This is a genomic window from Slackia faecicanis, from assembly GCF_003725295.1.
Lineage (GTDB): Bacteria > Actinomycetota > Coriobacteriia > Coriobacteriales > Eggerthellaceae > Slackia > Slackia faecicanis.
This window is the reverse complement of sequence record NZ_QICB01000007.1, coordinates 1-57,671: the sequence shown is the minus strand read 5'-3', so window position 1 is coordinate 57,671 and position 57,671 is coordinate 1. Positions and strand designations below refer to the sequence as shown.

Annotated in this window: 51 protein-coding genes, 1 tRNA gene and 1 rRNA gene (1 of these 53 running past the window's edge); 17 read left to right on the top strand and 36 right to left on the bottom strand. The window is 62.4% G+C overall.

Annotation, left to right across the window (positions count from 1 at the left end; all coding sequences use genetic code 11):
- On the bottom strand, positions 1-905 hold the 5' portion of the coding sequence (locus tag DMP07_RS07870; RefSeq protein ID WP_123198599.1) for a PFL family protein. It extends 460 nt beyond the left edge of the window; only the first 905 of its 1,365 coding nucleotides appear in the window; its start codon is at positions 903-905; its stop codon lies off the left edge, out of view.
- A 250-nt stretch (positions 906-1,155) separates the two neighbouring features.
- Complete coding sequence (locus DMP07_RS07865) at positions 1,156-1,428, bottom strand: ACT domain-containing protein (protein ID WP_123198598.1); 273 nt, start codon at positions 1,426-1,428, stop codon at positions 1,156-1,158.
- A 271-nt stretch (positions 1,429-1,699) separates the two neighbouring features.
- On the opposite strand from DMP07_RS07865, the gene DMP07_RS07860 reads away from it, so the two are divergent.
- The gene (locus tag DMP07_RS07860; RefSeq protein WP_123198597.1) at positions 1,700-3,115 is read left to right on the top strand and encodes a sodium-dependent transporter; all 1,416 of its coding nucleotides are present in this window, start codon (positions 1,700-1,702) and stop codon (positions 3,113-3,115) included.
- Positions 3,116-3,373: 258 nt separating this feature from the next.
- Here DMP07_RS07860 and DMP07_RS07855 read toward each other — a convergent pair whose 3' ends face one another.
- The 5 genes from DMP07_RS07855 to rlmD form a co-directional block, all read right to left on the bottom strand.
- Positions 3,374-4,411, bottom strand: a complete 1,038-nt coding sequence (locus tag DMP07_RS07855) for an MBL fold metallo-hydrolase (RefSeq protein WP_123198596.1) — start codon at positions 4,409-4,411, stop codon at positions 3,374-3,376.
- A 138-nt stretch (positions 4,412-4,549) separates the two neighbouring features.
- Positions 4,550-5,662 carry a tRNA lysidine(34) synthetase TilS gene (tilS, locus tag DMP07_RS07850; RefSeq protein ID WP_123198595.1) on the bottom strand — a complete coding sequence of 371 codons (1,113 nt, stop codon included), beginning with the start codon at positions 5,660-5,662 and terminating at the stop codon, positions 4,550-4,552.
- A 1-nt stretch (position 5,663) separates the two neighbouring features.
- Positions 5,664-6,314, bottom strand: a complete 651-nt coding sequence (locus DMP07_RS07845) for a Maf family protein (protein WP_244594947.1) — start codon at positions 6,312-6,314, stop codon at positions 5,664-5,666.
- A gap of 238 nt (positions 6,315-6,552) precedes the next feature.
- Positions 6,553-7,530, bottom strand: a complete 978-nt coding sequence (gene cysK, locus DMP07_RS07840; protein WP_123198594.1) for a cysteine synthase A — start codon at positions 7,528-7,530, stop codon at positions 6,553-6,555.
- 41 nt (positions 7,531-7,571) lie between these two features.
- Entirely contained in the window at positions 7,572-8,924 is a 1,353-nt protein-coding gene (gene rlmD, locus DMP07_RS07835; protein ID WP_123198635.1) for a 23S rRNA (uracil(1939)-C(5))-methyltransferase RlmD, read from the bottom strand.
- 177 nt (positions 8,925-9,101) lie between these two features.
- Here rlmD and DMP07_RS07830 point away from each other — a divergent pair, with 177 nt between their 5' ends.
- On the top strand, positions 9,102-10,802 hold the full coding sequence (locus DMP07_RS07830; RefSeq protein WP_161957058.1) for an HNH endonuclease family protein: 1,701 nt from the start codon (positions 9,102-9,104) through the stop codon (positions 10,800-10,802).
- 155 nt (positions 10,803-10,957) lie between these two features.
- The gene (locus tag DMP07_RS07825) at positions 10,958-11,329 is read left to right on the top strand and encodes a phage holin family protein (protein WP_123198592.1); all 372 of its coding nucleotides are present in this window, start codon (positions 10,958-10,960) and stop codon (positions 11,327-11,329) included.
- A 499-nt stretch (positions 11,330-11,828) separates the two neighbouring features.
- Here DMP07_RS07825 and groL read toward each other — a convergent pair whose 3' ends face one another.
- Positions 11,829-13,472 (bottom strand): chaperonin GroEL, encoded by a 1,644-nt coding sequence (gene groL / locus DMP07_RS07820; protein ID WP_123198591.1) that lies wholly within the window; start codon positions 13,470-13,472, stop codon positions 11,829-11,831.
- Positions 13,473-13,547: 75 nt separating this feature from the next.
- Positions 13,548-13,838 (bottom strand): co-chaperone GroES, encoded by a 291-nt coding sequence (locus DMP07_RS07815; protein WP_123198590.1) that lies wholly within the window; start codon positions 13,836-13,838, stop codon positions 13,548-13,550.
- Between the two features lie 1,013 nt (positions 13,839-14,851).
- On the opposite strand from DMP07_RS07815, the gene DMP07_RS07810 reads away from it, so the two are divergent.
- The 3 genes from DMP07_RS07810 to DMP07_RS07800 all read left to right on the top strand — a co-directional run bounded on the left by DMP07_RS07810 (position 14,852) and on the right by DMP07_RS07800 (position 17,947).
- A complete protein-coding gene (locus DMP07_RS07810; protein ID WP_123198589.1) occupies positions 14,852-15,661 on the top strand; it encodes an ABC transporter substrate-binding protein in 810 nt (269 codons plus the stop codon).
- A 134-nt stretch (positions 15,662-15,795) separates the two neighbouring features.
- Positions 15,796-17,190, top strand: coding sequence for an amino acid ABC transporter permease (locus DMP07_RS07805; RefSeq protein WP_123198588.1), 1,395 nt, complete (start codon positions 15,796-15,798; stop codon positions 17,188-17,190).
- A 10-nt stretch (positions 17,191-17,200) separates the two neighbouring features.
- Complete coding sequence (locus tag DMP07_RS07800) at positions 17,201-17,947, top strand: amino acid ABC transporter ATP-binding protein (protein WP_123198587.1); 747 nt, start codon at positions 17,201-17,203, stop codon at positions 17,945-17,947.
- A 419-nt stretch (positions 17,948-18,366) separates the two neighbouring features.
- Here DMP07_RS07800 and DMP07_RS07795 read toward each other — a convergent pair whose 3' ends face one another.
- From DMP07_RS07795 to DMP07_RS07775, 5 genes are all read right to left on the bottom strand, one after another.
- Positions 18,367-19,002, bottom strand: coding sequence for a TetR/AcrR family transcriptional regulator (locus DMP07_RS07795; RefSeq protein WP_123198586.1), 636 nt, complete (start codon positions 19,000-19,002; stop codon positions 18,367-18,369).
- A 316-nt stretch (positions 19,003-19,318) separates the two neighbouring features.
- Entirely contained in the window at positions 19,319-20,674 is a 1,356-nt protein-coding gene (locus DMP07_RS07790) for an MFS transporter (RefSeq protein WP_425303989.1), read from the bottom strand.
- A 290-nt stretch (positions 20,675-20,964) separates the two neighbouring features.
- On the bottom strand, positions 20,965-21,525 hold the full coding sequence (locus tag DMP07_RS07785) for a hypothetical protein (RefSeq protein ID WP_123198585.1): 561 nt from the start codon (positions 21,523-21,525) through the stop codon (positions 20,965-20,967).
- Between the two features lie 212 nt (positions 21,526-21,737).
- Entirely contained in the window at positions 21,738-22,877 is a 1,140-nt protein-coding gene (locus tag DMP07_RS07780; protein ID WP_123198584.1) for a DMT family transporter, read from the bottom strand.
- A 263-nt stretch (positions 22,878-23,140) separates the two neighbouring features.
- The gene (locus DMP07_RS07775; protein WP_123198583.1) at positions 23,141-24,289 is read right to left on the bottom strand and encodes a serine/threonine protein kinase; all 1,149 of its coding nucleotides are present in this window, start codon (positions 24,287-24,289) and stop codon (positions 23,141-23,143) included.
- A 556-nt stretch (positions 24,290-24,845) separates the two neighbouring features.
- On the opposite strand from DMP07_RS07775, the gene DMP07_RS07770 reads away from it, so the two are divergent.
- Positions 24,846-25,622: a dimethylarginine dimethylaminohydrolase family protein gene (locus tag DMP07_RS07770; RefSeq protein ID WP_123198582.1), complete on the top strand. Its 777-nt coding sequence runs from the start codon at positions 24,846-24,848 to the stop codon at positions 25,620-25,622.
- Between the two features lie 391 nt (positions 25,623-26,013).
- Entirely contained in the window at positions 26,014-27,960 is a 1,947-nt protein-coding gene (locus tag DMP07_RS07765; RefSeq protein WP_244594946.1) for a DEAD/DEAH box helicase, read from the top strand.
- 225 nt (positions 27,961-28,185) lie between these two features.
- Here DMP07_RS07765 and fusA read toward each other — a convergent pair whose 3' ends face one another.
- Positions 28,186-30,255: an elongation factor G gene (fusA, locus tag DMP07_RS07760; protein WP_123198581.1), complete on the bottom strand. Its 2,070-nt coding sequence runs from the start codon at positions 30,253-30,255 to the stop codon at positions 28,186-28,188.
- Between the two features lie 329 nt (positions 30,256-30,584).
- Here fusA and thiC point away from each other — a divergent pair, with 329 nt between their 5' ends.
- Positions 30,585-31,886 carry a phosphomethylpyrimidine synthase ThiC gene (thiC, locus tag DMP07_RS07755; protein WP_123198580.1) on the top strand — a complete coding sequence of 434 codons (1,302 nt, stop codon included), beginning with the start codon at positions 30,585-30,587 and terminating at the stop codon, positions 31,884-31,886.
- A gap of 85 nt (positions 31,887-31,971) precedes the next feature.
- Here thiC and DMP07_RS07750 read toward each other — a convergent pair whose 3' ends face one another.
- Together DMP07_RS07750 and DMP07_RS07745 are read right to left on the bottom strand one after the other, a co-directional pair.
- A complete protein-coding gene (locus DMP07_RS07750; protein WP_211324547.1) occupies positions 31,972-32,796 on the bottom strand; it encodes a TM2 domain-containing protein in 825 nt (274 codons plus the stop codon).
- A gap of 158 nt (positions 32,797-32,954) precedes the next feature.
- Positions 32,955-34,175, bottom strand: a complete 1,221-nt coding sequence (locus DMP07_RS07745; protein ID WP_123198579.1) for an MFS transporter — start codon at positions 34,173-34,175, stop codon at positions 32,955-32,957.
- Between the two features lie 352 nt (positions 34,176-34,527).
- On the opposite strand from DMP07_RS07745, the gene DMP07_RS07740 reads away from it, so the two are divergent.
- Positions 34,528-35,583, top strand: a complete 1,056-nt coding sequence (locus DMP07_RS07740) for a peptidase (protein WP_123198578.1) — start codon at positions 34,528-34,530, stop codon at positions 35,581-35,583.
- Between the two features lie 108 nt (positions 35,584-35,691).
- Positions 35,692-36,618 carry a trimeric intracellular cation channel family protein gene (locus tag DMP07_RS07735; protein WP_123198577.1) on the top strand — a complete coding sequence of 309 codons (927 nt, stop codon included), beginning with the start codon at positions 35,692-35,694 and terminating at the stop codon, positions 36,616-36,618.
- 147 nt (positions 36,619-36,765) lie between these two features.
- Here the strand turns inward: DMP07_RS07735 and DMP07_RS07730 are convergent, their stop codons facing one another.
- The 14 genes from DMP07_RS07730 to serS all read right to left on the bottom strand — a co-directional run bounded on the left by DMP07_RS07730 (position 36,766) and on the right by serS (position 49,898).
- Positions 36,766-37,371, bottom strand: coding sequence for an HD family phosphohydrolase (locus DMP07_RS07730; protein ID WP_123198576.1), 606 nt, complete (start codon positions 37,369-37,371; stop codon positions 36,766-36,768).
- Positions 37,372-37,589: 218 nt separating this feature from the next.
- Complete coding sequence (locus tag DMP07_RS07725) at positions 37,590-38,534, bottom strand: putative manganese transporter (RefSeq protein WP_244594945.1); 945 nt, start codon at positions 38,532-38,534, stop codon at positions 37,590-37,592.
- Positions 38,535-38,660: 126 nt separating this feature from the next.
- Complete coding sequence (gene rsgA / locus DMP07_RS07720) at positions 38,661-39,629, bottom strand: ribosome small subunit-dependent GTPase A (RefSeq protein ID WP_123198575.1); 969 nt, start codon at positions 39,627-39,629, stop codon at positions 38,661-38,663.
- The gene (locus DMP07_RS07715) at positions 39,629-40,363 is read right to left on the bottom strand and encodes a hypothetical protein (protein WP_123198574.1); all 735 of its coding nucleotides are present in this window, start codon (positions 40,361-40,363) and stop codon (positions 39,629-39,631) included. The genes rsgA and DMP07_RS07715 overlap by 1 nt, the downstream gene beginning before the upstream one ends.
- Complete coding sequence (locus DMP07_RS07710) at positions 40,353-41,876, bottom strand: TrkH family potassium uptake protein (protein WP_123198573.1); 1,524 nt, start codon at positions 41,874-41,876, stop codon at positions 40,353-40,355. The genes DMP07_RS07715 and DMP07_RS07710 overlap by 11 nt, the downstream gene beginning before the upstream one ends.
- 6 nt (positions 41,877-41,882) lie before the next feature.
- Positions 41,883-42,026: a hypothetical protein gene (locus tag DMP07_RS08770; protein ID WP_161957057.1), complete on the bottom strand. Its 144-nt coding sequence runs from the start codon at positions 42,024-42,026 to the stop codon at positions 41,883-41,885.
- A 39-nt stretch (positions 42,027-42,065) separates the two neighbouring features.
- A complete protein-coding gene (locus DMP07_RS07705; protein WP_123198572.1) occupies positions 42,066-42,923 on the bottom strand; it encodes an exodeoxyribonuclease III in 858 nt (285 codons plus the stop codon).
- A 187-nt stretch (positions 42,924-43,110) separates the two neighbouring features.
- Positions 43,111-43,977, bottom strand: coding sequence for a TVP38/TMEM64 family protein (locus tag DMP07_RS07700; RefSeq protein WP_244594944.1), 867 nt, complete (start codon positions 43,975-43,977; stop codon positions 43,111-43,113).
- A gap of 38 nt (positions 43,978-44,015) precedes the next feature.
- The gene (locus tag DMP07_RS07695) at positions 44,016-45,167 is read right to left on the bottom strand and encodes a PRC-barrel domain-containing protein (RefSeq protein WP_123198571.1); all 1,152 of its coding nucleotides are present in this window, start codon (positions 45,165-45,167) and stop codon (positions 44,016-44,018) included.
- 70 nt (positions 45,168-45,237) lie between these two features.
- Complete coding sequence (locus DMP07_RS07690; protein WP_123198570.1) at positions 45,238-45,927, bottom strand: YtxH domain-containing protein; 690 nt, start codon at positions 45,925-45,927, stop codon at positions 45,238-45,240.
- Positions 45,928-46,032: 105 nt separating this feature from the next.
- Complete coding sequence (locus DMP07_RS07685) at positions 46,033-46,524, bottom strand: cyanophycin synthetase family protein (RefSeq protein ID WP_211324546.1); 492 nt, start codon at positions 46,522-46,524, stop codon at positions 46,033-46,035.
- The gene (locus DMP07_RS07680) at positions 46,511-47,572 is read right to left on the bottom strand and encodes a hypothetical protein (RefSeq protein WP_123198569.1); all 1,062 of its coding nucleotides are present in this window, start codon (positions 47,570-47,572) and stop codon (positions 46,511-46,513) included. Before DMP07_RS07680 ends, DMP07_RS07685 begins: the two co-directional genes overlap by 14 nt.
- A 36-nt stretch (positions 47,573-47,608) precedes the next feature.
- Positions 47,609-48,433, bottom strand: coding sequence for a hypothetical protein (locus tag DMP07_RS07675; RefSeq protein WP_211324545.1), 825 nt, complete (start codon positions 48,431-48,433; stop codon positions 47,609-47,611).
- A 172-nt stretch (positions 48,434-48,605) separates the two neighbouring features.
- Positions 48,606-49,898: a serine--tRNA ligase gene (gene serS / locus DMP07_RS07670; RefSeq protein ID WP_123198567.1), complete on the bottom strand. Its 1,293-nt coding sequence runs from the start codon at positions 49,896-49,898 to the stop codon at positions 48,606-48,608.
- 346 nt (positions 49,899-50,244) lie between these two features.
- On the opposite strand from serS, the gene DMP07_RS07665 reads away from it, so the two are divergent.
- Positions 50,245-50,436, top strand: a complete 192-nt coding sequence (locus tag DMP07_RS07665) for a DUF6724 family protein (RefSeq protein WP_123198566.1) — start codon at positions 50,245-50,247, stop codon at positions 50,434-50,436.
- Between the two features lie 86 nt (positions 50,437-50,522).
- Here DMP07_RS07665 and DMP07_RS07660 read toward each other — a convergent pair whose 3' ends face one another.
- Complete coding sequence (locus DMP07_RS07660) at positions 50,523-51,407, bottom strand: PfkB family carbohydrate kinase (RefSeq protein WP_123198565.1); 885 nt, start codon at positions 51,405-51,407, stop codon at positions 50,523-50,525.
- A 318-nt stretch (positions 51,408-51,725) separates the two neighbouring features.
- On the opposite strand from DMP07_RS07660, the gene DMP07_RS07655 reads away from it, so the two are divergent.
- Positions 51,726-51,812 (top strand) — tRNA-Leu (locus tag DMP07_RS07655).
- Between the two features lie 6 nt (positions 51,813-51,818).
- Here DMP07_RS07655 and DMP07_RS07650 read toward each other — a convergent pair.
- Both DMP07_RS07650 and DMP07_RS07645 read right to left on the bottom strand, forming a co-directional pair.
- Positions 51,819-53,123, bottom strand: a complete 1,305-nt coding sequence (locus DMP07_RS07650) for a site-specific integrase (protein ID WP_123198564.1) — start codon at positions 53,121-53,123, stop codon at positions 51,819-51,821.
- An 18-nt stretch (positions 53,124-53,141) separates the two neighbouring features.
- On the bottom strand, positions 53,142-53,567 hold the full coding sequence (locus DMP07_RS07645; protein WP_123198563.1) for a helix-turn-helix domain-containing protein: 426 nt from the start codon (positions 53,565-53,567) through the stop codon (positions 53,142-53,144).
- A 168-nt stretch (positions 53,568-53,735) separates the two neighbouring features.
- Here DMP07_RS07645 and DMP07_RS07640 point away from each other — a divergent pair, with 168 nt between their 5' ends.
- From DMP07_RS07640 to DMP07_RS07630, 4 genes are all read left to right on the top strand, one after another.
- Positions 53,736-53,972, top strand: coding sequence for a hypothetical protein (locus tag DMP07_RS07640; protein WP_123198562.1), 237 nt, complete (start codon positions 53,736-53,738; stop codon positions 53,970-53,972).
- Positions 53,972-54,205 (top strand): helix-turn-helix domain-containing protein, encoded by a 234-nt coding sequence (locus tag DMP07_RS07635; protein ID WP_123198561.1) that lies wholly within the window; start codon positions 53,972-53,974, stop codon positions 54,203-54,205. The genes DMP07_RS07640 and DMP07_RS07635 overlap by 1 nt, the downstream gene beginning before the upstream one ends.
- Positions 54,206-54,315: 110 nt before the next feature.
- Positions 54,316-54,933 carry a hypothetical protein gene (locus DMP07_RS08715; protein ID WP_148039657.1) on the top strand — a complete coding sequence of 206 codons (618 nt, stop codon included), beginning with the start codon at positions 54,316-54,318 and terminating at the stop codon, positions 54,931-54,933.
- Between the two features lie 459 nt (positions 54,934-55,392).
- Positions 55,393-56,715: a homoserine dehydrogenase gene (locus DMP07_RS07630; protein ID WP_123198560.1), complete on the top strand. Its 1,323-nt coding sequence runs from the start codon at positions 55,393-55,395 to the stop codon at positions 56,713-56,715.
- A 72-nt stretch (positions 56,716-56,787) separates the two neighbouring features.
- Here DMP07_RS07630 and DMP07_RS09015 read toward each other — a convergent pair whose 3' ends face one another.
- Together DMP07_RS09015 and rrf are read right to left on the bottom strand one after the other, a co-directional pair.
- Positions 56,788-57,342, bottom strand: a complete 555-nt coding sequence (locus DMP07_RS09015) for a DUF1653 domain-containing protein (protein ID WP_244594941.1) — start codon at positions 57,340-57,342, stop codon at positions 56,788-56,790.
- Between the two features lie 214 nt (positions 57,343-57,556).
- A 5S ribosomal RNA gene (gene rrf / locus DMP07_RS07620) occupies positions 57,557-57,670 on the bottom strand.
- Position 57,671 lies beyond the last annotated feature (1 nt).

Sequence of the window (57,671 nt, the reverse complement as noted above, 5' to 3'; positions counted from 1 at the left end):
GCGCCCACCTGTTCCAGGCCGATTTCCTCGAGAATCTCGCCCACCGAATCGCCCACCGCGGGCGTCGGGGCAAGCGACAGGTCGATGATGCCGAACGGCACGCCCAGCCTGCGGCTTGCTTCCTGAGCCACCAGCTGGCCGACGCGCGTGATCTTGAACGCGGTTTTCTTGATGGTCTCGCACAGCACCTCGAAGTCTTTGCCGCGCGCGGCCTCGAGCGCGCTTTTCACCACGCCGGGGCCGGAAACGCCCACGTTGACCACGGCATCGCCCTCGGTGACGCCGTGGAAGGCGCCGGCCATGAACGGGTTGTCGTCGGGGGCGTTGCAGAACACCACGAGCTTCGCGCAGCCGAGGCTGTCGTTATCGGCCGTGGCCTCGGCAGTCTGGCGCACCACTTCGCCCATCAGCTTCACGGCATCCATGTTGATGCCCGTTTTCGTGGAGCCGACGTTCACGCTGGCGCAGACGCGCTCGGTTTCGGCGAGCGCCTGAGGAATCGAGCGGATAAGCAGCTCTTCGGCCGGCGTCATCGATTTGCTCACGAGGGCCGAATATCCGCCCAGGAAGTTCACGCCCACCTCGGCCGCCGCCCTATCGAGCGCGTGTATCACTTTGACGAAATCGTCCGTGGTCTTGCATGCGCGGGCGCCTACCAGCGCGATAGGCGTCACGGAAATGCGCTTGTTCACGATGGGAATGCCGTATTCGCGCTCGATCGCCTGCCCCGTGGGAACGAGGTCTTTGGCGTACGAGACGATCTTCTTATATATATTGTCGCATAGCTCGTCCACATCGTCGCACGCGCAGTCGAGCAGGCTGATGCCCATGGTGATGGTGCGCACGTCGAGCTTTTCCTGCTCGATCATCTGATTGGTCTCATGGACCTCCATGATATTCAGCATGAACCATGCCTTTCATTCGATGGGAACATTCCAAACACCCGCAATCGCTCGAGTCGCCGAAGCATGACGAGACAGGCGAGCCCATAAGCCGCCGCAACGCGGGCGAGGGCGGGCGCGGCGAGGGCAGTCGGCGAGAAAGGCCGAGGAAGCGCACTTCGACACGCGACAAGGACTCGGAGCGTCGAATGCCCCGCCCCGCTCCTCCGCAGCCGGACGAGCGGCTCCGTCGGCCGTCAAACCGACGGAACTCCTAGACCCTGTGCATCTTCGTGAAAATCTCTTCCTTCTGGCAGCGGATGCGTACGCCGATTTCTTCGCCGAGCGCCTCGAGGTCGCCGACCATGGCGCCGAAGTCTTTGCCGGCATCGGTGACGTCCACGATCATCATCATGTTGAAGAACCCGTCGATGATGGTCTGGGAAATATCCAAAACGTTGACATTGCTATCGGACAAGTACGTGCAAACGCGAGCGATGATGCCCACGGTGTCCTGGCCGACCACGGTGATGATGGCTTTATCCATGCCGAAAGCCTCCTTGCTGAAAACGGATTTCGATGCGGATGCATAAGCATACGCTTTCAGCGACACTTTATCACGATGTAGCGTAACCGCACCCGAAGCTGCACGGACGGCCGCCATTCGCCAAAGAACGCCCACGAGCGGCTATCGCATGCCGTACCGTCTACCGCTTCGTCATTCCCCATGCCGACCTGCGGCGCTTTTCCACTATAATGTGCCGACCACGTGAAAGAGACGCGCCCGTCTGCGGCGCGTGCGAAGAAAGCGAGCTACCATGAGCGAACCGCAACCGTCGCGCGAGAAATTCGCATCGCGCATCGGATTCATCCTCATCTCGGCCGGCTGCGCCATCGGCCTCGGAAACGTCTGGCGCTTCCCCTACGTCACCGGCGAATACGGCGGCGCCGCGTTCGTGCTGCTGTACCTGCTCTTCCTGGCCATCCTGGGCCTGCCCATCCTGGTCATGGAATTCTCGGTCGGCCGCGCGTCGCAGAAAAGCTGCGCGCGAAGCTTCAACATCCTCGAGCCTAAAGACACGAAATGGCACCTGTACAAATGGTTCGCCATCGCCGGCAACTACATCCTCATGATGTTCTACACCACGGTGGCCGGCTGGATGGTGGCCTACGCGTTCAAGATGGGCACCGGCCAGCTTAACGGCGTGGCGCCTGACAACACGGGCAGCGTGTTCGCCGCCCTGCAGGCCGATCCGCTGCAGATGTTCGGTTGGCTGCTGCTCATCTGCCTGATCGGCTTCGGCATCTGCGGCATGGGCCTGCAGAAAGGCGTCGAGCGAATCACCAAGGTCATGATGGCCTGCCTGTTCGTGGCCATCCTCATCCTTGCCGTCAACAGCCTGCTGCTGCCCAACTCCGGCGAAGGCATCGCCTTCTACCTGCTGCCCGACTTCTCGCGCCTGTTCGCGGGCGACACCGTGGCCGAACAGATGGGCACCTTCGGCGACGCCGTGTACGCGGCCATGGGACAGGCGTTCTTCACGCTGTCCATCGGCGCATCGGGCATGGCCATCTTCGGCAGCTACATCGGCCGTGACCGCCGCCTGACGGGCGAGGCCATCTCGGTCGCGGGCCTGTCCACCCTGATCTCGCTGCTCGCGGGCCTGATCATCTTCCCCGCCTGCTTCTCGTTCGGCGTCAGCCCCGACTCCGGCCCCAACCTGGTGTTCGTCACGCTGCCCAGCGTGTTCAACCAGATGTGGCTCGGCCAGCTGTGGGGAACGCTGTTCTTCATCTTCATGAGCTTCGCGGCGCTGTCCACCGTCATCGGCGTGTTCGAGAACATCATCGCCTTCGCCATGGACCAGTGGGGTATCTCGCGCAAGAAGGCCGTGGCCATCAACGCCGTGGCGATCGTCATCTTGTCGCTGCCCTGCATCCTGGGCATGAACGTGTGGAGCGGCTTCCAGATTCCCGGCATCGGCGACATCCAGGGCCTCGAAGACTTCATCGTGTCGAACAACATCCTGCCGCTGGGCGGCCTGCTGTACGTGCTGTTCTGCACGAGCCGCTACGGCTGGGGCTGGAAGAACTTCAAGGCCGAGGCCGACGCAGGCTCCGGCATGAAGTTCCCCGCATGGAGCTTCTTCTGGATCAAGTACTGCATCCCCGTGCTGATGGTCATCATCTTCATCATGGGCTACGTGCCGAAGTTCCAGATCTGGTTCGGTTAACGAAGCGTCCCGCGGCCGCGCGCCTCGCACATGCGTTGCTGCGCGCGACCGCATCGGCGACGCGACACGCAGCGCATAGCATGTCGAAGACCCCGGAAGGCAACGCTTTCCGGGGTCTTTTTCTATCCTGAAGCCGGCCTCTATACGGCCGCGACACGACCGACGCCTCTGCAGCCGCGCCAAGACCGACGTCCGCCCTGGCCCGCGCATGAAAAAACGGCAGAGGCGCCGAAGCCCTCTGCCGTTTCGAAACGGACGCTATGCCGCGTAGTAGCGATAGATGCCCTGCTCGTCGCACTCGCGCATGATCAGGCCCTCGCGCACCTGATGCTCCAAGATCAGCATGCCGCTTTCCAGGATGCACCATTTCTGCGCGGTGGAAATGTCCTCCCATTCGTAAGGGACGTTCCATTTGAGGCCGCGAATGACCTCGGCCCCTATGGCGCCCGGGTGCTCGCGCACGAAATCCACCGCGCGCTGCAGGCGCCTGGCATGGTGGTCGAGCAGCCATTGCGCGCGTTCGCGCCACCCGTCGCGCAAATCGCCGTGGGAAACCAGCAGGCGGCTGATGGGCATATCGAACATCTTGGCCACGTTGCCCAGATACACCGCCACCGAATCGGCCGAATCGGGCCTGAAGCCGAGGCCGGGCGATATCACGAACAGAATATGGTCGCCCACGAAGAACAGGCCCGATTCTTCGTGGAAAAGCGACTGGTGGCCGGGCGTGTGCCCCGCCGTGGAAACCACGCGCAGGACATGGCGCCCCACGGCGATCGCGTCGCCGTCTTCGACGAAGCGCAGGTTGCGGCCTTCGGCCTTGAAGCTGTCGATGCCCGTGCCGTAGCGGCCTTCGCGGCAATACAGGCGCGCCCGCTCGGGCGGCACGCCTTCGGCCATCACGCGGCGCTCGACGCGGCTCCAGAAAACCGGGTCGTTCGCGTCGAGCATCAGGTCGAAGTCGACGCGGTTCACATACAGCGGCGCATCCTGCGGAACCAGCCGGTCGACAAGGCCCGCATGGTCCATATGCAGATGCGTCAGGAAAAACGACGCGCAGGCGGGGTCGACGCCTATCTCGTCGAACGCGCGTGCCAGGACCGCGGATCCTTCGTCGGTCGGAGCGCCCGTGTCCACCACGAGCACCTCGCCTTCGTCTTCCACCACGTAGACGTTCGTTTCGGACGTCGAGATATTCGTGAAAGGAACCTGCACCGCGTAGACGTTCGGAGCGCGATGGATCTGCTGCCATCGCTCGCCCGCGCGCAGGCTCGCCTCCTGTTCGCAATCAGCCATACCGACCTCGCTTGCCCGCGACCCGAGCAAGCCCGGGTCGCGCCTCGTTCTCTTTTCCGTTTCGGATATTACGGAAACCGCGCGCGGCGGTGCAAGGACCGCCGCTTTCAACGTAAAGAAACTAGATTGCCCCGCGCGCTACGCCTTTTTGCGGCGGGCACGAAACGCGCTCATGGGCTCGATGCGCAAGCCCTGTTTGTTGTACGAAACGGCCAGGTCGCCCTGGATATTCGTCACATATCCGCTTGCGCCCAGGCCCGCGATGCATGCCTCGATCGACGCGCTTTCGATGCGCGCATCCGCCCCGAGCGCCAGCGTGAGCACGCGATCGATTGCGCGGCGGACAAGAGGCGCAGGCGCTTCGGCCAGCTCGGGCGCCGCGAGAAAGCCTTCGGCGGGCGACGGGCCGAGCGGCGTGACGCAACGCAGCACCAGCTCGCGCGCCTGCGCCGTCAGCATGTCGTCTTCGTCGGCGATGAGATTCATCGTGCGCGTCAGGGTTTCAAGCAGGCGCGGATTGCGCTCCTTCGCCCGCGGGACTATTTCGTGGCGCACGAACGCGCGGAAACGGTCGGTGTCGGCGTTCGTGGCATCCTCGCGCCACAGCGCGCCCGCTTCGTCACGCACCGCCTCGGGGCGCGTCTCGATGAATGCGCGCAAATCGTCGCGGCCCGTTTCGAGCAAGGGGCGGCATACGCGGCACCCTTCGATGAGCGCGCTGTGCTCCATCGAGCGGAATCCGCCAGGGCCCGTGCCCACGATCGAGCGCATGTAGAAGTTCTCGACGCGGTCGTCGGCCGTATGCGCCGTGAAAATTCGCCCGGCCTCGAAGGGAAAACCCATGTAACGGCAGGTGCTTTCAAGCGCCTCGCGCGCGGCGCGGTACCGCTCGGCGCGCGCGATGGCCTCCATGTTGCCGCCCGTCGAGCGCACAAGCTGCGCCACGTCCACATCGCACACGAACAGCGGAATGCCCAGGCTTTCGGCCAGCATGGAAACAAAAGCGGCATCGCCGTCGGATGCGGCCCCGCGCAGGCGGTGGTTGACGTGCAGCATGGCAAGCCCGCCCAGACGCCCCGCCGCCACCAGGTCGGCGGCCAGATACGCAAGCGCGGTGCTGTCGGATCCGCCGCTCACCATGAGCAGCACGACATTGTCGCGCGTGGCCATGGCGCGCTCGGCCATGGTGCGCTCGACGCAGGAGAAAACGTCCTGCGCGCGGCGCGTCGGAGCTTCGGTTGCGTGCGCCATACTATTTCGCCGCCTCGAAGAATTCGGCGAATTCCGCGATCAGGCGCTTCACCGGCAGGCCGACCACGTTGTCGAAATCGCCCGAAACGCGCTCGACGAGCATTTCGCCGCCGAGGCCCTGCACGCCGTAGGCGCCCGCCTTGTCCATCGGCTCGCCCGTAGCGATATAGCGCTCGATCAGCTCGTCGTCGAGCGCCTTGAACAGCACGTGGCTCGTTTCCGCGAACGAACGAAACGCCAGCGAGATGTCCTGCTCGCCCGCGGGCGCGCCCACCAGCCATACCGACACGCCGGTGATGACCTGGTGCGCCCTGCCCGACAGCTCATCCAGAATGCGATGGGCGTCGGCCTCGTCGACCGGCTTGCCGTAGATCGTGCTGTCGGCCACCACCATGGTGTCGGCGCCGACCACCATGGCCATGCCTTCGTAGCCTTCGTTGAGCACGTCTTCCACCACGGCGCGGGCCTTGCGCTCGGCAAGTTTTTTCGCGGCCTCTTCGGGCTGGCTGAGCAGGTCGGCGTCGAGCGTTTCGTCCGCCTGGGACACGCGCACCGTGAACGGCACGCCTTCGCGCGCCAAAAGCTCGCTGCGGCGGGGGCTTCCACTTGCAAGAATCACGTCGATTTTCATATCTTCTGCCATGTCAGCCATATTAATTACCTTTCGATACTTTCTTTATTATTTGAATCAGCAATCTTTTTTATATGTAGCTAGCTAATAACAACTTTGTAATCTATTTACTCTAATCCACCAAGGGATTTTGAGTTTCTTATAGCGTGTTATTTCCGAATTGCGGCATCGACAGCCTCGTGGGTGCCGCATAACAACGCAGGCCGCCCGAATCGAGCGGCCTGCGGCATGATCGTGCGATGCGTCGGGCGCGATCGGGCTACGCGAACAACGGCGTGGAAAGATACCTCTCGCCGGTATCCACCGCGAACGTCACGATGGTCGAACCCTTCGCCTCGGGGTGTTGCTGCACCAGCTTGCGCACGGCGGCGATGTTGGCGCCGCTGGAAATGCCCACCAGCAACGCCTCCTGCGTCGCCATGAAGCGGGCCTGGTCGTAGGCCTCGTCGGTGCTCACGCGGATCGCGCCGTCGAGGGCATCCAGGTCGAGCGTTTCGGGAATGAAATTCGCCCCGATGCCCTGAATGCCATGCGCGGCGGGCGTGGGATCTTCGCCCGCAAGGGCCTGCGTGATCAAGGGGCTTTCGTCGGGTTCCACCGCATAGACGAACACGCGCTCGCCCGTCAGAGCGGCCAGGCCGTTTTTGCTCTGCGTGCCGTGGCCGTTGAAGAAATGCGCAACACCCGAAACCGTGCCGCCCGTTCCTGCAGCCGCCACGATGTAATCGGGGTTCGCTCCGCCCAAAGCCGCCTTGATTTCGGGGCCGGTCGTCTTTTCGTGGGCCGCCGGATTGTCGGGGTTCGTGAACTGGCCCACGATCCATGCGCCGGGGGTTTCGCGCTCGATGCGCTCGGCCTCGGCCACGGCGCCCACCATGCCTTCGGCCGCAGGCGTCAGCACGAGCTTCGCGCCGTAGGCGGCAAGAAGCGCTCGGCGTTCCTTGCTCATGGATTCGGGCATGGTGAGCACAACGTCGTAGCCGCGGGCGGCGCCGATCATGGCAATGCCGATGCCCGTGTTTCCGCTGGTCGGCTCCACGAGAACGCTCTTGCCGGGGGCGATGGTGCCGCGCGCCTCGGCCGCGTCGATCATGTTTTTCGCCGCGCGGTCCTTGATCGAACCGCCGGGATTAGCCGCCTCGTATTTCACGAAGACATTCGCGCCCACTTCGGCGCTGAGCTTTTCGAGCTTGATCAAAGGCGTCGCGCCGATCGCGGCGCTGAGATGTTCGGCCATGGCTGAAACCCCTTCCTTCACCTATCCGAAAACCGGCATGCCTACGCGCGCTCGAACGCCAGGATGTTTTCGACGTGCGGCGTATGCGGGAACATGTCCACGGGCTGCATTTCCACGATGCGGTAGCCGTGCTCCACCAGATACGAGGCGTCACGCGCCTGCGTTTCGGGATTGCAGGAAATATAGACGATGCGGCGCGGCGCGAGCGTGCAGGCCGCCTTGAGGAAATCGGGCGTCGAACCGCTGCGCGGCGGATCCATGAGCAGCACGTCGAGGCTTTCGCCGCGCGCGGCCAGATCGCGCATGAACGCGCCGGCGTCGGCCGCCACGAATTCGGCGTCGATGCCGTTGTGGCGCGCGTTGTTGCGCGCGTCGGCCACGGCGTCGGGGCGCTCCTCCACGCCGATCACGCGCGCGGCGCCGGGGCCGCCGTTCACGCCGCGTGCCGCCACCAGGCCGATCGTGCCCGTGCCGCAGTACGCGTCCATCACCGTTTCGTCGCCCGCCAGGCCAGCCATTTCGATCGCGCGCGTGTACAGCACCTCGGTCTGGTCGGAATTCACCTGATAGAACGATTTCGACGAAATGCGGAACGTCAGGCCGCACAGCGAATCAAGGATGAACCCGGGGCCGTACAGCGTGCGTTCCTTATCGCCCATGATCACGTTGGTCTTGCGCGTGTTGACGTTTTGCACCACCGTGGTGATCGACGGATGCGCCTTCTTCAGCGCGCGCACGAACGAGCGCGACGCGGGGAAATCTTCCTCGCGCGTGACCAGCGTCACCATGACCTCGCCCGACGTATGACCCACGCGCACCTGCACATGGCGCAAAAAGCCCGTGTCGGCGTCTTCGTCGTACGGCGTCATGCCGAAATTGCCCATGAGCTCGCGCACCGTCAGAATGATGCGCTTGGCCTCGGGGTTTTCGATCAAGCATTCGCGCGAATCGATCACGCGGTGCGTTCCGCGCTCGTACATGCCGCACAGAATGCGGCGCTTGCGCGCGCGGCGGTCGTACACCGCCACGTACGGCGAAACCACCTTGTTGCGGTAATAGCGCGGATCCTGCATGCCCGCGATAGGGCTTACCGCGGCTTCGTCGCCCAAAAGGTCGGCGAACAGCGCCTCCATGCGCTCCTGCTTTTCCTTGAGCTGCTTGCGATACGGCGTGCGCAGCAGCTCGCAGCCGCCGCAGCGGCCGTCGATCGGGCAGAACAACCCGTCGCGGCGGGCGCTATGGGCGCTCGCGTTCTTCGAGGCCTCGGCGCGGCGGGCGACGTCTTCGGTCATGCGCACGCGCTGGCCGCGAGCCGCTGCGGGCATGCCCGTCCGCGCGCGGCCTTTCTGCTGCTTGACGCCGTTTCCTGGGTAATGTCGTTTCTTTTTTTCCATGCCGTCCATTGTAGCGTCCGAAAGCCCGAAACGCGCCGGCCCCGTCCGTCGTTCGCAACCTGCACAGACGGCAGCGCGGCAAGCGGCAGGCGAAACAGGCCCGGAAAACCCACGACCCCGCCACACTGGGGCGGTACAATAGATGTTTTTCCGCACAACCTCGCGAAAGGAGAATCGGTGTCTTCCCCGATTCGCACGTTTTTCGAAATCATCTGGCTGTACTGCAAGGGCTTTCGCCCCGTCGAGTTCGTCCGCGACGACGACCGCATCTCGCTGCACCCCAGCGGCTGGCGCGTCAACGGCTCGGGCAGGCTCAAGCGCGCCAAAGACGCCGTGGATTACCTGGAGTCGGCCACGCCCGAGCAGTGGCGCCAGATCTATTGCGGCATGACGCCGTTTCTGGTGTCCGACAAAGGCAACGTCAAGCACGTCGACGGCAACCCCGTGAAGATGACCCTGGCGAACGGCCGCTACCAGATCATGTACAAGCCCGAAGACTCCCGCGGGCGCGGCAAGGACGGGCGCATCCACAAGAAGCGCGTCTACCGCTCCATGCTGGTGGCCATGGCCTGGCTCGATTTCCGCAAAGGCGATACCGAGCACGAGATCCACCACATCAACGGCTACCGCACCGACGACCGCGTGGCGAATCTCATGATCGTCGACCACGAAGAGCATCTGCGCATCCACGGCCTGGGCCCCTGCGCGCTGAGCGGGCTGCCCGACGAACGCATCGTCGACGCGCCGGCAGGCTGCGAAAGCGACGGGGAAGAGCCCGAGACGTTCGCAGGCGCACACGTGGCCTTGAAACCCGAAAAAGAGAACGATGGCGCCGAGCCGCGCAAGAAGAAGCGCCGGCGCGGCAAACGCGGCGGCAAGGGCCGCTCGAACGCGCAAGCGAACCAGGACGCGCGCGAGGGCGATATCGCGCATGACGAGCACGCCGGCACGCAGGACGAGCTCCGCCTTGATGACGAGCGCGGCGCGACGGCGCCGCGCAAGAACGCGGAAGAGACGCAAGAAGACGCCGAACGCCGCGAGACGACGCATGGCGAGCAGTCCGCGACCGCGAGCTCCGAAAACGTCGACGCGCACGACGCGGGCGCAAGCCGCGCAAGCGATGGCGCATCGGGCGAAGGCGCGAAACGCAACAGGCGCGGAAAGCGTTCGAAGAACCGCGGGGCGGCTCAGCCGGCCGAGAACGCCAAGGCGACCGAGGGCGCAATGCAGACGGCCGAAAGCGCCCACGAGGCCGACGGCGCGCGCGAGAACGCACGCGCGTCCCAGGGCGAGCCCGCAGCCGAAAACCCTGCGCAGCATGGCAAGGCGCCCTCGAACAACGCCGGCGAGCCGAAGCGCGCCGCGAGCGAGCGCGGCGGCAAGAACGACGGATCGGCGAACGCGGACCGCATCGTGGACTGGACCGTTTCCAGAAAGCGCCTCGGCGAGAACCTGAACGCATTCCTCGAAACGGTACAGGCCGACAACGCCGAGCATACGGTCGACGAGAAGGAGGCCAGCAAGGCGGCAAAACCCGTCTACAAAGCCCTCAAGCCGTTTTTGACCTGCCCCGATGCGGTGACCGCATTCGACGCGTCGCTTGCGAGCATCAGGACGATCGTGCAGGCGTACCGCGATTCCGGCGCCTCGATCCCCGCGCCCGTGCATTCGATGCTCGGAACGCTGCACCAGGTGGTCAAAGACTCCGTCAAGCGCATCGCCGCCGAGGGAGACGCGGTGGAAACCGCCTGCCTCAGGGAACTGCTCGTCGACGAGGCCGCAAAGCCCCTGTTCAAAAAGACCGTGCACGCGCGCAAGTTCCGCCAGTGCATCTCGGTCGTCGATTCGCGCAACGAAACGGAATCGAAGCAGACATAGCGCCGAGCGATGCGCTACCCTGAGCGTAACGAGGGGCTGCGGAACCCATGCCGCGACACGACGCGCCGCAAACAGGCGGGCACGTGCCGAAAAGCCCTGGCCGGCGCCCGTGCGCGGCGCCGGCACGAAACCGCGTACCTGAAAGGAGCGCACTCATGAACTTCATCCTCCGTTGCCTCGTGACCGCCGTCGCCGTGGCCGCGGCCGTCTGGCTCGTGCCCGGCATCGAGGTGGCTCCCACCACCGAAACCTGGGCATGCGTGGCCGTGCTCGCGCTGTTCCTTTCCCTGCTCGACATTTCGCTCAAGCCCATCCTGCAGGTGTTGAGCCTTCCGGTCTCGGTGCTCACCCTGGGCATCTTCTACCTGGTAGTGAACACCTTCGTGCTCTATGTGGCCTCCTGGATGGCCAACGGCCTGTTCGACATCGGGTTCGAAATCTCGAGCTTCGGCAGCGCCTTCGTGGCGAGCATCGTCATCAGCATCGTGAGCTCGATCGTCGGCGGCATCACAGGCGCCAAAGACTAAGCGCCCGCTTCCACGTTTCGCGCGCAAGGGAGCAGGCCCCGCGTGCCGCGCGACAGACAACACCCCGACATCACGATGGCCCCCCCTGCGTCGATTCGCAGGGGGGCCATCGTCGTAAAAGCCCGATACCGCCCCATTTCGCAGCGCGGCACGCCGATCGAAAAGCGTCCCGCCCGCCCCTCGGACAAGCAAGCGTTCGATGGGTGGGTGGGACGTTTCTTGCGGCGCTTCTTACCCCCCCCCGCAGAACGCAAACGCACAAAATCCCAACCGCAGCAAACGCGGCCGGGTCGATCTGCATACCCTGCCGCGATGGGCGGAATGCGGCGCACGATGAAGACGTCGGCGCGGCGGTTCCCCGAACCGCAAAGCATGCCCATGCATACGGAAGCACCCGAAGCCGAAGCGGGCTCACGCAAAAAAAGGAGCCGCGCCGAAGCGCGACTCCTTTCGTAAGCATATGCGAGGCGTTAGGCCGAATCTGCAAACCCGCAGGGGCTTACATCATCATGCCGCCGCCCTGGCCGCCGGCAGCGAGGGCGGACAGGTCCGGACCCTCCTTCGGGATCTCGGAGATGGTGGCTTCGGTGATCAGAATCAGGCCGGCCACGGAGACTGCGGACTGCAGAGCGGTGCGGGTGACCTTCACAGGGTCGGAAACCTGCATCTCGATCATGTTGCCGTACTCGCCGGAGGCGAAGTTCAGACCCTCGCCCTTGGGCAGAGCCTTGACCTTCTCGATCACGATGCCGGCCTCCATGCCCGCGTTCTGGGCGATGGTGCGCATCGGAGCCTCAAGGGCCTTGCGGACGATGTCCACGCCGACCTGCTCGTCGTGGTTGGCGCACTCGACGCCGTCGAGAGCCGGGATGGCATCGACCAGCGCGACGCCGCCGCCTGCGATGATGCCTTCCTGAACAGCGGCACGGGTTGCCTGCAGGGCGTCCTCGATGCGGCTCTTCTTCTCCTTGAGCTCGGACTCGGTGGCAGCGCCGACCTTCATGACGGCAACGCCGCCGGAGAGCTTGCCGAGGCGCTCGTTGAGCTTCTCGCGGTCGAAGTCGGAATCGACGTGCTCGAGCTCGGCACGAATCTGGTCGCAGCGATCGGCGATGGCCTGCTTGTCGCCCGCGCCGTCGATGATGACGGTGGAGTCCTTGGTGACCTTGACGGTCTTGGCCTGGCCGAGCATGTTCAGCTGAGCCTCGCCGAGAACCAGGCCGAAGTCCTTCGCGATGACCTGGCCGTTGGTGACGATGGCCATGTCCTCGAGGATGCGCTTGCGGCGGTCGCCGAAGCCGGGGGCCTTGATGGCGGCGCAGGTGAAGGTGCCGCGCAGACGGTTCAGCAGGATGGTGGACAGAGCCTCGCCGTCGACGTCTTCAGCGACGATGAGCAGCGGGCGGCCGGTCTTGCTGACCTGCTCGAGGATCGGCATGACGTCCTGGATGGAAGAGACCTTCTGGTCGGTGAGCAGGATGAAGGGATCCTTGAGGACGGCCTCCATGCGCTCCATGTCGGTGGCCATGTACGGGGAGATGTAGCCGCGCTCGTACTGCATGCCCTCGACGACCTCGATCTCGATGCCGAAGGTCTGGGACTCCTCGACGGAGATGACGCCGTCCTTGCCGACGACCTCCATGGCCTCGGCGATCTTCTCGCCCACGCCGTCGGAAGTCTGGTCGTCACGTGCGGAGATGGCGCCGACGGAAGCGATCTGCTCCTTGGTGGAAACGGGAATCGCGTCGGTAGCGATGGCGTCGACCACGGCAGCGGCGGCCTTCTCGATGCCCGCGCGGATGGAGATGGGGTTGGCGCCTGCGGCGATGTTGCGCAGACCCTCGCTCACCAGCACGTCGGTCAGCAGCGTGGCGGTGGTGGTGCCGTCGCCCGCGACGTCGTTGGTCTTGGTGGCGGCTTCCTTCACGAGCTGGGCGCCCATGTTCTCGACCGGATCGGGAAGTTCGACTTCCTTGGCCACGGTGACGCCGTCGTTGGTGACCAGCGGAGCGCCGTAGGTGCGCTCGAGGGCGACGTAGCGGCCCTTGGGGCCGAGGGTCACCTTGACCGCGTCGGCCAGCTTGGTGACGCCTGCGGCAAGCGCGCCGCGCGCGTCGGTATCGAACTGAATATCTTTTGCCATGACGATTCACTCCTTCGTGTGATGCGGCGGACTATGCATGGGCCGTCCGCCGCGGAAATGGCGAGAATGCGGGACTTAGTCGGTGTAGACGCCGTACAGGTCGTCGGAACGCAGGATGATGACCTCTTCGTCATCGACCGTGACCTCGGTGCCGCCGAACTTGCCGTACAGCACGCGATCGCCCACCTTGACGGGAACGGGAACCAGGTTGCCGTCCTTGTCATGCTTGCCCTCGCCCACGGCCAGAACGACGCCGCTCTGCGGCTTTTCTTTGGCAGCGGAGGCGATGTACAGACCGGAAGCGGTGGTCTCTTCAGCTTCGTCGCGCTTGATGATGACGCGATCGCCCAAAGGCTTGAGATTCATGATCGTTATCCTCTCTCTAGCTTCCCTTTGATAGCGGGGCTTCGTGAGTGCTAGCACTGTATGCCTTCGAGTGCTAACTGATGGCTATACTACCATCGCTCGGCGCGGATGCAAGAGAAATAACGGTGTTTCGAGCGGTTTCTTTTCAATCGTTACGCTTGCGTCACATTCCGCGCGTTTCGCCCGCACGACGGGCGCGGCAGGCGGCATGCTTCACGGCGCGCGCGAATGCGACGCGCACGCTCGCGGGACGCGCCGAGCAAAGCGATCGGGCGGCGATCCGTTCGCGCGACAGCACAGGCCCGCGACTCGCAGCGCTCGCATGCGGCCGAACCCGCAGCGGCCCGACGGCGTGCGAGTGCGAACGGGCCCGCCGACCGCGCTGCAGCGACCGGCGCAAAGCGGCGCGGGCGCGCCCTTCGACGCTCTCGCGCGCAAGATGCAATACGAAGCTTCGGCGCGCAGTTCCGCCCTCGCGCGCGACATATATGCGCGAAACCCCGTTTCGTCTGCACATGCATGCTTTTACACGATGGGCGCGCGTCAGCGTTTTACTGGACATTTTTTTGCATATTATTGACCGCTTACCCGATAAAATATGCTTTCGTCACCCAAAAGCGCTCATTTCAATGCATGATTGCCGCATAAAAAGCTTTATTTACTCTTTTTTCTCGAAAATACTCTTTCAAAATAAAGCGCCCTATGCAATAATGCCCCCAACATATTTTTGATTGACTGCACAAAACATGTATCTTGATAAGAGCATATCACCTGTTCATCAATCGTTTATTACTTGTGCATTATCCCAAAACTTACGAAAATATACCGCTTGCGTGGAAAGAGCCGCCGCTCCCCCGCGAACGTATCCCACCCCTACAGCCGAAAGCCGCCGCCCCACCTCCAAGAAGACGGGGCTTTCGCATACCGGACGCCCGGAAAAAGCTCGGGCGTCCTCCTTCGACCGACCGCGGCACGAAGCCGCTTCGGCATAGCCCCCGCAGAAAGGACCACGCATGATGAAGAAAAGAGCCCTCTTCCTCGCCCTGGCGGTCGCCGCCCTCTGTGCGCTTCCGCTGCTCGCCTCCTGCTCCGGAGGCGGTTCGTCCGATACCGTCGAGCCTGCGGCCGACGGCAGCTACGCCCTCGTCGAAGACGGCAAGCTCACCGTTGCCGCCTCCCTCGACTTCCCGCCGTTCGAAAACCTCAATAACGGCAATGTCGAAGGCTTCGAAGTCGACCTCATGAAGGCTATCGCCGAACAGCTCGGCCTCGAATGCAACTACCTGCCCACCATGAAGTTCGACACCATCATTCCCGCCCTGGTAGCGGGCGGAACCGCCGACGTCGGCGTCTCCGGCTTCACCATCACTCCCGAGCGCGAGGAAGAAGTGGACTTCTCCACCCCGTTCTGCGACACCAACCAGTGCATCGTGGTGCTGAACGGCTCTGACATCACCGACGAATCGCAGCTCGCGGGCAAACGCATCGGCGCCGAAACCGGCACCACCGGCCTCACTTGGTCCAAGGAAAACCTCTCCGACGCCCAGGAAATCGTCGCCTTCGACGAGTACCCCGCCGTCTTCGCCGCCCTGCAATCCGGCCAGGTCGCAGCTGCCGTCTTGGACAAGCCCGTCGCCGATTACTACATCAAGATCGCCTACTCCGACTGCCAGGTTGTCAAAGAAATCCCCACCGGCGAGCAATACGGCATCGCCGTGAGCAAAGAGAACCCGAACCTCACCGCCGCCATCAACGATGCCATCGCCGCCCTCGAGGCCGACGGCACCATCGCCGAACTCAATCAGAAGTGGTTCGGCAACTAGGACCCGATCGGACGAGCCGCTGCCGCCTCGCCTGCCTGGCAGCGGCGTCCTTGTCGGACACATGCCTCCGTGCCCGACAAGGACGCCTTGCGCCCGTACGCGATACTGTGGACTCCCGTTAGAAAGGCATCGTCATGGACACCTTCGCTTCGCCGTCGCGTCGAAAGCACGTGCTCGCGAAAGCCGCATGCATCGCCGCATGCGCGATCGCAACCCTCCTCCTCGGCCTCGCGCTGACCTCCACCGCGCCCGCCCAGGCGCATGCGCTCGAAGTAGAGGCCTGCACCGCCTCGCCGAACGAGGACGGAGGAAACCGCATCCTCGGAGCCACCCCCACCCGCGTCACCTGGCGCGCCCATTCCGCCGAAGACGAAAGCCTGTCCCGCATCACGCTCGCCTTCGCCGACGGCGTCGAGCTGAGCGCCGACAAAGTGAAGGTCACCGGCCTTTCCGGCCTCGACCGTGTCGAACTGAACGCCCAGGCCAGCGCGCCGGGCGACGGAACCATCGTCATCGACATGCCCGAAGCGGCCCCCGCAGGCGTTTCGTTCCTCGTGGAAATCTACAATGTGGTCTTTCCCGCCGACGGCGGGGAATTCCAAGTGGCGGCCACCACCGAAGCCGCCGATGGAACCGTGAACGAGCTCGGCCCCCTCGGCGGCACCATCACGGTTTCCGGCGTCAGCGTCGCCGAAGGAATCGCCGCGTGGCTCAATGGCCAAGGCTGGGTCCAGGCCTGGAATTCCAACAAGTTCCTGCACCTGTTCTTCGACCCCGCGATCATCGTGACCAGCATCCCGAGCGTGTTCAACGGCTGGCTGGCAGCGCTCGGCATCGTGGTCATCGCCTTCCCCGCCGCCATCCCCGTGGGCTTCGTGCTCGCCCTGATGCGCATGGCCCGCTTCCGCATCCTGCGCGCCGTGGCGGGCACCTACGTCAACATCGTGCGCGGCACGCCTATGTTCCTCCAGATCTACATCGCATTCTTCGGCCTGCCGCTGCTGGGCCTCAACATCAACAACTTCGCCCTGGGCTGCTGCGTCATGGCTCTGAACTCGAGCGCGTATCTGTGCGAGATCTTCCGCGCAGGCATCCAGTCCATCAGCAAGGGCCAGTTCGAGGCGGCCCGATCGCTGGGCATGAACGGCGTGCAGACCATGATTCACGTCATCGCGCCGCAGGCCTTCCGCCGCGTCATCCCCACCATGACCAACGAGCTCATCCTGCTGTATAAGGACACCTCGCTGCTGGCCGCCGTTGGCATCATGGAAACGGTCATGTACGCCAAGACGATCACCGCCGCGACGGGCAACATCACCCCGTACATTGTGGCCGCAGGCTTCTACCTGATCGTCACGCTGCCCATGAGCCGCATCACCCGCGCCATGGAAGACCGCACCGGCACCCATAAGGTCGCCCTCAAGAAAAAGCCCGCCGACAAAGAGCCGAAATCGGTCACGAAGCAGGGCTGGAGCCCCGACCTGAACGCTGCGAAAGACGAACTCGCCATCAAGACGGCAGATCTGTAGGAGGCTCCCGATGACCATCGATACGACGAAATCCATCATCCGCATTCGCGACCTGCATAAAAGCTACGGCGACGTGGAAATTCTCAAAGGCATCGACCTGGATGTCTACAAAGGCGAAGTGGTCGTCATCCTGGGTCCGTCGGGCTCTGGCAAGTCCACCATGCTGCGCTGCGTGAACCGCCTCGAAGAGCCCACCAGCGGCCACATCTACTTCGAGGACACAGAGATCACCGACAAGAAGACCAACATCAACGAAGTGCGCAAAAACGTCGGCATGGTGTTTCAGAACTTCAACCTGTTCCCCCACCTCACCGCCAAAAAGAACGTCATGATCGCCCAGCAGAAGGTGCTCAAGCGGTCGAAGGAAGAGGCAGAGCGGATCGCCATCGAGCAGCTCGAACGCGTCGGCTTGGGCGAACGCCTGGACCACTACCCCGACGGCCTGTCGGGCGGCCAGCAGCAACGCGTCGCCATCGCCCGCGCCTTGGCCATGAATCCGCATGTGATGCTGTTCGACGAAGCCACGAGCGCCCTCGACCCCGAACTGGTGCGCGGCGTCCTGGACGTCATGCGCCAGCTGGCCAAAGAAGGCATGACAATGATGGTTGTCACCCACGAGATGGGCTTCGCTCGCGACGTGGCCGACCACGTGATCTTCATGGAAGACGGCAAGGTGATCGAGCGCGGCGCACCCGACGAGGTGTTCAACAACCCGAAATCCGAACGCACGCGCGCCTTCATCGGCAACATCGCCTAGCATCAACGCATACCCCGCAATCGACGGACCTCCCTTCCGGACGATGAAAGGCCCCTTGGACGAACCGAATGCCCAAGGGGCCTTTCGCATGCGGGACGGCATTCGCGAGCCGCCGTCGGAAGGATTCGTTGCCGAAGCGGCCAGCCATCTCAGCGGGGCTTCATTCGCGCCCTTTCGCCTCAATCGACAGACGCGGGCGCCGCCCCTTCGATTCGAACCCTTTCGGGCCAAGTCCGCATGCCGGCCAAAGCCGAGGGATGCCCGCATACACGACAAGTCCTGCAGACGCCCGTCGAATCGCAGGTAGCCGCGATAGCCTCTTGAAGCCCCTCGAACAAAAAACGGCCCCTTTCGGATTTCGAGAACCGAAAGGGGCCGTAGATGAAAATAGCAACTTCGACAAACAAAGCGAAAGGGCCTTACGCCTGAGGAACATCCTCCTGCGCGATCAGACCGTCGCGACGCATGACAGGATACACCCATTCGGCAAGTAGAGCGCGAGCGCGTTCGTGCGCCGACTCGCCTTCGGAAACGGCCGATACGGCCGCTCCGTCGACCAACGCTATAACAAAGCGCGGGGTGACGTCCTTCAGCCCCACACGCTCGATGATGCGCTCTACAGCAGAGTCCAAGCGAGCGCGACCCGCTCGATACGCCTTAGTGACAGCCGCCGATTCCGATGCCGCCAGGAGCTGCATGTAGTGAGGAGCGGCCGTTCCCGCCTCAGCGGGCATACAGGCCGAAAGGAACAGCTCGACCACGCGATCGCGGCAAGCCTCGACCTCCATCTCCTCGGCCGCATCGGCCACGGACTCGGCTCGACGAGCCCACGAGCGCATGTTGTAATCGCCCGCCTCGTAAAGCAGGTCCGAAATAGAATCGAAATAGTATCCGGTAGAAGACGCAGCGGTATTCGCACGCTTGGCGACATTGCGATACGTCACCGCGCTCGGACCGTCTTCCTGCATGATCGCGGCCGCGGCCACAATCAAAGAAGCACGCGTGATCTGCGCTTTGACGGACTTCGGCTCCTGCGCCGTTTTCTTAACAACCATAGCGACACCTTCTAGTACTCAAGAAGCGCCAAAAGCACCTCGAATATTCCATCGACGCTGGGAATGGGCACACCTCTACCGAAGCATCAGAAATGCGACGTGCGTCTCTAAGGCGGGAAAGACCGGTGCGCAGAAAAAATGCAGCGTCCACGCCGACCGCAGACGCTGCATTTCAAAATTCTTGAACATTTTAGAACATCGACGATGTTCCCCATGCCGTCAACCCGATGGATCGACAAGCTTTCCAAACCGTCTTCATGGCGACCCGTGCGACACCCTTGCGCGAGGCCATGCGGAGAAAAGCCGATACATGAGCTTAGATCTCGGAAAGATCTTTGCCCGAATGCTCGTGCGAAAGAATCATTGCAACAAGCGCGACGGCCGATATGCCGACCATGTACCACGCAGGAGCGATCGCATTGCCCGTGGCCTCAATCAAAGCAATCGAAATGAACGAAGCGGAGCCTCCGAACAAAGCATTGGCCATGTTGAAGCTCAAGGCGAAGCCCGAATAGCGAACATCGGTCGGGAACGTTTCCGTCAAGTAGCTCGACAGCGTGCCGTCGTTGATCGTCAGCAGGAAACACATGGCCAATTCGACGAGCAAGATGACCATGAAATCCTTCGAGCTGAGCAAATAGAATGCAGGAATCGTCAGCACAACGAAGCCCACGCAAGCGGTGATCAGCATCTTCTTGCGTCCGAACTTGTCGGAGATATGGCCCGAGAAGAAGATGAACGCGATATAGACCACCAGACAAATCGTCGTGATCATAGAGGCCTTCGCAGAGTCGTACTGCACCGTATCGATCAGGTAATTCGGCAAATAGGTAAGGACCGCATAGAAACCGACGGCGTTGAGCATGCAGGCGCCGAAGCTGATGATCAAGACGCGGGGGTACTTCTTCATGAGCGTACGGAACGGAGCCTTGACCGCGGGGCCCTTCTTGTTCTCCAAGTCGGACTGCATCTTGGCGTACACGGGAGAATCGCTCAGATGCTCGCGCATATAGTGCGTGACCAGGCCCAAAGGACCGGCAAGCAGGAACGGGATACGCCAGCCCCAATCGGTCACGAAAGCGGAGTCATGACCGCATACCGCATACATGACGGTTGCGAACATAGAACCGCACAGGAGACCCGTGGCCGTGGAGGCGGGAACGACAGAGCAGTACAGGCCGCGTTTATTAGCGGGAGCGTACTCGGCCAAAAACGTCGCCGCGCCGGCATACTCGCCCGAAGCGGAGAAGCTCTGAACCATACGGAGGAGGAGCAAGAGCACGGGGGCCAGAAGACCGACCATCGCGTAAGTGGGCAGGCAGCCGATCAGGAACGTAGCACCGCTCATCAGAAGGATGGAGGCCGTAAGGGCCCATTTGCGACCCTTCTTGTCGCCCATATTGCCCCAGAACACTGCGCCGATGGGGCGCATAAGAAATGAAAGTGCAAAGACGGCGAATGTTTCGAGAAGCGCTACCGTAGGATTGTCGCCAGGCATGAACACCAAAGCGATGACCGTTGCGAAGTAGGAGTAGCTCGCATAATCGAACCATTCGATGAAATTGCCCAAGAAGGACGAGACGACGACGCGCTTGAGCGTCTTGCTCTGGGCTTCCTGGGGCGGGTTCTGTACCGCCTCGGACTGAGGCGGCATGGCGGTTTTGTCCGTCATAAAGAATCACTTCCTTTGGGGCCCGTTTCCGGCGAATTCAGAAGCGCAGCCCCCTAAGCGGACCGTTTGAACTGGTCGGCCGCGAAACCATGGACGGCATATCGAAATATATACCGTGGTCGCCACTGCGGTAAGGCAGGCATGCTGCCGTTACGAAACAGTGACTAAGCGAGCGACGAGCCGCGACACAACCCCCGACCACGGCGATTCGCGCACCGTGCCAGGAATGGCTCGCGTCGCTCGCGAACAAGAGGGGCCGGCGCATCCGACATACGCCGGCCCCGATGCTCCTAGAAATCTTCAAGCAGGTCGATCTGAGCCTTGCTGGCGCGCAAGACAAAGGCGCGCTTCGCCTTTGCGCCGCCCTGAGCGAGCTCGCGCAGAATGACGCGACGCAAACGCGGATACTCGTTCATGCCATACCACGCGAACGCCGTACCGCCCACATACGCCTCGACGATGCTATGCACGGGCACGGCGGCATCGCGCTTCGCATCAAGCTCAAGATACTCGGCAATCTGCTGCTCGCAGACCTCGCGAATGACCTCGGGAGAAATCTCAAGGTCGCGGGCGAGCTGGGCAACCTGACGATCGACCTCGGCTTCGTCGGCCTGCGGGAAATACGTCACATCATAAGTCACCGCAGCGATGCCCGACGCAGAGGCGAAACCGAGCAGGTCATCGAGTTTTGCCATCTGAACGTGCTCTTCGGTACGCTCCGCGATATCGAGCTCTGCAGGGAAGCCCTTCAGGCCCGCCTTGTCGAATTCGGCCTTCAGCGCCTGTTCGGCAAGCGCAGCCTCGAGCTCGACCTCGGATGCAATGTGGACCAGATTCTTCGTGATCTTCATTGCGATACCTTCCTCTCCTTGAAGTACGCCCCGATGCCGCCATTCCTATATATGCAATCCGTGCACTCGAAGGCAAGGGCGCACAATTACCTATAAGCCATAAAGAACCGATAGGACGCCTTGGACGAGAAGCGTCCGTCCAAGGCGGATTTTGCTGAAAAGGCGGTCGAACCGCAGGTCCGGCCGCCTTTTCGGGGCACAGGCTGAAGAGCTTACTTCAGGCCCTCTTTTTCCGCTTCCTCTTCGAGGTGAGCGGAGAGGTTTTCACGAACTTCCTCTTCCTGCTTCTGCTTACGGCCGGCGATCATGCCCTTGATGGACGGAATCGCACCGCCGCCGACGATCAGGACCGCGCCGATGATGGTGTTGGCCGTCAGGGCCTCGCCGAAGACGAGCAGGCCGATCAAAATCGCAACGGGAACTTCCCAGTAAGCGATGGTGCCGTAGTCGGCAGCCGGAAGGTTGCGGCCCGCGACGAGCAGGAAGCCCAAAGCGATAGGACCGCAGACGATCCACAGCAGCACAGCGCCGACCCAGTTGAACGGGGTGAACTCGACGGAGGTGACCCAGTTCTCCTGGCCTGCGGAGATGCCGTAGACATTCATCAGAATGACGATGGCAACAGCACCGAGCGTAGCAAAGATGAAGTTCCACACGCCACGCGCGGTGGTGTCGGCATCTTTACGATAGCCGTTGAAGAACATCGAGGCGCCGTAGAACACGCCGGACATCAGACCGAAGATGTCGCCGATGCCCTTCATCGGGAACTCAGGCGTAGAGGTCTGCAGGTTCAGATCGACGCCGAAGGTCTGGCCGCCGACGCCGAAGCCGATCAGATTGTTGCCGAACATCATGCCGACGAACACCGCGACCAGGCAAACCCACTGAAGCGCAGAGATAGGCTCCTTGCGGAAGATGCGCGCAAGCAAGATGCAGATAACGGGACCGGTGTAGATGAACAGAACCGCGTTCGCAACCGTGGTCATCAGCGTAGCCGTAACGTAGCAGGCAAGAGACATGCCGATCATCAAGCCGCCGAGGGCGATTGCGGGGCTGAGCTTCATCTTCTTGAACGTCGCAACCTTATGCGTGGCGAACAGCAGAATGATGAAGAACAGCACGCCCATGCCCATGCGGCCGACGGCCATCAGGGCGCCGATGGAGTCGCTGCCTGCAAGACCCTGGGTGCCGTCGAACATGTCGATACGGGTCGCCCAGCGGCTGAACAGGGGCACAAGACCCATGCCGGTTGCGGAGATGAGCATGGCGATAGTGCCGAGGCCCACCTTCATTTCATAGCCGTTCCCTTCCCCTTGAGAGGGAGCGACGTTGGTGTTCTTTCCTTCAGCCATTGGTCCTCCTTAAAACCAACAAGCCGGTAAAACAACCCCTCAACCCATCGAAGGTGCCTGGATGTTTCGCCTTGCCGGACAGGGCAGCATACCTTTCCCATGTTTATGCGCGCCATCTGCACCGTCGGACAAAACGACACCTCGTTCCGAAACATACGAGGGGCTAGAAACAAATGGGGTTCGGCCCGCCTTTGGGCAAACCGAACCCCTGCTGTTAAGCTGCGCTAGCTACGCAGCTAGCATATTTTTTTGAAGACTCGAACTTAGTCGTTCCACATCTCCGGGTGGATGAGGGTGTCGTCCTTGACGCGGTTCGGGAAGTAGTCCTCGCAGCCGCCCTCGCGGTAGACGTCCGCGGTGGAGCAGTGCAGGCCGCCACCGAAGGGATAGGCGTCACGCAGGTCGACGGGGATGACGTTCATGCCGAGCTTGTCCATCTGCTCCTGCTGGTTGACCTCGGAGGCCTCGACGATGACCGTGGAGGGATCGAGAACCAGGCAGTTCATGGACAGCCAGACGGAGCTGTAGCAGAGCGCGGGAGGCTCGGTGTGCGCCGGCTGAGCGGCGTCGACGACCTGCCAGTCGTTGGCCTCGAAGATGGCCAGCTGGCCCTCGGCGGGATGGCGGTTCGGGTTGTTGATGATCAGGCCCGGACGCAGCGGCACGAAGGTGGCGTCGATGTGGATCGGGTAGGGGTCGCCAGGGAAGTTCATGGCATGGACGCGCAGTTCGGGATAGTAGCGCTGGAACCATTCCATAGCGGTGCGGTTGGTGGTCAGACCATGCTGGATGAACAGGTCCTTGCCCATACGCATGACGTCGGCGGCGTCCCACATGGGCTCGACTTCGGTGGTGACGAAGTCCTTGTTGGCGGTACGGACGAGGCGCTCCTCGAGGGTGATCTTCTCGTCGTAGTAGTTGTGCTTGTAGGAAGCGTCGGTCAGACGGGGACGGGGCGCCTGGGTCCAGAGGAACTCGGGATCCTCGTCGAAGTACTGCTTCATGAGCGGCCAGTAGGCGAGATACTCGAAGTAGCGGCAGCGGAAGGAGTTCGCGGAAGCCATGATCTCGTTGCCGATGGTGAGCAGGATGTCACGCGGAGGCATGCAGGTCATCATGGAGTCGTTGCGGAAGTCCGGGGTGCCGATGGCCTGGTTCCACTGCAGCGGGGTGGGACGGTCGACGACGACGCCGCGGTCCTCGACGGCCTTCACGAGGTTCTCGAGGCACTCGTTGCCGCGCTCGACGGTGGCGAGGGGACGGAGGCCCCACATGCCGCGCATCTCGGAATCAACGGGAACCTTCTCGGAGGTCGCGGGCTCCTCGGGAGGAATGACGGAGTTGTCGCAGCGGCCGACGATGACGCGCTTCAGCGGATCCCAGTCGTTCCAGGAGTTAACGATTTTAGCCATTGCTCTTCATCCTTTCTGGGAGATGCCCCATCTCCCACTATCCGTTGCATATTCTTACCAATATGTAACGGGGGATTAAGTGCGACAGTCGGGTCGGATTCGTCGGCGCCAACTCCTCCGACCACTGCCGTGTTCACGAGTGGAATCATAGCATCAAATTTGGCAGCTTGTAATAGAACATTGCTGGATATTTTATTCAATAATTTGTATTTTAAAGCTTTGAACAGGTGTTATTAGGAACTTAGATTTTTGTTCAAGCTCTCAAAATTTTTTTTGAAAATGACAATTACGAATGCTGAGCGGAAGGCTATGCGATTGGTTATCAATACCACGCCGCCGGGCGTGGACATCCCCTTTCCACCACAATCCGCGTTTTGCATCTTTTCGCCATTTCATGCAATTTAGACATATGTCGCATATCTCATCGCCAACGCTTTCATGACAGATGGAAAACCGCGCCGTCCACCGTCCCCACGGCTCGCTCGTCGTATTACAATGGCTCGTTAAGGGGAACCCCGCTCCAAGGGGCTCTAAGCAAGAAGAGAGGAATCTCATCATGACCAAATTCAGCCACGTCATCATCCGCCGCCCCGGCAAGTCGCTGAGCAACGGCATCACCAGCGCGCCCGAGCTCGGCCAGCCCATCTATGAGCGCGCGATCGAAGAGCACTACGACTACGAGCATGCGCTCGAGCTGTGCGGCGTCGATGTGACCGTGCTCCCCGCGCTTGAAGAGTACCCCGACAGCTGCTTCGTCGAAGACCCCGCGGTCATCACCCGCTGCGGCGCCATCATCACCAACCCCGGCGCCGATTCCCGCAACGGCGAGAAGAACGAGATCGAGCCCGTCGTCCGCCGCTTCTTCGACGACGAGCATGTGAAGCACATCGTCTCCCCCGGCACCCTCGACGGCGGCGACGTCATGATGGTCGGCGACCACTTCTACGTCGGCCGCTCCGCCCGCACCAACGAAGAGGGCATCCGCCAGTTCTTCGAGATCCTCGAAGGCTGGGGCCTCGAGGGCTCCGAGGTTCCGCTGGAAGAGGTCCTGCACCTCAAGACCGGCGTGAACTACATCGAAGACAACAACATGCTGGTCTCCGGCGAGTTCATCGAGAAGGAAGACTTCGCCCAGTACAACAAGATCGTCGTCCCCGAGGAAGAGGCCTACGGCGCCAACTGCATCTGGGTCAACGGCACCGTCATCGTGGCCGAAGGCTATCCCACCGTCCTCAAGGCCGTCCAGGACCTGGGCTACAAGACCCTGGTCGTCGACACCTCCGAGTACCGCAAGGTCGACGGCGGCCTGTCCTGCCTGAGCCTGCGCTTCTAAAGCATCCGGCATACGCCGACCAAAGGGCCTTCCGCACGGAAGGCCCTTTTTATGCCGTTTCGATCATGTGCAAAGCGTGTGCTTTCGAATCCTGGGCAAGTTCCCGATGTAAAACGCGCGTAAAGCGTCATAATTACCACTTTGTATTATTCGCAGCTTTTTCGATTGCCATCAGCTGCGCCATGAGCCTTGACGGCCTTTGCGTGCAACAAACGCACGCGCGAATTTCGTCCGAGGCTCCGTTCGAGACGTCGCCTCATTGCGAGATTCGCCTTTCGGAATCTTCCATGCGCGCATCGGCGCGCGAATCCGGTCTGCAGAAATCTCCTTACGAAGCATCCGTGCACACGGAGCGCTGCTGCGCGCGTCTCGATGCGGCGCGCCGCCATGCTTGTCGCTCGAAGCACGACTTAAGGAGACTGTCATAGCTACTTTCGCCGAACTCGGACTGTCCGAGAACGCCCTCGCCGCCGTCGAGGCCCTGGGCTACACCGACCCCACCCCCGTTCAGGAACGCGCCATTCCGTTGGCCCTTGAAGGCCGCGACGTAATCGCCGCCGCCAAGACCGGCACCGGCAAGACCGCGGCGTTCTCTCTGCCTTCCATGGACACCCTTCCCCACCGCAAGGGAAGCGAACGCGGCCCCTTCATGCTGGTCATCTCCCCGACCCGCGAGCTGGCGAGCCAGATTGCCGATACCTGCATGCCCATCGGCAAGCACACCCACCATTTCGTGGGCGTCTTCCTGGGCGGCGTGGCCTATGACCGCCAGATCAAGAAGCTCGAGCGCGGCCTGGACGTGGCGATCGGCACGCCCGGACGCCTGATCGACCTCATGGAGCGCGGCGCCCTGAACCTGGGCGAAGTGAAGGTGCTCGTGCTCGACGAGGCCGACCGCCTGCTCGACATGGGCTTTTGGCCCCAGGTCGAGCAGATCGTGAAAGCCACGCCCGACACGCGCCAGACGCTGCTGTTCTCGGCCACGATCGACCGCAGCCAGGACCAGACCATGTTCTCGGTGCTCAACAACCCCGAAATCGTCGAGATCGCCCAGCGCGGCGAAACCGCCGACAAGGTTGACCAGTACGTCATCAACACCACGCGCCGTCAGAAGCCCGAGCTGCTGAACGCCCTTATTAAAGAAAAGGGCGGCTCGCGCGTCATCGTGTTCACCAAGACCAAGGGCTGCGCGGACAACTGCACCCGCCGCCTGCAGCGCATCGGCATTCCCACCGAAGCCATCCACGCCGACCGCAGCCAGGCGCAGCGCAGCCGCGCGCTCGACGCGTTCCGCAACGGCCGTGTGAACGTGATCGTGGCCACCGACGTCCTGGCCCGCGGCATCGACGTGCCCGAGGTCGACTACGTCGTGAACTACGACCTGCCCATCATGCCCGAAGACTACGTGCACCGCATCGGCCGCACCGGCCGCGCAGGCGCGGGCGGATTCGCCGTGTCGTTCTGCACCCCCGACACCAAGAACCTGCTGCGCAGCGTGCAGAAGTTCATCGGCACCGATATCGAAGTCATGCAGTTCAAGGTTCCGAAGGACGCCTTCGAGCCCCTGCCCGACTCCGACCCCCGCATGATCGCCAAAGCCGAAGCCGAGGCCGCCGAGAAGGCCGCACGCAAGGAGCGCGAGCGCAACGGCAAGAAGGGCAAGGGCAACAAGAACAAGAAGCCCCGCCAGCGCGACATCGAGCGCGCCGAAGACCACAAGCGCAGGAAAGCGGCCGAGGCCCGCGGCGAAGAGTACGTGCCCGTGAAGCGCGAGCACCCGAAGGGCCCGAAGAAGCCGACGCTCGCCGAACGCCAGGCAGCCGCCGAAGAGGCCTTCAACGCCATGTTCGACATGCCGAACATTCCCGACGCCCCGAAAAAGGCCGACAAGAAGCGCGGCGATTTCGACAAACGCGACAAGAAGAGCGGCCGTGACGAGCGCCGCGACGGCAAGAAGGGCAAGGGCGGCTCTTACGAGCGCGGCGACAGGCGCTACGACCGCTCCGACGACCGCCGCAACGACGAAGGCTACGACCGCAACGGTCGCGGCAAGAAGTACGCCGACAAGCAGTACTCCGACGGTCGCGGCGGCAAGCCCGGCAAGAAGCACAACGGCAAGGGCGGCTACGACAAGAACCGCAGCGACCGCGACGGCTACCAGCGCAGCAACAAGAGCGGCTACGGTTCGAAGAACGGCTCGTTCTCCAAGAACGGCAAGGGCGGCAAGGGCGGCTACGACAAGAACCGCAAGGGTAACGGCGGCGGAAACGGCAAGGGCGAGTTCCGTCCTGGCCGCGGCGGCCGCAACGGCTATTCCGGCAAGGGCGGCAAGCGCTAAATGAGCGCGCCGGCATCCGCCGAATACGCAATGCGCGAAAATGCAAGCGATTGCGAACTCGAATGCGAAGCGCGTTTCGCATTTCATCGAAATATCGGTTTTCACGAAGCGAATCGCCTTGTCTGCTTCGCAAAAACGCTCTAACGAAACGAAAACGACCGCGCCGAAGCGCGGTCGTTTTTTTGTTCGGAGCCCTCGATCGGGCTTTCGGCGGGGCGACGAAGCCTAGTTGCCCGCGGCGCGTTTCTCCTGGTAAGCCTTGACCAGGCGGTCCTGCACGTCATGCGGGGCCTGCTCGTAGCCGTTAAGCTCGATCGAATAGCTTCCGCTGCCACGCGAAATGGAGCGCAGATCCTTGGTATAGGTAACCACCTCGGCATACGGCACGCGCACCAAAATGATGGTCTCGCCCGCGTCGTTTGAGTCGGTGCCGATGATGCGGCCGCGACGCGTGGAGATATCGCCCATCACGGCGCCGGCGTATTCCTCGCCCACCGCGATGCTCATATCGGCCATGGGCTCGAGCAGCACGGGCTTGGCCTGCTCGCATGCGGCGCGGAAGCCGATGCGCGCGGCGGTCTTGAACGCCATTTCGTTGGAGTCGACCGAATGATACGAGCCGTCGTACACGGTGCACTTGATGTCGACCATCGGATACCCGGCCAAGAATCCCTCGGTCATGGCCTCCTGCACGCCCTTGTCAACCGCGGGAATCAGGCCGCCGGGAATGACGCCGCCCTTGATGGCGTCGACGAACTCGTAGCCTGCGCCCGGATTGGGCTCGAGACGCAGCCAGCAATCGCCGAACTGGCCGGCGCCGCCCGTCTGCTTCTTATGGCGTCCCTGAGCCTCGGCCGTCGCGCGGATGGTCTCGCGATACGGTATGCGCACGGGAACCAGCACGGCTTCGACGTCCGCCTGGTCCTTCAGGCGATGCAGGATGGTTTCCACCTGGGCCTCGCCCATGGCGGTGATCACCGTCTGATGCGTTTCCTCGCGGCGCTCGATCCTCACCGTGGGGTCGTTTTCGGCCACGCGGGCGAGGAACGTGCCCAGCTTGTCCTCTTCCTTCTTATTGGCGGCCTCGATCGCCACGGGATACTGCGGAATGGGCAGCGGCAGCGGATCGATGGCGATATCGCCCGTGTGCGACAGCGTGTCGCCCGTGCGCGTGTCGGCGAGCTTGGGAACGACGATGATGTCGCCCGCCATGGCGCCCTTCACGTCGATGGTCTCTTTGCCCTTCATGATGCACACGTGGCCGAGGCGCTCCTTCTTGCGCGTGCGCGCATTGACCAGCTCGACGCCCGGCGCGAACGTGCCCGAGAACACCTTGACGAAGCTCAAGCGGCCCACATACGGGTCGGACAGCGTCTTGAACACGAAGCCTGCGGCCTGCTGGTCGCCCTTGGTCACGCGAATTTCGCCGCCGTCGGCCAGACGGAACGCGCCATGGGCCGTAGGATGCGGGAAGTAGGTGCAGATATCTTCCATCAAGCCCTGGATGCCCTGCTTGATGATGGTGGAGCCCACGAACACGGGAATGAACAGCTCCTGAGCGATGGCCTTATCGAACAGCGATTCCAGCTCTTCCTGCGTGAGCTGCTCGTCGCCGTCGAGATATTTCATCATGAGATCCTCGTCGGCCTCGGCCACCAGGTCGCACAGCTTCTCGCGGGCGGCCTCGGCCGCGGCGGCGTATTCGGCGGGGATTTCTTCGACGCGCTCGGTTTCGCCTTCGAAGTAGCGGGCCTTCATGCGAAGCACGTCGATGACGCCCTTGAAGTCTTTGTCGACGCCCATGGGAATGGTGACGGCGCCCAGGCGGCTGCCGAAGCGCGCGTGCAGGGCGGCCATAATCACGTCGAAGTTGGCGTTTTCGCGGTCGATGTGGTTGATGAAGACCGAGCGCGACAGACGCATGCCTTCGGCTTCGCGCCACAACTTATCGGTCATGACCTGCGGACCGGCCACGGCGTCGATGACGAACATGGCCATTTCGGCGGCCTGCATGGTGGCAAGCGTGTCGCCGATGAAGTCGGGATGGCCCGAGGTGTCCAGCAAGTTGATCTTGTAGTCTTTATAAGGGATAGGAGCGATCGAGGTGCTCATCGTGAACTTGCGCTTGATTTCCTCGGCATCGTAATCCATGAACGATTTTCCGTCATGCGTGGTGCCCATGCGAGGAGTCTGGCCGGAAATGTAGAGCATCGCCTCGGCCAATGACGTCTTGCCCGCACCATCCTGTCCGACCAACACGATGTTGCGGACATGCAAGGTCTCGGGAGCTGCCATGATAACCACCGTCCCTTTCTGGGATTTCCCCTACGTGGCATAGATACGCTCTTGCGTCACGATTGTCAGTGTAGCGCAAAGACGCGCGCGGCCGCGGAGCAACATCGTCCCAGTTCAAACGGCCTTTCACCACGCCGCCGGGCGGCTCCATGAAAGCGCGGGAAACAGCGGGAATCGTCTCATGCGCGACAAGACGAAGCATGTCGCCGCCTGTTTTTTAGCCGAGAAAGGAAGGTGCGCGCGAGCGCGGCCGGACACGTCGCTATACTTGGTCGCATTGCCATCATGCGCGGCGAACCGAACCCGCGCTTACACGATAGGAGCAAGGCATGACCTATTCGACTCAAATGGAAGCCGCCAAGGCCGGCATCGTCACGCCTGAAATGAAAACCGTCGCGCACGACGAAGGCATCGACGTCGAGGTCCTGCGCGCACGCGTGGCCGCAGGAACCGCGGCCATTCCCGCGAACCGCAACCATCGCAACCTGCATGCGAGCGGCGTGGGCGAAGGCCTGCGCACCAAGATCAACGTCAACCTGGGCATTTCGGGCGACATGCGCGATTACGACTGCGAGATGCAGAAGGTGGACGTGGCGCTCAAGTTCGGCGCCGAAGCTATCATGGACCTGTCCAATTACGGCAAGACGCACGACTTCCGCCGCGCGCTGATCGAAAAATCGCCCGCGATGATCGGCACCGTTCCCATGTACGACGCCGTGGGCTACCTGGAAAAAGACCTCGCGCACATCACCGCCGACGACTTCATGGACGTGGTGCGCGCCCATGCCGAAGAGGGCGTCGATTTCGTCACCATCCACGCGGGCCTCAACCGCAAGGCCATCGACAGCTTCAAGCGCAGCGGCCGCAAGATGAACATCGTCAGCCGCGGCGGCAGCCTGATCTATGCCTGGATGGAAATGACCGGCAACGAGAACCCGTTCTTCGAGCACTACGACGAGTTGCTCGAGATCCTGCGCGAATACGACGTCACCATCTCGCTCGGCGACGCGCTGCGCCCGGGCTGCCTGGCCGACGCCACCGACGCAGGCCAAGTGGGCGAGTTGATCGAGCTGGGCCTTCTGACCACGCGCGCCTGGGAGCGCGACGTGCAGGTGATGATCGAGGGCCCGGGACACATGGCCCTGAGCGAAATCGCCGCCAACATGCAGATCGAAAAGCGCCTGTGCCACAACGCGCCCTTCTATGTGCTCGGCCCCCTAGTGACCGACATCGCCCCCGGCTACGACCACATCACCTCCGCCATCGGCGGCGCAGTCGCTGCCGCCAGCGGCGCCGACTTCCTGTGCTACGTCACGCCCGCCGAGCACCTGCGCCTGCCCAGCGTCGAGGACGTGAAAGAAGGCGTGATCGCGAGCCGCATCGCCGCGCATGCCGCCGACATCGCCAAGGGCATTCCCGGCGCGCGCGATTGGGACGACCGCATGGCCGCGGCGCGCCAGCGCCTCGACTGGCCCGCGATGTTCGACGAGGCGATCGACCGCGAAAAGGCCGAGGCCTACGTGGCGTCGACCAAGCCCGCCGACCCCAGAACCTGCACCATGTGCGGCGCCATGTGCTCGGTGCGCACGATGAACCGCGCCATGAACGGCGAAGGCGTGAGCCTGCTGTAGCCGCCGGCCTTCCCCATGACGAACGAAAGGGCCCAACGCGAAAAAGCGCCAGGCCCTTTTTGTGCCGCGAGGTCGCGCGCAGGCGCTAGAACCACTCGCGTTTGCCGAATACGTAGGCCTGCTCGAATTCAACCTGGCCTTTCACCAGGTAAATGATGCCCTCGATCAAGCCGATCAGCCACACCACGCCCGTGGCCAGGCCCAGCGAAAGCAGGCCGCCCAGGATGGCCACGCCCAGCATGATGAAGCCCGACGTGTTGTAGCCCAGATAGAACTTATGGATGCCGAACGTGCCCAGGAAAATGCCGAGCAAGCCCGCGGCCACGTGGTCTTTCGTGCGCACCACGGGCTGCTGGTAGTACTGGCCGTAAGGACTGTAGGGCGTCTGGGCCGATGCGCCGTAGCCTCCCGCGTAGCCGTTGCTTTGATACGCCTGCTGGCCCGTGGGCTGGCCGTATTCGACCCCCGACGCCGCGGCGTGCGAAGCGTTCGCGGCCGAGGCATCGTAGGCGGGCGGCGGCGTGGGGGCGCCGGAATCTGCAGGCTGCGAAGCCGCATAAGAAGCAGGCGCCGAAGGCGGAACGTAGGCCGCATACGGCTGCGCCGCCTCGGAAGCCGGGGCCGCAGGCTCGGGGGCCGCCACCGGCTCAATCACGACCGCCGCATCGGCGGCATCCGCCGCAAAGGCCGACGGCGCGGCCGCATCAGCGGCCAGACTTTCTGCGGCCGAGGGCTCCTGCGCGCGGACGCCTTCGTCCGCCACGGCCCTTTCGTCGACACGCTGGTCCTGCGCATCCTGCGCCATCACGGCGCTCAGCTCCATCAGACGGGCATGCATCGCTTCCATCTGCCGTTTCAGTTCTTCTATTTCGTCGGCAGGCGACAGGTTTTTCTTATCGGTGTCTGCCATGGCGCGCTCCTTCCGTTTCAGCGCCCGCATTTCGTCTTGGTTCGGTGCCATCCTATAACGAAAACGGCAGCGACCTTTCAATCGCTGCCGTTTCGTAACGGATATGCCGGCGACACGCTGCCGAAAGCGGCGCGCCGCGTTTCGCGAAGGGCCGGACGCTAGGCGTTGTCGGGCACCTTGCGCAGAAGGACGAAGCCCACGATGAACAACACGACCAGGGAGAACACGCCCCAGTTCGACTGGCCCGTGACCTGCGTGATGACACTGACCAAAAACGTTCCCATGACGGCCGCGTACTTGCCGAAGATATCGAAGAAGCCGAAGTATTCGTTGGCGTGCTCCTTGGGAACGAGCTTGCCGAACTCGGAGCGCGAAAGCGCCTGGATGCCGCCCTGGAACAGGCCCACCATGACCGCCAGGATCCAGAATTCCACGGCGCTTTTCAGGAAGAACGCGCCGAACAGCGTGATGCACATATAAGCGAACACGCCCACGAGCAGCATCTTCTTCGTGCCCACCTTGGCGCCCAAGCGGCCGTAGATAATGGCCGAAGGAAACGCCACGAACTGCGTCACCAGCAGCGCCAGCACCAGCTGCGTGGCGTCGATGCCCAAATCGGTGCCGTAGCTCGTGGACAGCTTGATGATGGTGTGCACGCCGTCGATGTAGAAGAAATACGCGAGCATGAAATAGCGCAGCGATTTGGTGCGCCACATGCGCTTGACCGTTCCCAGCAGGCCCGAAAACGCATCGCGCACCACGTGGGCGGAGCGGTCTTTGAAGTGGGTCTGGTGCACGTTCTTGAACACGGGAATGGTGAAAGCCACCCACCACGCCGCCGTGATGAAGAAGGCGATCTTCATGCCGAGCGCGATATCGATGCCGATCGCGCCGCCGCCGAGCACCACGGCGAGGCACGCGATGAACGGGATGCAGCTGCCGATGTAGCCCCAGGCGTAGCCCTGGCTGGACACTTCGTCGTAGCGCTCGTCGGTGGTGGCGTCCACGAGCAGCGCGTCATAGAACACCATCGACGAATTCAGCATGATGGACGCCACGATGTAGATCAGCAGAAACGGCAGCGCATCGGTGGCGAAACCCAGCGCGCAGCAGGCCAAAGCGCCCGTTCCCACCGTGCCCACGAGGAACTTCTTCTTCATGTGGCGCAAATCGGCCAGGCTGCCCAGGACGGGCATGGTCAGCGCGATCACGAGCGACGCGATGGTTTCGGCGTAACCCCACGCCACCACCACGCTGCCGGTCGCGATGGAGCTGAAATACACGGGGATGAGCGCGGTGGACAACAGGACGAAGGCCGAATTGCCCACGTCGTACATGATCCAGCTCTTCTCCTGCTTCGTAAGTTTGCCGATTGCCATGGACCTTCTTCCTTCTCGCGAGACACGGGCCGGCGCGAACGCGACCATGCCGCCCATACATGAATCGGCTCCCCTTTGCCGCAGCCGCGCGGCACGCGACGACGGGAAAAGGGAGCTTCGCGGCTTCCTTCGCGCGAACGCGCGCCCGCGCAGGCGGACGGAACGAACCATATGCGAACAGCGGAAACGCCGTCTTGCAAAATGTCCGTAGACTTTGCGGGGCAACGAAGGAAACATCGGCGCAATTGTATATCATGAGCCCCGAGACGAATGCCGTTTCCGGCCCGCGCCCCGTCAAATCGGCGCAAAATAACGGAACCGGCGCACCATGCACATGCCTAAGGAGGCAGCCATGCCAGCCATCATGACCCATGATTTCTTCGGCAAGGACGTCTACGCCGCGCACTCCGACCTGATCGGATCATCGCAAGACGAACGCGACGCGTTCCTGCTCGGCAACCAGGGACCCGACCCCTTGTTCTACCTGGTCCTCACCCTTCGCATGAGGCCGTTTTTCCTGCTGGGAAGCGAAATGCACCGCGCCGAGCCCGCTCGGCTCCTATGCGCCGTCAAGGAAAGCCTCGAAGTGCTCGAACCCGACGAGGTGCCGGTGGGCCGCGCCTACGCGGCGGGCTTTCTCTGCCACTACACCCTGGACAGCTCCATGCACCCGCTGGTCTATCAGCAGCAGTTCGCCCTGTGCGACGCGGGCATCGAAGGCCTCACGCGCAAAGACGGCAACGAAGTGCATGCCGAAATCGAGCGCGAATTCGACGAAATGGTGCTCTATACCAAGCTCGGATGCACCATCGCCGACTACAAGCCCTACGTGGAAGTGCTTCACGGAAGCGACGAAGTACTAGCCGTCATCGGCAAGATGTACGCGTTCTTCTGCATGAAGGCGCTGCGCATCTTCCCGCCCGTCGACATGTTCCCCGCGGCGGTGAAGAATTTCCGCACCGTCCAGAAGCTCTTCTATTCGCCGCGCAACGTCATGCATGCAGTGGCCAACACGGTCGAAACGCGCATGCTGCAACGCAATTACTCGTTCTACAAGTCCATGGCGCATCGTGACAACCCCGCGCTCGTGAGCGATTTCGACAACCGCCTGCACCAGGGCTGGGAAAATCCGTTCACAGGCGAGCAGCGCACCGACGGATTCTGGGACATCTTCGAGGCGGCCCAGACGCGCGCGGGACGATCGCTCGAAGCGTTTTTCACCGACGGGTTCGATTTGGCGCAGGCCCGCGCCATGACGGGCGGCGTCGACTTCAGCGGCGAGCCCGTCGAAGAGGCCGACGCGGTTTCGGGCGCGAGCTTCGTACGCGTCGAGCAAGACGGCGCGGCCCAGCTTGCCGCACAGCTGGTCGACGACGAAGCCGACCGGGCCGACGGCTCTGACATCTAACCGCTCCGAATCGCGAGCACGCCGACAAGCGGCGTGCTCGTATACTATAAAAGCCTGCCTTTCGGCGGCATAACCCCTCTCTCGAAAGAAACCGGAGCGTCGTCCGCCATGCTCGAAAGCGTTCTTGCCATACCCTTCTGGATCGAATTCGCCGGCACCATCACCGGCGCGCTCGCGGGCGCCATCGCCGGCGTGCGCGCGCAATACGACATCTTCGGCACCACGGTGCTCGCCTGCGTCACCGGGCTCGGCGGCGGCATTATCCGCGACATCCTGCTGCAAGACTACGGCATCTACGCATTCCAGCACCCCATCCTGCTTCTGGCATGCGCGGTGGCAGGCGGCCTCGTGTTCTACTTCCACAAGCTCGCCGACGCCTTCGACTGGGTGATGGACTTCCTGGACAACCTGTCGGTCGGCCTGTGGGCCGTGGTGTCGGTGGGCAAGAGCCTGTCGGCGGGCCTAGGCGTCATTCCGTCGATCATCTTGGGCACGATCACCGCCGTAGGCGGCGGCATCAGCCGCGACATCCTCATGGCGCAGCGGCCCGTGGCGTTTCAAGCGGGCACGCTGTACGGCACGGCGTCGCTTTTCGGATCGACCGCCTTCGCGCTCATGAAGCAAAACGACGTGCTGGGCGATTACGCGGCCATCACCTGTGTCGTGCTGGTCATGGCGATCAGGTACGCCTCCGAGTTCTTCGGCTGGCGCACCAAGCCCGCCCAAGACTACAGCGACAAGGTGATCGTACCCGTCAAGAAGGTGGCCCACGTGGCGGCGCGCCCCGTCAAGAAGGTCGTGCGCAACGCGGTCGACCGCAGGATCGTCTCCTCCCCCGAACCGCAGCTGCCGCACCACGAAAAGGCCGCGCACCGCATCAAGCTGCGCGCCGAAGCCCAGGCCCGCATGGCGCAAAGCATCAACGCGGGCGCTTCTTCGTCGTTGAACAAGCCCTCCCAAATAACAGGCGGCTACGCCCCTCATCGCGAACCGGGCAGCACGAGCAAGCCGAACCCGCCCGCGTCGAAGGAATAGCCTGCGCGGGAAACGGCCCGCGGCCGCATGGAAGCGAAAAGCCGGGCGCGCCTCGAAAGACGCGCCCGGCCCGATAATACGATGGTCGAACGAGCGGCCCGCGCACGACGCCGGCCGCTTTTTCGCGCCGCGCGCCCGCGGATCCCCTTACGCCTCGGCGGCGACGAAGGTGTCGCGGTCGGGGGCGAAGCTCTGCATGGCCTTGATAGTGCGATCGAACAGCTCGTCGAGCTCCCAGCCCAGCATCTCGGCGCCGGAGCGGATCACCTCGCGGCTCACGCCTGCGGCGAAGCGCTTGTCCTTGAACTTCTTCTTCAGCGACTTCACCTCGAAATCCATCACGCTCTTCGAGGGGCGCATGACCACGGCGGCGCCGATCAGGCCCGTCAGTTCCTCGGTGGCGAACAGAATCTTCTCCATCTGCAGCTCGGGGCGAGGAAGCTCCGTGTTGTAGTCGGACGTATGGCTCTGAATTGCGCGAACCAGCTCGGGCGTGCCGCCTGCGGCCTCGATCAGCGGCGTAGCGTAGAGCGTATGCATCTCGGGCTCGTCGTCATGCTCTTCCCAATCGAGGTCGTGCAGAAGGCCCACAATGCCCCAGAACTCCTCGTTTTCGGGATCGAATTCGCGCGCGAAATAGCGCATGGTCTGCTCGACCGTTTCGCCGTGCTCGATATGGAACGGGTCCTTGTTGTGCTCGCCGAGCAGCGCGAAAGCCGCCTCGCGGGTCATTCCTGCATCGAGTGTCGCCATGGGTGCATCCTTTCGGTCGTATTCCTTCCGCCCGCCCGCCGCGCGGCGATCGGGTCCGGAAAAGACGAAAGGCGCCCGAACCCAGCCTTATAGCGCCTCGGAAGAAGCGCCGTACCTACGGCAGAGTTCAGACGCCTTTCTTCCTTCACCCGGTGATGAAGGAGGCTTAACGAGTGCGATTGTACCGCGCCGGCGCAAGAAGCGTCAAACGGCCGCGCCTACAGCGTCACGCCGAAAGCCGTCATGACACCGCCCACGGCAATGCCGACGAGCAACAGGCCCGCCACGATCGCCAGGTTGTCGCGCATCGGGCGGTTCGTGCGCAGCAGCACCAGCAGGCCGACGCCCGCGCTGACCAGCAAGCCGCCCATCATGGCGCCCGCGCCCAGCGTGCCGTCCAGGTACAGCTCGGTGATCGCCACCGACGCCGCGCAGTTGGGGATCAGGCCGACCACCGACGCCGCGACCACCGACAGGCCCGGGTTGCCCGCCATGAACGACGCGATGACGTCTTCGCCCACGGCGTCCATGACCACCTCGAGCAGCAAGGTAATCAAGAAAATGAACAGCGTCACCTGAACGGTGTGCTTCAGGGCGCTTTTCGCGATGGACACGCCCGCGTGGTCATGCTCGTGCTCCCCGTCGTGCTCGTAATCGTAGGCCAGCTCGGGCTCTTTCTCGCACGCGGCGCAATCGCCGTTGCAGTGGCATTTGTCGCGCTCGCACAGCTCGTGGATGCGCAGGCGCTCGCGGTCGCGGCACATGAGATGCAACGCTGCGTCCACCGCGAAGCCGACGATCATGCCCACGACCATCTTGATGACCAACACCTTCGCGATCAGGGCGATCGGCGCCTGTTCCGCGATCAGGATCGGCAGCATCTCATCGCTCGTGGAAAGAAACACCGCGAACAGCGTGCCCAGCGTGACCACGCGCGCGGCATAGAGCGTCGACGCGGCGGCGGAAAAGCCGCACTGCGGAACCACGCCCAGAAGCGCGCCGATCGCAGGGCCCGCCTTGCCAGCCTTGCGCACGGCGGCCTCGCTCGCCTTGCCCGCGTGATACTCGAGGGCCTCCATGGCCAGGTAGGTCACGAACAGGAAGGGAATGAGCTTCAGCGTATCGAGAAACGCATGCTCGAGCGCATGCATGAGTATTTCCATCAAGACCTTCTTTCGATTTCGCGGCCGCATCGGCCGACATGCGCCTCGTGCAAGACGCGTCGCCTGGTCGCATGGCTTCTATTCCGTTCGGAAGCACTGGATATTACCATAGGGTAACTTTAAGCACTAGCCTTTCCAGCGGCGGGGATGGCCGGTGCGCGATTTGATGCGCTTGGCCTCTTCAACGCGCTTTTTGGCCGTCTGCACCTCGTCGCGCAGGCGGATGTAACTCTCGAAGCGCTCGGCCGGCAGGCTGCCGTCTTCCACGGCGGCGCGCACCGCGCATCCGGGTTCGGCGCCGTGGCGGCAATCGGAGAAGCGGCAGTGCTGCGCGAGCTCTTCGATGTCGGAAAACGCCACGTCGATGCCGGCGTCGGAATCCCACAGGGCGAGGCCGCGGATGCCCGGCATGTCGATCACGCAGCCGGCGCCCGGTATGCGCACGATTTCGCGCGACACGGTGGTATGGCGGCCCTTGCCGTCGCCTTCGCGCACGGCGCCCGTCGCCTGCACCTCGTCGCCCACCAGCAGGTTCACCAAACTCGACTTGCCCACGCCGCTTTTGCCCAAAAGAATGGCTATCTCGCCCGGGGCGATGCAGGCGCGCACCGCCTCCACGCTTTCGGGGTCTTCAGAAGAAATAACCAGCACGCGCGTGCCCTGCGCGACGCGCTCAACCAGTCCGCGCACCTGTTCGAGAGCCTCGGCGCTTTCGGCCTGGTCTGCCTTGGTCAGCAGAACCAACACCTCGGCACCGCTTTCATGGGCCAGCACCAGCTCGCGCTCGAGCCTGCGCACGTTGAGGTTCGCACACGGTTCGGCCACGAAAACCTTGTCGAAGTTTGCGGCCAAAACCTGCTGCTCCATACGCTCGGTGGGGTCTTTGCGCACGAAGGCGTTGCGACGCGGCAGCACCTCTTCGATTATGCCCTTGTCATGGCCCGACGGGACCGATATCTCCACCGCATCGCCGCACGCCGCGCGCACGTCGGCGCCCTTCACCAACGCCGTGGCATGCTCGCACCGATAGCGAGCGCCGTTCTTCGTTTCGACCAGAGGATAGCCTCGGTCGAGCTTCACCACGATTCCCCGCATTAACGCGACCTTTCACGTACGTACCAGAACATCACCATAAGAAACGCGCCCACTGCAAGGGCCGCAAGCCCCGGGAAGAACAGCTGCACGTCGAATTCGTCAGGATGCTCGAACCCTTGGTCTTCCACGACGACCGACGTCGCATGAATGTCGCTTTCACCGTCGTGTTCACTGCACGCCAGGTCGAACACGCCTTGCACGCGCAGCCACGAACCGGTTTTGCCGTAGGCGCCGTACGTATCGATTTTGGCGGCGTCTTCCTGGCGCATGACCACCGACACCGACGAATTCGACGCCACGTCGGCAAGCGTCACCCACACCAAGTCGGACGGGCCTCCCGCCATGCGGATGGCCTCGCCCACCGCCTCGCCGCGCACCTGGACCATCTGCCCGTTGTAATACGAATCGGCGCCGGCAAGATCGGCGATGGCGGCATCGTAGAGAAACGACGTGTCTGAAACCTGGCCGTCGTTGATTTCGTTGCCTACGGCATCGAGGGGCGCCGGCGCCTCTTCCTGTTCGCCTTCTCCTTGCGGGCCCTGCGCGGCCTCGCCCGCCCGCTCGGAACCGGGCGGCGCGCCGGCCGACGCCTCGGCGCCGGCCGAAACCACCGAACCGTCCTTCGACGACCCGTCGCCTTCGGCCGCCCAGGCCGCAGGAGCAGCGCACAGCGCCAAGACGAAAGCGACAGAGAGCGCCCAGGCGCAAGCGGCCTTGCTGAACCTAGCGGACACGGCGACTCCTCCTTCGCGGCCTGAACGACGCGACGATCGACACCAACAAGGCGATCAGCGTGACGTATTCCAAACGTCCCGCCCACATGTCGAAGATATAAAGCAGCTTGAGCATGTCGGGCATGCCAGGCTGGATGATGCCGCTCGACATGCCGATATTGGACACCATGGAAACCGATTCGAACAGCGACGTCGCGGCGTCATAGCCGTACGCCACGGTGGCGATCGTTGTGACGAGGAACATGATGCCGTAAAGCATGAACACCGCCAGGTTCGCGCGCACCAGATCGGTGTTGAGCGGACGGCGGCCTACATGGTAGTAGGTGACCACCTGGCGCGCCGACGCGGGCGCAAGGAGGTCCTTGATGTACGCGACCAATTCTTTAGCGAGAATACCGACGCGCATCACCTTAATGCCGCCCGTGGTAGAACCCGCCGATCCGCCGATGGCCATGCAGAACACGATGATGAGCAGCGCGCCGCTCGAAACCACCGTGGTCATCTGATTCACGCTGATGGTCTGGAATCCCGTCGATGAAAACGCCGCCACCACGGTGAACACGCCGCGGCGCAACAACGTGGGCAGCTCGTCGTAAAGGTTCGCCGTGCACAGGGCCGCCACGAACGCCGCCACCACGATCGAAAGCCAGATAGCCAGCGTACGGATCTCGATGTCTTTGAAAAAGTGGTCGATGCGGCCCTTCCATACCTCGCTATGCAGCGTGAAGTTGATCGAACCCAGCAGAATGAGGACCATGACCACGAGCTCTATCAATCCGCTGTGATAGTACAGGATGCCGGGGCTCATCGATGCCATGCCGCCCGTGTTGAACGACGCCACCGACAGCCACAGACCGTTGAAAAACGCGCGCAAGGGCTCCATGCCGATGAAAAAGCACAGCAGCGAAAGCATCACAGTGCCGATGATGATGAAAGCCGCCGAAAAACGCACGATGAAGCGGGCGGTCTGCATGATGTTGGGAATCACGTGCTCGCTTCGGCCTTCGGACGAATACAACGAGGAATCGACCGCGCGGCCGAACAGGCCCAATGAAAGAGCGATAACGACGACGCCTTGGCCTCCGATGCATTGCATGGTGAAACGCCACATGTTGTCCGCAATCGCCATGTGGTTGATGTCCTGCGCAACCGACGCCCCTGTCGTAGTCCATGCGCTCATGCATTCGAACACCGCATCGAGATACGATCCGAAATGGCCGGAAAGCACCATGGGAACGGATCCGAGCAGCGTAAGCACGAGCCACGCGAATCCGGTCACCGCCAAGGCGTGCTTCGGCGACAACTTGCCCGGCTGCACCAGGCACATGCGCAAAAGCGACCCCACGATAAGCGCGATGCCGACCCCCAGCAGGTAACGCGACGCCGCCGACCATTCGCCGACAAGGCACGCGACGACGAAGGGGACGCACTGGGCGACCGCCAGAAACAGCACGAGAACGCCGAGGTAGTGGGCGATGACGCGAAAATCATACAGGGTGAATTTCTGCCACATGTCCCGCTACCCTATCAAGGCCTTCACGACGATGACGACGATACCCAGCCATATGACGAACAGCACGATGGCGGCTATGACGATGCACACCGCAGTGAGCGGCGCCTTAAGCGCTTGACACCATTCTCTCTTGACGATGTTCGTCTGCACGACGGGCCTTTCTAAAACGTATTGCAGTCAATCCGCAGATTATACGTCAAGCTCGACCGACACGGGACAATGGTCGCTTCCCATGACATCCGCGTGTATGGAGGCGCCGCTCACCGCGTCGCGAAGGCCTTCGCTCACCAGGAAATAGTCGATACGCCACCCTGCATTGTTCTTGCGCGCGTTGAAGCGATAGCTCCACCAGGAATAAGCACCGGCGAGGTCGGGGTTGAGCATGCGGAAGGTATCCACGAAACCCGCTTCCAGCAGGTTCGTGAACTTCTCGCGCTCTTCGTCGGAAAAGCCCGCATTCCCGCGATTGGGACCGGGGTTCTTCAGGTCGATTTCGTTGTGGGCGACGTTGAAATCACCACACATCACAACAGGTTTGGGATCGGCCTTTTCTTGGCCTGACGTGCGCGACAGCTCCGCGGTGCACACATGGCCTTCGCCCATAGCCGGCTCCTGCATAGGCACGCCGGCAGGAACCGTTCCCGCCTCGAGGCCCTTGCAGAAATTTCGGAAAGCATCGTCCCATGCCATACGGTGGTCGATGCGGGCCAGCTCGTTCTGGGCGTTCGGCGCGTACACGTCGACGAACCAGAACGTCGGAAACTCGAGCGCGACGATACGGCCCTCGTCATCGAGCTCGGACACGCCCAGGCCATGCAGCGCACGAAGCGGCTGTTCGCGGCAAAACACCGCAGTGCCGGAATAACCCTTGCGCTCGGCGTAGCTCCAGAACTGATGATATCCGGGAAGGTCGAGGTCTATCTGGCCTTCCTGCAGCTTCGTCTCCTGCAGCGCCACGATATCGGCATCGAGGCCTGCGATCGACTCCTCGAAACCCTTCTTCACCACGGCACGCAGGCCGTTCACATTCCACGAAACGAAACGCATGCGCGCCTCCTTCTCTTCTTCGGTCGAATCGCATTATCGCGCATCGCTCGCGGGACGAACGGTGTTGCGAAGCGCGGAAGACGAAACCCACGAGAAAGGCACGCCGTAAACCCCGACGTGCCTTCGAAAGCATATGAAACCGCACGCTGCGGCCTTTGCGAACCCGGCGAAACGACCGCTTCGCCTCCTATTCGGCGGAACCCTCCTTCTTCGTCGCACGCTTCATGCCCGCAAGGCCGTGCAAGATCTTCTCGTGCATCACCAGAGCCACGATGGCGATCGCGGCCGCGATCGCGAACAGGATGATGCTCTGGGTGTAGTCGCCCTGGATCAGGCCCGCCGCGCCGAACGTCGAAATAAGGATGCCGGGGATGCGGCCCACGTTGGCCAGGAACAAGAAATCCCGCATGCGCATGTGCGTAAGCGGCACCAGGTAGGTGAACACGTCCTTGGGCAGGCCGGGAATCAGGAACAGCACGAACACCATGACGTCGAGCTTTTCGCTCTGTTCGAATTTCTCCAGCTTGGCCATCCATTTTTCAGGAATCATCGCATGCACGAACGGAGCGCCCAGCTTGTGCACCACCACGAAAATGAACGCGCTCGACACGATGCAGCCCACGAGCACGATCAACGCGCCGCCCCACGGGCCGTACATCATGCCCGCTGCCAGCTGGACCACTTCGCCTGGGATGAAGGCAACCACGATCTGGAGGAACTGGAAGCCCAGCAGCATGAAAACGCCGCCCACGCCGGCATTCTGCACGTCTTCGACCACGCGTTCCAAACCGCCCGGCTCGGTCAACTCGGCAATCATAGGGGCGATAGCCACGCAGGCAATCGCCATCAAAACGAAAAACGCCGCCAGGCCCGCCAGCTTGAATAGGTCGGCCTTAGTGAGGCGCGAAAACGCAGGCTTCGTCGAAACGGGGACCTCGAAACGCTCCTCGAATTCATCCCTGCGCTCCTCGCGACGCTCCGAAAACTCGTCGCGGTATTCTTCGAGCCGCTCTATTCCGGAACGAATTTTTCCCGTTGCGCCAGTGTCATTCACCACGAAACCCACCGATCGATTCGAATTGCAGAACACGCCTACTCATCGTCATAGCGCGCCTTGTCGTACTCCTCTTTGAAAGCCGCGAACATGCCGGAAACCGACGACTTCTTCGCGGGCTCGTCCTTCTTCTTGGCAGGCGCCGCCTCCTCGCGCTCGTCGGATTCGACGTCGTCGACACCGTCGTCGGCGGCCTCTGCCGCAGCACGGGCCTCGTCGTCTTCGCCGGCATGGCGGGCCTTGTCGTATTCCTCTTTAAACGATGCGAACATGCCCGACACGCCCGACCTGGCGTCTTCGGACCGGTCAGCGCCGTTTTCGTCCGGGGCTTGACCGACGGATGCCTCGGCGGCATCGTCGGCCGCGTCGAGCGCCGCGTCGTCTTCTCCGTGGCGCGCCTTGTCGTATTCTTCCTTGAACGACGAGAACATGCCCTTGCTGGCCGCCACCTGCTTGCCCACGGCGTAGGCGCCTTCGTTGATGGCTTCGCCCGCCGCGTGCGTGACTTCCTGCACCTTCGGCTTGGCCTTTTCGGCCGCCTCATGGACGCGCTCTTTGGCGCGGGCCGTGAACTCGCCCGCCGACTCGGCCCAGCCGCCTTCGGGAGAAAGCTCCCACACCGAATCGGACACCAAGATGGCGCCCTTGAATTCGACGGCCTGGCCCGCTTCGCGCGTGTCCTCTTTCACCGCGAGCGTCGCTCCCATGCCGCGCTTGAAGCCCTTGATCAGGTCGGCGGGCACTTCGAGCGTGCCGAGCAGGTATTTGGCCGTGACGCCGTTGGACGCCTCGACGCTTTCGATTTCTCCCGTTTTAAGCGAGAACGAGATGTTTCCGACGTAGCCGATCGCCGTGCCGTCGGCGGTCATCAGGGGCATGCCCTCCCAGATGACGCACGAATCCCAATCGATGCCCATGCGGCGGCATGCGGCGGGACCCGTGGTTTCGCCCTCTTCCTTGATCACGATGCGGCCGTCGGACAAGTCGAAGCCGTCAAGGGCGATGAACAGGTCTTTTCGATGGAACATCCACAGCAGGTCGGGGCGTTTCACCATGAACCCGACGCAACGCTTCTCGGTCGGATGGAAAACGCACGACTTCACCCTGCCGATGCGCTTCGTGCGGCGTTTGCCGCCGAACACGCGCATCTTGTGCATGTCGTTGCTGGTGACCATTTTCTTTCGCGCCATGAAAACCCCTCGTCACAAGGAGGGCCGGCTGAGCCGGCCCTCGAATCTATCCGTGCGCGCCGACGCGCTGCTATTCCGCCTTGGCTTCCGCCTGGGCGGGCTCGGCCTTCTTCTCTGCCGCTTCTTCGACGACAGGCTCTGCATCCTGCGCCTCCACGACGGGCTCGGCCGCAACCTCGACCGCCTCGTCGGCAACAGGCGCCTTGGCCTCGGAGCCGGCGATCGCCGCAGCAGCGGCCGTCACCTTCTGCTGGGCGGCGTCGACCACTTCGTTGACCTTCTGGGCAGCCACGGGAACCTTCTCGGCCACCACGGCATGGGCGGCCTCGGCGTTTTTGGCCACCTGGGCCGCGATGCGCTCCCTGGCGGCGTCGATCTTCGCGCGCAGCTCGTCGTTCTTCTCGGAGAACGCGGGCTTCACGGTTTCTGCGGTGTTCTGGACGCGCTGGGCGGTTTCCTGCACGCGCTGGGCGGCGTCGTCGTAAGCCTGCCTGCCCATTGCCGTGACGTCGGTATACACCGTCTGGCCTGCAGCGACGGCCTGGTCGTAAGCGCGCTGGCCGGAAGCGACGGCTTCGCTATAGAATTCCTGGCCGCGCTCGGCCGCCTGGCCGCCGAGCGACTGGACCTGGCCGAATGCGGTCGAAGCCTTGTCGGCGACGAGAGCCCTGGTCTCGACGCCCTTGCGCGGAGCGCACAGCAGTGCGATGCCGGCACCGACCAAACCGCCCATGACGAATGCGCCGAATTTCTTAGCCATTGCAGCCTCCTATCTCGCGCCGGACGCCATGTGCGGACGTCGAGCGCAGCCTTTCTTTGTCGGCCATTATAAAAGATTCAACCGTGCGCAGGGCTTTCGTTGACGTTACGTTTCCGCATCGGCAGCGTATCGTCGCAGTTGCGCCGCGCTTGATCGCCGTGCGTCGCACAACGCGTCGTCAAGCCACTCCTGCGCGGTCTTGAACGCCTGAAGAGCCACCAGGTCGTCCGCATAGCTCACCTCGACGCGGGCGCGCAGGCGGCGGCGGTCGGTCCACGACGTCTTGCCCACATACGACGCGCTTTCGCGGCCGTCCAGGCGCACCTGCTCTTCGATGACCATATGCTCCAGCAGATGCGGAAGCGCCGTGCTGTTCGCCACCGCCGAAAACGTGGGTCCCTTATCGTTGATGCACGTATGGCGCAGCAAATGGGGAAAACGGCCCAAGGCCTCCGCGATCAGCGTCGGCGTGGTGTAGGCGAAACGCTCGTCGCCCACGCGCACGTCGGCGATCACGCGGTCGGGGCGCACCGTCATGTGCTCGATGGAAATCGCCCGCTCGATGCCGCCTTGCGGCATGTCGCTACGCCGCTCCATCGGAGGCCTCCCCCTCTGTCGAAGAGGCGTCGCCCGCTTCGGGCGCGCCGTCGGCAGGAGCCTGCTCCTCGGCGGCGGGCGCGGCGGGGCCCCGGTGGGGCTCGGCCGCTTCGTCGTCGGACACCTTGATCAAGGCCACGACGCCCGCAGCGCCGTCTTCGCCTTCTTCGATCACCAGGCCGCGGCGGTCCGACGAGAAACGGTACGACCCCGTGCCGCTCAAGTCGTCAAACGCGAACGAAATGGTCTTTTCCCAGATATCGAGCTCGTAGCTATATTCGAGCGCATCGGGCATCTTGATCGTAGAGTCGTCGATGACCACGGTCATCGACCCGTCAGCCACCTGCCATTCGCCCCGCATGTCGGCGGCGTCGTCATAGCGCAGATAGGCATTCCAGAACAGCAGTCCGCTCACGATCGCAGCAATAAGGAAGATGCACGCCGCCACGACCCATGCCGCCTTGCGTTTCCTGCCGCGCACGATCGCCTTCTCGCGCTCGGTCGCCTTGCGCGACGTGCTGCGGCGGCTTTCGGGAAATTCGGGCGCCGCATCATCCACCAACGCGGGCGGCAGGCCCGCAGAAGCCTGCGGCGCTTCGGTTTTCGAGCGCGTGCGGTCGGATTCGCGATGCGGCCCCTTCTTGGCAGCGCGGGCACGGATACCGCGCTTCGCGGGAGCCGCGTCGTCGAAATCGCCCAAATCGAAGAAATCGGAAGGCTCTTCCCCGAGAGGCGCCTTCGGCAACGGGGCCGAGGGGGCGGATGCGATATCGGAGCCGGACGCGTCGCCGCCCTTGCGCGCGAACGACGCCAGGTTCGCAAGCTTCGGCGCAAAGCCCGACGATGCAGCCTGCTCGCCCGAAGGGTCCCGGTCGACGCCAGGCGCACATGCCGCATCCGCACGAGGCGATTCCTCCCGCACGACGGGCAGATCGAGGCCGCCCTGCTCAGCGATGCCGGAAGCGACCGCGCCCTCGCCCTCGCGCGCGAGGCGCCCCTGGGCGCGCTTTTTATCTCTCACCGAAGGACGCTTGTCCGATGACGTCATATCTACTCCGCCCGTTCCATTCGCATACCCAGACCGCTATCGCCCGTACCATGCCGCGCCGAGCAGCGAGGCCACGTCGTCGGACGAAAAGCCCCAACCGTCCTCGCCCCGGTCGACCACCACGAGCGCCGAGCCGGGACGCACCTTGACGCCGTCGAAGGAATCCAGCAGCGCCTCTTTCAAATACGCCTTGTACGCTTCGGCGTCTTCGTGGTCGAGCGCGGCTCCCGCGACCTTCGCGGCGAAGGCGTCCGCCTGTTCGGAGAAGCTCTTCGAGGAAACACTCACTTCGACCCATGCCTTGCCGCCGTACACGTCGACGCTTTCGATCCTGAACGCAAGGCCGACCTTCAGCTTGTCGACCAGCTCTTCAGGCGTTATCCCCAGATCGCAGAATCGATACGACGATTCGGGGTCGATCGCGGCATCGTAGGCGGCCATGAAGCGTTCGACATAGCCGGTCAGCGCCGCGTCCTCGTCGGCGACGAGGGCGGAAAGCTGATCGAAAAGGGCCGCTTCGACCTCGGACGCCTCGGCCGAAGGCTCGGCTTTCGCCGACGCCGCGGCGGGACGGGAATCGATCACACGGTCTTCGTCGACTTCGGGGCGGTCGTTCAGGCCGACGACCAACGCCCCGACCGCGACGGCGAGCGCCGCCGCGCACGCCACGGCGGCCGCGACGGCGCCGCGATGCAGCTTCGCCCTGCGGTCGTCGTCGCCGTTCGCCTGCGGCTTCTCGCCTTCGGCGATCGCGCGCCCGCGCTTCGCGACGGGACACGCCGAAACGGAGCCGCGCTCGAGCAGCGGCTCGTCGGAACCCGCGTCAGACGCACGGCTTTCGGACTGTTCGCATGACGCCACCTGCTCATAAGGCGGAGGCGGCGCCGGAAGCGAACCGTTTTCGCGCTCTTCTTCTTGCACCGCCGCACCTTCCTTGCCGCATGCGCGCAAAGCGCGCCCCGATAAAACGATGGACGCCCGAAGCGCCCATCGCATGATTACTTCCTCGACTTCGCCTTATCGGCGAGAAGCCTTACGCCTCGGGCGTGATGTACTCCAGGCCGCCCATGTAGGGAACGAGGACGGCGGGAACCTTGATGGTGCCGTCGGGCTGCTGGTAGTTCTCGAGAATAGCCGCCATGGTGCGACCCGCCGGCAGACCGGAGCCGTTCAGCGTGTGGACGTAGCGGGAGCCCTTGAAGTTGGCCGGGTCGCGATACTTGATGTTCGCGCGACGGGCCTGGAAATCGCCGCAGTTCGAGCAGCTGGAAATTTCCTTGTAATCGTTGTAGCTGGGCAGCCAGACCTCGATGTCATAGGTCTGACGGGCAGAAAAGCCCAGGTCGCCCGTGCACAGGCTGATGACGCGATACGGAAGCTCGAGCTGCTGGAGCAGATATTCCGCCTCGGCCGTCATGCTCTCGAGCTCTTCGTCGGACGTCTCGGGCGTGGCGAACTTGACCATTTCCACCTTATCGAACTGATGCTGGCGGATGATGCCGCGCGTGTCGCGGCCGGCAGAGCCCGCCTCTTCGCGGAAGCACGGCGTGAACGCGGTGTAGCGCTTCGGCAGCTCGGAGGCGTCGAGCACCTCGTCGGCATGCAGGTTGGTCAGCGTGACCTCGGCCGTGGGAATGAGGAACTGGTCCTCGCCCACATGGTAGGCGTCGTCTTCGAACTTGGGCAGCTGGCCGGTGCCGAACATGGTCTGGCGCTTCACCACCACGGGCGGCCACCATTCCTTGAAGCCGCGGCTCACATGGGTATCGATGAAGTAGTTGATCAAAGCGCGCTCGAGGCGGGCGCCTGCGCCGCCCAGCACGGTGAAGCGGCTGCCGGAAAGCTTGTTGCCGCGATCGAAGTCGAGGATGTCAAGATCGGTGCCCAAGTCCCAGTGGGCCTTGGGGTCGAAGCCTTCGGCGGCGAAATCGCGCGGGGTGCCCCAGCGACGACGCTCCGGGTTCTCGGTCTCGTCCTTGCCGACGGGCGTGGCATCGCACGGGATGTTCGGGCTGCCCACCAGGATGTCGTTCATTTCGGCGTCGATGGCTTCGCGCTCGGCGCTTGCGGCCTCGAGCTTCTCGTTGATCGAACGCACCTCTTCTTTCGCGGCTTCGGCGGCTTCTTTCTCGCCTTTGCCCATCAGCGCGCCGATTTCCTTGGAGGCCTTGTTGCGGCGGGCCTGGAGCGCCTCCTCTTCGGCGATGGCCGCACGACGCCTTTCATCCAGCTCTGAGAATTTCGCAGCATCCCACGGGAAGTTGCGATTCGCCATTGCCTGGGCGACGGCTTCTTGATTCTCGCGAACGTAGCGGATGTCCAGCATGTCTTTGCTCCTTATCAAGCCGATCGGTTACGACGCACCACCGCGCCGCCGCAGGTCGCGCGCAGATACCGCCGAAAAGCGACGCATCCGCCGCCTGCGCTCCCGCAGACCGCGACACTTTGCGAATATCGAACCAGTATACCCCGGGGGCCGGGCGACGCGCACGATGCTCTTTCCTATTCATCGCGACCACAAAGTGAAAAGCCCCTGTCGAAACGGAGTCTTTCCGCCGTGCGGTTTGCGGCGGCGCGCTTTTCGTCTAAAATCATGCCGACAGAAACCGCGGCGCGAAGCCGCCTCCCGCATGCGGCGCGCGATGCAGGCGCCGCCCTAAGAAAGAGACGCCATGGATTTCGGATCGCTGTACCACTTCTTCTTCGAGACGTTCGCCGGCATCGGACTGCTGATCGGCGGCGGACTCGTCATCTCCGTCATCGCCTGCCTGATCATGGAATGGAAGACGCGTCGCACCTTCAAAGACCGCGGCCCCGCCGACGACGAAGACGATGATTTCACCTTCTTCGACGACGAGGACTAAACAATCCGTCGACCGCATCGCCGTCCACGAAACAACAAGGCCGTGCCCCTGTGGAGCACGGCCTTTTCCGTATAACGGACGCGACCTTATGCCAAAAGCGCCGCCACGCGGCCCAGCAAGGGCTCGAAGCTCACGCCGCGATCGTGGAAATCAGGCTGCTGGGCGGACACGAGCATGGCGTCGTGCGTCAAATCGCCCGCAAAACGAACAGCCTCGGCCATCGTGCGGCCCGCCATGACGGCGGCCAGAAGAGCACTGCAGTACAAGTCGCCCGTGCCATGCAGCATGTAGGGAACGAATTCGTTCGAAGCCTCGAACATGTCGAAATCCTGACCCGCCACAAAATTGCGAATCACGCCGTCACCGCGCTGGATGCCCTTGAGAACCACGTTTTTCGCGCCCTTCGCCAACAGAGCGTCGACGATTCGGCCCGCTTCGGCGTCGGAGATATCCACACCGCCCCAGGCGTCGCCGATCGGCTCGCCCAAGATGATGGCGGCCTCGGTGAGATTCGGCGTCAAGATATCCGCATCGGACGCCAGGGCGGCCATGGCGTCGCACAATTCAGGCGTATAGGTGGGATAGACCTTGCCATGGTCGGCCATCACAGGGTCGACCACGCGCAGCGCGTCGGGATAGGTCTCATACACGCCGCGGATGATGTCGACCTGCTCCGGCGCGCCAAGAAAGCCCGAATACACCGCGTCTATTTCGACGCCGATTCCCTTCCAGGCGTTCAGATAATCGGGAAGCACTTCGGTGGTGTCATGCATATACCAGCCGGGAAACGCCGTATGGCTCGAGAACAAGCCGGTCGGAACAGGGCACACATCGCACCCCGCCGCAGAAAGCACTGGAATGGCCACACCCAGGGAACACTTTCCGTAGCCGCACAGATCGTGCACGGCAGCAACGCGGGGAATGTACGCGCCTTCGCGCTTGTAGAGCTTGACTTCGGTCGCCTGACCCATGAGGTTCTCCTCTCGATGGAATACCATCTCGTTCGTTTGGCGCCGACGCCGCATCGCCTTATGCCGTGCGGTTCCTTCGACGCTTTCGTGAGGGCTATCATACACCGCTGTGCGATAGTAGCAAGAAGCATGATGCTCTTTTTTCGAGAGGCCCCGCACGCCCGCGACGATACAAGGCCGAAGCGGCCGCATCCGCTGTCGTCAGCATGCGATTTTTCGAAAATCGAAAAATATTTTCAAAAACATCTTGCGCATGTCGGCATACTCCTGTAATATTTCCAATCGCTTTCGACAGAAGAAAGCAGGCTGCAAAGCCACGCGGGTGTGGCGGAATTGGCAGACGCGTACGGTTCAGGTCCGTATGGGGGCAACCCCATGAAGGTTCAAGTCCTTTCACCCGCACCATCGAATTTACGCAGGCCACATTGCATTTTGCATGTGGCCTGTTTTCGTATCTGGGGCATTCTGGTACAAATCTGGTACAAAACGCGCCCCGCATCCCTCTTTCTGTGACTCGCTTGGAAACTCAATTACCGAATCGATGGAAGGGAAAAGCTCTCCCTGTATGCCCCGTGCGGCCTGGATTCTGTTCTCATCAACCTGATGGGCGTAAACGTTCGTCAGCATCGAAGCGTCCGAATGCCCCATCAAGCCCTTTGCCGTGACAAGATCCGTACCCTGGGCAACAAGCATGGTGGCATAGGTGTGCCGCAACTGATGAAAAGACAAGGTTGGGTATCCATTTTCATCCGCCCATGCCCTCCACCATCGCCCGTAATTCTCTGGGTGTATCGTCCCTCCTTCTGAACTGGTCACTACTGGGCATCCCCCATCGGGCATGACCCCCAACGGCACCAGATACCTTCCCTGAACGCCACGCCACTCCCTGAGGCGTTCAAGCAACGGCCCGTCGATGGGTATAGCCCGCTTCCCCGCCGCGCTTTTGGGCTCCTTGAGCTCCCTTCCATCGGCAGAGAGGGAGTGGGACACGCGCAGAACCCTCGATTCGAAATCAACATCCTGCCACCTAAGCCCAAGAACCTCTCCCCTCCTGAGACCGCAGCAAAGCGCCAACAAGGCACCCATGCGGCGAGCGTCTGGAAGTCCCTCCGTAAGAAGGAGGGCGAGGCGCCGAGCCTGCGCTTTCCCAAGCGCCGCCTTCTCGGCCGTATCCTTCCTGGGCGGTATAGCCCTCTCGCACGGGTTGCGAGGCATCACGTCCTTACGCACGGCATCGTCAAGCACCTGCTTGAGCGTGACGAACGCGCCGTTCGCGGTGGTTCCGCTCAACGGCCTCCCTTCCCTGCCTCCCCCCACAAGCAAGCGGAGCATGGCCCGCTCGATCACCTCAGCATTCAGGTCAAGAAGACGGATGCCGCCGATAAGCGGAAGCAAGTAAGACACGCGCTGCCGATCCTTGCGCAGCGTTCCCCGCGCAATCCGCCCCGACGCCTCACGCGCCCGCAGCCACTGCTCGGCATACGCCTCGAACGTCATTTCGGTCGTATCCGTCCTGATTCCGCTCTCAAGCTCGTTTATGAACGCCCTGAGCTCCATCTGGGCCTCGGTTTTGCTTCCTTCGAAACGGCGAGTTTTGGTCTTGTATTTTCCAGTAATCGGGTCTCGTCCTACGGAAACGCGCAATTGCCACCTTTGGCACCTGCGCTCAGGCTTCTCAAGAGGAACGATTGTCCCCTTCCCTCTAATCTTCACCATCGCACAACCTCGCACGGGCTAGAACGGCAACGGCTCGTCCACAGGCGGGCGCATAGGCGCTCCAGCTACGCATAAATCAGGAATCTCGGAATCCCCTCCCGTCTGCTCGCTAGCCTCGCCGTAAACGGTCGCATAATCCTTCTCGCGCCACGCCTTGCAAGCGCAATCATCAATGATTGAGTCGATTTCCACCGCGCGATTCAGACGCCCGAAATACGCGAGGCAGAACGCGAAGAACTGAGGGGTTGAGGGCGGCTGCTTTCCTCGCTCAATGCGGTACACGGCATCACTGCTAATCGTGTAGCCCGTCTTTTCGAAAATATACGCCGACGCGCTTTCAGTGGTGCTCAATCCCAGGTCGCGCCTCGCCCTCCTCAGCTTCATCCCAAGCATTTCGGAATCGAACAGCATTTCATTACGCAGGGTTGCTTCAGATTTCGGCATTTCATTGCCTCCTTTCAAATATCCTCATATTTTATGATATTTGAAGGCTATATCAACTATTATCTTTAAACGTGTTCTTAGATCGTATTGAATTGCAAATTTCGCGATTTATGAGAATAATTGGGTAAGCGCCGAGAGAAGGCGCGAAGCACAAGAGAAGGGAGTCTTATGAAAAGCCCGACAACTGTAGCCGCACGTCTCTACCCCGACGGTCTGCCCGGTCTGCTCAGCATGGGGCAATTCGAGGAGCTCATGGGCATATCTCGCCCGACCGCCCTGAAGATTGTGAAAGAATTCCCCGACTATCTGACCCCGCGAGGAAATACCAACCTAATCGGGGTGGGGCTCTATTTCCTCCTGAGCAAAGACCCCTCCTTCTCGAATGGGGAAAGCGAGGAAAGATAATGGCAGGGCTCAATTACACGCAGCACGTCCTAGAAAGCGCGAAAAGCGGGCGCATGGGCATCAGGCCCCTTCTCACGCCCAAGCAGGCGGCAGAAGTGCTCTGCGTCTGTGACAAGACGGTACGGACGCTTTGCCGAGAAGGGAGAATCAAGGGTGTGAAAATCGGGTCAGCATGGCGCGTTGCGCCTCAGGAACTGGAGCGTTTCATCCGCGAGGGAGGTTGCGATGAATGAAAAGAAGGGAGCCCCCGCCTGCGATACCGTAGAAAAATGCAAGGCGGAGGGCGCCTCCCTGAATCGGGATTCTAACACCTATCCGAAACGCCGAAAGCGAGGAGTCCATTATGGGCGGATCTAGCGAGGGGTGGAGCAGGCTTCACCCCTCCACCGTTGCCCTGGTAGCCCCAATGTTATGCGCAAACACCAAATCGCCAACAGCGACGAACCTGTTCTATTTCCTGTATGCCCAATCCTACATGCACAACAACCGAATATGCCTTTCATACGGACACATTGCGGAAAAAATGGAGGTTGGGTACAAGGCAGCACGTAACGCCGCTTTAGCTCTGAAGGAACTCGGCCTAATCAAAATCAATTCGCGGAAGGGGACAAACGGCGGAACCGTTTTCAGCCTCAGCGAAGAAATTTACCAGGCGATTTTGCCCACGAGCAGCAATGCAACGCCTAGCCCAAATAGGTCAAAGGGCGACTATTTGGAAAAATCGAAGGAACATTCAATGGAATCCAACGGGGCAATTGAATGGGGCGACGGCGACCCATTCAATAGGTCAAGGGCGACCGATAATTTAGATGGAGAACTTGAGAATAAAGAGAGGGAAGGATTGGATGGGGAAAGGATAGGGGCTTGCCCGCAATGCGGAGCAATCCTTGACCTCAAATCCTCCGCTCCTGGAATGGGATATTGCAAGGAATGCAACACGACCGTAAAACTACGTCGATGATGAAGCTTTAATTCATCATCGCCATTCAGCGCAAGTTTCAGTGAACGTCCATGCAAGCTTCGAGCGCGGCCTAAGCCCGACAAAAAAATAAGGCGGTATGCCCATCTGGTGCATACCGCCCGAACCTGGTACGAATCTGGTACGAATTGTTAGGGACTTCTATTCCGAATTATCCCGTTCATTCATAAGCCTGGTACAAGTTTTCCTCATATTTCCCCAGGTCATTTAATTTTTTAACCCCATGAAGGTTCAAGTCCTTTCACCCGCACCATCGAATTCGAACAGGCCGCTTCAAGCGGCCTGTTTTCGTTTCAGGGCTCCTCCGTCGAAAACGCTTCGCCGACTACACGCTTCTCGCGCATCAGGCCCCTCGCCGGCCCGCATATCCATTACAATGCCCCCAACAATATGCGCGGGCCCGTCCCGCGTTTTTCGATGCATATTGAAGGAGTAAAGCGTATGCAGAGCGTGAACCTCGGCCTCATCGGCCTCGGCACCGTCGGCGGCGGCGTCGCCCGCCTCATCATGAAGCACCACGACAAATACCTCGAGCACTACGGCATCGACCTGGTCATCAAGCGCGCATGCAGCCGCGACCAGGCGGAAGCGGAGCGCATCGGCCTCGCCGAGGGCGTCTTCACCCCCGACTGGCACGATGTCGTGAACGATCCCGACATCCACATCGTCATCGAACTCGTCGGAGGCGAGCATCCCGCAACCGAGATCTTCGAAGAATCCTTCAAGAACGGCAAGCATGTCGTGTCGGCGAACAAGGCCCTCCTGGGCCGCCACGTCGAGCACCTCGCATCGCTCGCGGCCGAATGCGGCGTGCAAATCCGCTGCGAAGCCGCGGCGGCAGGCGGCATCCCCGTCGTGCACGCCCTCGAGCACGACCTGGTGGGCAACGACATCCTCACCATCGCCGGCATCATGAACGGCACCACGAATTACATCCTTTCACGCATGCAGCATGAAGGCCTTTCGTTCGAAGAAGTCCTTTCCGCAGCGCAGGCAGCAGGCTATGCCGAAGCCGACCCCACCGCCGATGTCGACGGCTTCGACGCCGCCTCCAAGATCGCCATCCTCTCGTCGATCGGCTTCCAGACGCGCGTCACCACCGACGACGTGTTCATGCAGGGCATCCGCAACGTATCGGCCACCGATATCGAAATGGCACGCGAATTCGGCTACACCATCAAGCTTCTGGCCATCGCCCGCAAGACCGATGCAGGCATCGACGTGCGCGTGCATCCCACGATGATTCCGAACAGCCATCAGCTCGCTAGCGTCGACGGTGCCATGAACGCCGTGTTCGTGGTGGGCGACGCTGTGGGCGAAACCATGCTCTACGGCGCAGGCGCAGGCTCTTTCCCCACCGCAAGCGCGGTCGTGGGCGACATCATGGCCCTGGCCGACCCCATCGCCAAGGGCGGCGCTCCGTTGCCCGAGCAGGAGCCGTTCGGCCGCAATATGCCCATCCGCCCCATCGACGAGCTCAAAACCCGCTACTACGTGCGCCTGACCGTCGAAGACAGGCTCGGCACCCTTGCCGCATGCACCAACGCCTTCGCCGAGTGCGGCATCTCCATCTCGCACATCAGCCAGACCGAAAGCGAGGACGGCGAAACCTGCACGCTCATCTACGTCACGCACGAAGCCCTCGAAAAGGACATCCGCAAAGCCGAAGCGACTCTCGAGGCGCTTGACGGCATTCGCGAGGTTTCCTCCATCATCCGCGTCGAGAACATCGATGCCTGGACCGAAGGCGTCTTCGCCAACTAGACGCGCCCGAACGCGCCTCGGCGCCATCGAAAACGAAAAATGCCGGCCCGCCATGATGCGGACCGGCATTTTCTATCTTTGGGCGCGGTCGATGAGCGTGCGCGCCACCTCGAACGCCTCGATGCGCCTACGGGCAAGCGTTATCTGCGACTTGTAACGCGCGGGTTCGCTTTTCGCCTCGAGCGTTTCTGCGGTCTTGCGAAGCTTATGGAGCAAGGAATCGATCTGGCGCTTCGCCTCGACAAGCTCGCCTTCGGCGAAAGCGCCCTCGGCGCCGTCGTCGGCCTCACACGCCGAACCAAGCGCTTCGACCGGGCTGTCGCCGATGCGCTCGAAGCGATACTCCTGCTGCACGTCAGGATACTTAGCCCTATCGACCTTTTCTCGAAACATCGCCGCAGGACGCACCCAGAGCCCGTACGACCCATAGAGCGCGCGGTATACCACGAGCTCTTCCTCGGTTTCCGAATGAAGCGCCGTGCCGATGACCTCGTACCGATTGCCCTTGAAATGACGATAGAGCCCTGGCTCTATGGCTCGCTGCTCTTCCATGCCGAAACCCCTATCTATCTTGCGGAAACGCTTCTCGCGCGTCGCGGCGAGGACGCGGTGGCCCGACGTATCCATCCTCCACCGACGCATGACGCATGACGCATGACGCATGACGCTGAGCGGTCTAACGCAGGCGATGCGAAAGATGCATGAAAATCAGACCGCGTATCAAGCCTGCACGCGGCCCGATGCAAGAACGCCCAGACGACGGAATCGTCCGGGCGCATTATGCCTGTATATAAGGAAAGGGATCCCGAAGGATCCCTTTCCGGCGCGAAAGCGCCGCGCGCGAGCGCGACGACCCTGCCTTCCGCGGACTACACCGCAGTACGTCGGGCGATGGCGGGCTTAGCTGCCGGGTTCGGCATGGGACCGGGCGATCCCCGCCTCCGTGGTCGCGCTCG

Excerpts from the sequence above, each read along its gene's own strand:
- tilS (WP_123198595.1), bottom strand. The coding sequence starts at position 5,662 with ATGGCGCACGCAACCGAAGCTCCGACGCGCCGCGCGCAGGACGTTTTC.
- DMP07_RS07855 (WP_123198596.1), bottom strand. The coding sequence starts at position 4,411 with ATGGCTGATTGCGAACAGGAGGCGAGCCTGCGCGCGGGCGAGCGATGG.
- DMP07_RS07785 (WP_123198585.1), bottom strand. The coding sequence starts at position 21,525 with ATGAAGATCACGAAGAATCTGGTCCACATTGCATCCGAGGTCGAGCTC.
- DMP07_RS07730 (WP_123198576.1), bottom strand. The coding sequence starts at position 37,371 with ATGGCGACACTCGATGCAGGAATGACCCGCGAGGCGGCTTTCGCGCTG.
- DMP07_RS07860 (WP_123198597.1), top strand. The coding sequence starts at position 1,700 with ATGAGCGAACCGCAACCGTCGCGCGAGAAATTCGCATCGCGCATCGGA.
- DMP07_RS07810 (WP_123198589.1), top strand. The coding sequence starts at position 14,852 with ATGATGAAGAAAAGAGCCCTCTTCCTCGCCCTGGCGGTCGCCGCCCTC.
- DMP07_RS07725 (WP_244594945.1), bottom strand. The coding sequence starts at position 38,534 with ATGGAAATACTCATGCATGCGCTCGAGCATGCGTTTCTCGATACGCTG.
- DMP07_RS07650 (WP_123198564.1), bottom strand. The coding sequence starts at position 53,123 with ATGGTGAAGATTAGAGGGAAGGGGACAATCGTTCCTCTTGAGAAGCCT.
- DMP07_RS07695 (WP_123198571.1), bottom strand. The coding sequence starts at position 45,167 with ATGGCGCGAAAGAAAATGGTCACCAGCAACGACATGCACAAGATGCGC.
- DMP07_RS07665 (WP_123198566.1), top strand. The coding sequence starts at position 50,245 with ATGGATTTCGGATCGCTGTACCACTTCTTCTTCGAGACGTTCGCCGGC.
- DMP07_RS08715 (WP_148039657.1), top strand. The coding sequence starts at position 54,316 with ATGGGCGGATCTAGCGAGGGGTGGAGCAGGCTTCACCCCTCCACCGTT.
- DMP07_RS07690 (WP_123198570.1), bottom strand. The coding sequence starts at position 45,927 with ATGGCTAAGAAATTCGGCGCATTCGTCATGGGCGGTTTGGTCGGTGCC.
- DMP07_RS07845 (WP_244594947.1), bottom strand. The coding sequence starts at position 6,314 with ATGGCTGACATGGCAGAAGATATGAAAATCGACGTGATTCTTGCAAGT.
- DMP07_RS07740 (WP_123198578.1), top strand. The coding sequence starts at position 34,528 with ATGCCAGCCATCATGACCCATGATTTCTTCGGCAAGGACGTCTACGCC.
- DMP07_RS07735 (WP_123198577.1), top strand. The coding sequence starts at position 35,692 with ATGCTCGAAAGCGTTCTTGCCATACCCTTCTGGATCGAATTCGCCGGC.
- DMP07_RS07640 (WP_123198562.1), top strand. The coding sequence starts at position 53,736 with ATGAAAAGCCCGACAACTGTAGCCGCACGTCTCTACCCCGACGGTCTG.
- DMP07_RS09015 (WP_244594941.1), bottom strand. The coding sequence starts at position 57,342 with ATGGATACGTCGGGCCACCGCGTCCTCGCCGCGACGCGCGAGAAGCGT.
- DMP07_RS07825 (WP_123198592.1), top strand. The coding sequence starts at position 10,958 with ATGAACTTCATCCTCCGTTGCCTCGTGACCGCCGTCGCCGTGGCCGCG.
- groL (WP_123198591.1), bottom strand. The coding sequence starts at position 13,472 with ATGGCAAAAGATATTCAGTTCGATACCGACGCGCGCGGCGCGCTTGCC.
- DMP07_RS07805 (WP_123198588.1), top strand. The coding sequence starts at position 15,796 with ATGGACACCTTCGCTTCGCCGTCGCGTCGAAAGCACGTGCTCGCGAAA.
- DMP07_RS07775 (WP_123198583.1), bottom strand. The coding sequence starts at position 24,289 with ATGGCTAAAATCGTTAACTCCTGGAACGACTGGGATCCGCTGAAGCGC.
- DMP07_RS07770 (WP_123198582.1), top strand. The coding sequence starts at position 24,846 with ATGACCAAATTCAGCCACGTCATCATCCGCCGCCCCGGCAAGTCGCTG.
- fusA (WP_123198581.1), bottom strand. The coding sequence starts at position 30,255 with ATGGCAGCTCCCGAGACCTTGCATGTCCGCAACATCGTGTTGGTCGGA.
- serS (WP_123198567.1), bottom strand. The coding sequence starts at position 49,898 with ATGCTGGACATCCGCTACGTTCGCGAGAATCAAGAAGCCGTCGCCCAG.
- DMP07_RS07635 (WP_123198561.1), top strand. The coding sequence starts at position 53,972 with ATGGCAGGGCTCAATTACACGCAGCACGTCCTAGAAAGCGCGAAAAGC.
- DMP07_RS07660 (WP_123198565.1), bottom strand. The coding sequence starts at position 51,407 with ATGGGTCAGGCGACCGAAGTCAAGCTCTACAAGCGCGAAGGCGCGTAC.
- DMP07_RS07710 (WP_123198573.1), bottom strand. The coding sequence starts at position 41,876 with ATGTGGCAGAAATTCACCCTGTATGATTTTCGCGTCATCGCCCACTAC.
- DMP07_RS07780 (WP_123198584.1), bottom strand. The coding sequence starts at position 22,877 with ATGGCTGAAGGAAAGAACACCAACGTCGCTCCCTCTCAAGGGGAAGGG.
- DMP07_RS07630 (WP_123198560.1), top strand. The coding sequence starts at position 55,393 with ATGCAGAGCGTGAACCTCGGCCTCATCGGCCTCGGCACCGTCGGCGGC.
- DMP07_RS07750 (WP_211324547.1), bottom strand. The coding sequence starts at position 32,796 with ATGGCAGACACCGATAAGAAAAACCTGTCGCCTGCCGACGAAATAGAA.
- rsgA (WP_123198575.1), bottom strand. The coding sequence starts at position 39,629 with ATGCGGGGAATCGTGGTGAAGCTCGACCGAGGCTATCCTCTGGTCGAA.
- DMP07_RS07815 (WP_123198590.1), bottom strand. The coding sequence starts at position 13,838 with ATGAATCTCAAGCCTTTGGGCGATCGCGTCATCATCAAGCGCGACGAA.
- cysK (WP_123198594.1), bottom strand. The coding sequence starts at position 7,530 with ATGGCCGAACATCTCAGCGCCGCGATCGGCGCGACGCCTTTGATCAAG.
- DMP07_RS07745 (WP_123198579.1), bottom strand. The coding sequence starts at position 34,175 with ATGGCAATCGGCAAACTTACGAAGCAGGAGAAGAGCTGGATCATGTAC.
- DMP07_RS07800 (WP_123198587.1), top strand. The coding sequence starts at position 17,201 with ATGACCATCGATACGACGAAATCCATCATCCGCATTCGCGACCTGCAT.
- DMP07_RS07790 (WP_425303989.1), bottom strand. The coding sequence starts at position 20,674 with ATGACGGACAAAACCGCCATGCCGCCTCAGTCCGAGGCGGTACAGAAC.
- DMP07_RS07645 (WP_123198563.1), bottom strand. The coding sequence starts at position 53,567 with ATGCCGAAATCTGAAGCAACCCTGCGTAATGAAATGCTGTTCGATTCC.
- DMP07_RS07685 (WP_211324546.1), bottom strand. The coding sequence starts at position 46,524 with ATGGAGCGGCGTAGCGACATGCCGCAAGGCGGCATCGAGCGGGCGATT.
- thiC (WP_123198580.1), top strand. The coding sequence starts at position 30,585 with ATGACCTATTCGACTCAAATGGAAGCCGCCAAGGCCGGCATCGTCACG.
- DMP07_RS07705 (WP_123198572.1), bottom strand. The coding sequence starts at position 42,923 with ATGCGTTTCGTTTCGTGGAATGTGAACGGCCTGCGTGCCGTGGTGAAG.
- DMP07_RS07865 (WP_123198598.1), bottom strand. The coding sequence starts at position 1,428 with ATGGATAAAGCCATCATCACCGTGGTCGGCCAGGACACCGTGGGCATC.
- rlmD (WP_123198635.1), bottom strand. The coding sequence starts at position 8,924 with ATGGAAAAAAAGAAACGACATTACCCAGGAAACGGCGTCAAGCAGCAG.
- DMP07_RS07795 (WP_123198586.1), bottom strand. The coding sequence starts at position 19,002 with ATGGTTGTTAAGAAAACGGCGCAGGAGCCGAAGTCCGTCAAAGCGCAG.
- DMP07_RS07680 (WP_123198569.1), bottom strand. The coding sequence starts at position 47,572 with ATGACGTCATCGGACAAGCGTCCTTCGGTGAGAGATAAAAAGCGCGCC.